The 47,657-nt window shown below is 66.9% G+C and carries 48 protein-coding genes and 1 pseudogene; 35 read left to right on the top strand and 14 right to left on the bottom strand.

The features are described from left to right. From SCI24_RS07370 to SCI24_RS07360, 3 genes are all read left to right on the top strand, one after another. On the top strand, window positions 1-648 hold a 648-nt coding region (locus tag SCI24_RS07370), incomplete at its 5' end, for an EAL domain-containing protein (RefSeq protein ID WP_318724775.1). 118 nt (window positions 649-766) lie between these two features. After that, window positions 767-2,065 (top strand): MATE family efflux transporter, encoded by a 1,299-nt coding sequence (locus SCI24_RS07365; RefSeq protein WP_318724776.1) that lies wholly within the window; start codon window positions 767-769, stop codon window positions 2,063-2,065. A gap of 154 nt (window positions 2,066-2,219) precedes the next feature. Continuing rightward, complete coding sequence (locus SCI24_RS07360) at window positions 2,220-3,479, top strand: D-amino acid dehydrogenase (RefSeq protein WP_318724774.1); 1,260 nt, start codon at window positions 2,220-2,222, stop codon at window positions 3,477-3,479. 138 nt (window positions 3,480-3,617) lie between these two features. Here SCI24_RS07360 and SCI24_RS07355 read toward each other — a convergent pair whose 3' ends face one another. The 3 genes from SCI24_RS07355 to phhA all read right to left on the bottom strand — a co-directional run bounded on the left by SCI24_RS07355 (window position 3,618) and on the right by phhA (window position 6,185). Continuing rightward, window positions 3,618-4,805: an amino acid aminotransferase gene (locus SCI24_RS07355; protein WP_318724773.1), complete on the bottom strand. Its 1,188-nt coding sequence runs from the start codon at window positions 4,803-4,805 to the stop codon at window positions 3,618-3,620. Further along, window positions 4,806-5,144 (bottom strand): 4a-hydroxytetrahydrobiopterin dehydratase, encoded by a 339-nt coding sequence (locus tag SCI24_RS07350; protein ID WP_318724772.1) that lies wholly within the window; start codon window positions 5,142-5,144, stop codon window positions 4,806-4,808. Window positions 5,145-5,327: 183 nt separating this feature from the next. Beyond that, window positions 5,328-6,185 (bottom strand): phenylalanine 4-monooxygenase, encoded by an 858-nt coding sequence (gene phhA, locus SCI24_RS07345; RefSeq protein ID WP_318724771.1) that lies wholly within the window; start codon window positions 6,183-6,185, stop codon window positions 5,328-5,330. A 281-nt stretch (window positions 6,186-6,466) separates the two neighbouring features. Between phhA and SCI24_RS07340 the strand changes: the two genes are divergently transcribed. After that, window positions 6,467-8,026, top strand: a complete 1,560-nt coding sequence (locus tag SCI24_RS07340) for a sigma-54-dependent transcriptional regulator (protein ID WP_318724770.1) — start codon at window positions 6,467-6,469, stop codon at window positions 8,024-8,026. Further along, complete coding sequence (locus SCI24_RS07335; RefSeq protein ID WP_318724769.1) at window positions 8,026-8,655, top strand: hypothetical protein; 630 nt, start codon at window positions 8,026-8,028, stop codon at window positions 8,653-8,655. Before SCI24_RS07340 ends, SCI24_RS07335 begins: the two co-directional genes overlap by 1 nt. A 5-nt stretch (window positions 8,656-8,660) precedes the next feature. Here SCI24_RS07335 and SCI24_RS07330 read toward each other — a convergent pair whose 3' ends face one another. Continuing rightward, a complete protein-coding gene (locus SCI24_RS07330) occupies window positions 8,661-10,622 on the bottom strand; it encodes an ATP-dependent DNA helicase RecQ (protein ID WP_318724768.1) in 1,962 nt (653 codons plus the stop codon). A gap of 147 nt (window positions 10,623-10,769) precedes the next feature. On the opposite strand from SCI24_RS07330, the gene SCI24_RS07325 reads away from it, so the two are divergent. After that, window positions 10,770-11,426, top strand: coding sequence for a dienelactone hydrolase family protein (locus SCI24_RS07325; RefSeq protein ID WP_318724767.1), 657 nt, complete (start codon window positions 10,770-10,772; stop codon window positions 11,424-11,426). On the opposite strand, the gene SCI24_RS07320 is transcribed toward SCI24_RS07325, so the two are convergent. From SCI24_RS07320 to cfa, 3 genes are all read right to left on the bottom strand, one after another. Then, on the bottom strand, window positions 11,423-12,337 hold the full coding sequence (locus tag SCI24_RS07320; RefSeq protein WP_318724766.1) for a diguanylate cyclase: 915 nt from the start codon (window positions 12,335-12,337) through the stop codon (window positions 11,423-11,425). The genes SCI24_RS07325 and SCI24_RS07320 overlap by 4 nt on opposite strands. Before the next feature lie 206 nt (window positions 12,338-12,543). After that, window positions 12,544-12,801: a class I SAM-dependent methyltransferase gene (locus tag SCI24_RS07315; protein WP_318724765.1), complete on the bottom strand. Its 258-nt coding sequence runs from the start codon at window positions 12,799-12,801 to the stop codon at window positions 12,544-12,546. Then, the gene (cfa, locus tag SCI24_RS07310) at window positions 12,798-13,949 is read right to left on the bottom strand and encodes a cyclopropane fatty acyl phospholipid synthase (RefSeq protein WP_318724764.1); all 1,152 of its coding nucleotides are present in this window, start codon (window positions 13,947-13,949) and stop codon (window positions 12,798-12,800) included. Before cfa ends, SCI24_RS07315 begins: the two co-directional genes overlap by 4 nt. Window positions 13,950-14,098: 149 nt before the next feature. Here cfa and SCI24_RS07305 point away from each other — a divergent pair, with 149 nt between their 5' ends. The 5 genes from SCI24_RS07305 to SCI24_RS07285 all read left to right on the top strand — a co-directional run bounded on the left by SCI24_RS07305 (window position 14,099) and on the right by SCI24_RS07285 (window position 18,953). Next, on the top strand, window positions 14,099-14,404 hold the full coding sequence (locus tag SCI24_RS07305; RefSeq protein WP_318724763.1) for an MTH1187 family thiamine-binding protein: 306 nt from the start codon (window positions 14,099-14,101) through the stop codon (window positions 14,402-14,404). 317 nt (window positions 14,405-14,721) lie between these two features. Further along, window positions 14,722-15,822: a 4-hydroxyphenylpyruvate dioxygenase gene (gene hppD / locus SCI24_RS07300; protein WP_318724762.1), complete on the top strand. Its 1,101-nt coding sequence runs from the start codon at window positions 14,722-14,724 to the stop codon at window positions 15,820-15,822. Window positions 15,823-15,985: 163 nt separating this feature from the next. After that, window positions 15,986-17,446, top strand: coding sequence for a sodium-dependent transporter (locus SCI24_RS07295; RefSeq protein WP_318724761.1), 1,461 nt, complete (start codon window positions 15,986-15,988; stop codon window positions 17,444-17,446). Window positions 17,447-17,635: 189 nt separating this feature from the next. Further along, on the top strand, window positions 17,636-18,517 hold the full coding sequence (gene cobA / locus SCI24_RS07290) for a uroporphyrinogen-III C-methyltransferase (RefSeq protein ID WP_318724760.1): 882 nt from the start codon (window positions 17,636-17,638) through the stop codon (window positions 18,515-18,517). 49 nt (window positions 18,518-18,566) lie between these two features. Beyond that, window positions 18,567-18,953: a septal ring lytic transglycosylase RlpA family protein gene (locus SCI24_RS07285; RefSeq protein ID WP_318724759.1), complete on the top strand. Its 387-nt coding sequence runs from the start codon at window positions 18,567-18,569 to the stop codon at window positions 18,951-18,953. 42 nt (window positions 18,954-18,995) lie between these two features. Here SCI24_RS07285 and SCI24_RS07280 read toward each other — a convergent pair whose 3' ends face one another. From SCI24_RS07280 to SCI24_RS07265, 4 genes are read right to left on the bottom strand one after another with little or no spacing between them, the layout of a single operon-like run. Beyond that, complete coding sequence (locus tag SCI24_RS07280) at window positions 18,996-20,066, bottom strand: ABC transporter substrate-binding protein (protein WP_318724758.1); 1,071 nt, start codon at window positions 20,064-20,066, stop codon at window positions 18,996-18,998. Next, complete coding sequence (locus tag SCI24_RS07275; protein WP_318724757.1) at window positions 20,063-21,436, bottom strand: sensor histidine kinase; 1,374 nt, start codon at window positions 21,434-21,436, stop codon at window positions 20,063-20,065. The genes SCI24_RS07280 and SCI24_RS07275 overlap by 4 nt, the downstream gene beginning before the upstream one ends. Further along, window positions 21,433-22,095, bottom strand: a complete 663-nt coding sequence (locus SCI24_RS07270) for a response regulator transcription factor (protein WP_318724756.1) — start codon at window positions 22,093-22,095, stop codon at window positions 21,433-21,435. Before SCI24_RS07270 ends, SCI24_RS07275 begins: the two co-directional genes overlap by 4 nt. Then, window positions 22,092-22,697: a helix-turn-helix domain-containing protein gene (locus SCI24_RS07265; protein ID WP_318724755.1), complete on the bottom strand. Its 606-nt coding sequence runs from the start codon at window positions 22,695-22,697 to the stop codon at window positions 22,092-22,094. The genes SCI24_RS07270 and SCI24_RS07265 overlap by 4 nt, the downstream gene beginning before the upstream one ends. 209 nt (window positions 22,698-22,906) lie before the next feature. Here SCI24_RS07265 and SCI24_RS07260 point away from each other — a divergent pair, with 209 nt between their 5' ends. The 18 genes and pseudogenes from SCI24_RS07260 to SCI24_RS07175 all read left to right on the top strand — a co-directional run bounded on the left by SCI24_RS07260 (window position 22,907) and on the right by SCI24_RS07175 (window position 40,372). Further along, window positions 22,907-23,893 (top strand): Bug family tripartite tricarboxylate transporter substrate binding protein, encoded by a 987-nt coding sequence (locus SCI24_RS07260; RefSeq protein ID WP_318724754.1) that lies wholly within the window; start codon window positions 22,907-22,909, stop codon window positions 23,891-23,893. Next, on the top strand, window positions 23,893-24,345 hold the full coding sequence (locus tag SCI24_RS07255) for a tripartite tricarboxylate transporter TctB family protein (protein WP_318724753.1): 453 nt from the start codon (window positions 23,893-23,895) through the stop codon (window positions 24,343-24,345). Before SCI24_RS07260 ends, SCI24_RS07255 begins: the two co-directional genes overlap by 1 nt. Beyond that, window positions 24,345-25,871 carry a tripartite tricarboxylate transporter permease gene (locus tag SCI24_RS07250; protein WP_318724752.1) on the top strand — a complete coding sequence of 509 codons (1,527 nt, stop codon included), beginning with the start codon at window positions 24,345-24,347 and terminating at the stop codon, window positions 25,869-25,871. The genes SCI24_RS07255 and SCI24_RS07250 overlap by 1 nt, the downstream gene beginning before the upstream one ends. Window positions 25,872-26,194: 323 nt before the next feature. Continuing rightward, window positions 26,195-27,520: an urea ABC transporter substrate-binding protein gene (gene urtA / locus SCI24_RS07245; protein ID WP_318724751.1), complete on the top strand. Its 1,326-nt coding sequence runs from the start codon at window positions 26,195-26,197 to the stop codon at window positions 27,518-27,520. Between the two features lie 76 nt (window positions 27,521-27,596). Next, window positions 27,597-29,195 (top strand): urea ABC transporter permease subunit UrtB, encoded by a 1,599-nt coding sequence (gene urtB, locus SCI24_RS07240; protein ID WP_318724750.1) that lies wholly within the window; start codon window positions 27,597-27,599, stop codon window positions 29,193-29,195. A gap of 3 nt (window positions 29,196-29,198) precedes the next feature. Then, the gene (gene urtC, locus SCI24_RS07235; protein WP_318724749.1) at window positions 29,199-30,353 is read left to right on the top strand and encodes an urea ABC transporter permease subunit UrtC; all 1,155 of its coding nucleotides are present in this window, start codon (window positions 29,199-29,201) and stop codon (window positions 30,351-30,353) included. Further along, window positions 30,350-31,195: an urea ABC transporter ATP-binding protein UrtD gene (gene urtD, locus SCI24_RS07230; RefSeq protein WP_318724748.1), complete on the top strand. Its 846-nt coding sequence runs from the start codon at window positions 30,350-30,352 to the stop codon at window positions 31,193-31,195. Before urtC ends, urtD begins: the two co-directional genes overlap by 4 nt. Further along, entirely contained in the window at window positions 31,195-31,893 is a 699-nt protein-coding gene (urtE, locus tag SCI24_RS07225) for an urea ABC transporter ATP-binding subunit UrtE (protein ID WP_318724747.1), read from the top strand. The genes urtD and urtE overlap by 1 nt, the downstream gene beginning before the upstream one ends. Window positions 31,894-32,145: 252 nt before the next feature. Continuing rightward, window positions 32,146-33,042 carry an urease accessory protein UreD gene (locus tag SCI24_RS07220; protein WP_412929271.1) on the top strand — a complete coding sequence of 299 codons (897 nt, stop codon included), beginning with the start codon at window positions 32,146-32,148 and terminating at the stop codon, window positions 33,040-33,042. A 195-nt stretch (window positions 33,043-33,237) separates the two neighbouring features. Further along, window positions 33,238-33,540 (top strand): urease subunit gamma, encoded by a 303-nt coding sequence (locus SCI24_RS07215; protein WP_318724745.1) that lies wholly within the window; start codon window positions 33,238-33,240, stop codon window positions 33,538-33,540. Window positions 33,541-33,698: 158 nt separating this feature from the next. After that, window positions 33,699-34,001, top strand: a pseudogene (locus SCI24_RS07210) (urease subunit beta); the annotation flags it as partial. A gap of 110 nt (window positions 34,002-34,111) precedes the next feature. After that, window positions 34,112-35,824, top strand: a complete 1,713-nt coding sequence (gene ureC, locus SCI24_RS07205; RefSeq protein WP_318724744.1) for an urease subunit alpha — start codon at window positions 34,112-34,114, stop codon at window positions 35,822-35,824. Between the two features lie 247 nt (window positions 35,825-36,071). Next, window positions 36,072-36,578, top strand: a complete 507-nt coding sequence (gene ureE, locus SCI24_RS07200; protein WP_318724743.1) for an urease accessory protein UreE — start codon at window positions 36,072-36,074, stop codon at window positions 36,576-36,578. Beyond that, a complete protein-coding gene (locus SCI24_RS07195; RefSeq protein WP_318724742.1) occupies window positions 36,556-37,293 on the top strand; it encodes an urease accessory protein UreF in 738 nt (245 codons plus the stop codon). Before ureE ends, SCI24_RS07195 begins: the two co-directional genes overlap by 23 nt. A gap of 256 nt (window positions 37,294-37,549) precedes the next feature. Beyond that, a complete protein-coding gene (gene ureG, locus SCI24_RS07190) occupies window positions 37,550-38,197 on the top strand; it encodes an urease accessory protein UreG (protein WP_318724741.1) in 648 nt (215 codons plus the stop codon). 36 nt (window positions 38,198-38,233) lie between these two features. Continuing rightward, on the top strand, window positions 38,234-38,461 hold the full coding sequence (locus SCI24_RS07185; protein WP_318724740.1) for a hypothetical protein: 228 nt from the start codon (window positions 38,234-38,236) through the stop codon (window positions 38,459-38,461). 159 nt (window positions 38,462-38,620) lie between these two features. Next, a complete protein-coding gene (locus SCI24_RS07180; protein WP_318724739.1) occupies window positions 38,621-40,051 on the top strand; it encodes a phospholipase D family protein in 1,431 nt (476 codons plus the stop codon). 93 nt (window positions 40,052-40,144) lie between these two features. Continuing rightward, on the top strand, window positions 40,145-40,372 hold the full coding sequence (locus tag SCI24_RS07175; protein ID WP_318724738.1) for a lipopolysaccharide assembly protein LapA domain-containing protein: 228 nt from the start codon (window positions 40,145-40,147) through the stop codon (window positions 40,370-40,372). Window positions 40,373-40,380: 8 nt separating this feature from the next. On the opposite strand, the gene SCI24_RS07170 is transcribed toward SCI24_RS07175, so the two are convergent. Beyond that, entirely contained in the window at window positions 40,381-41,310 is a 930-nt protein-coding gene (locus SCI24_RS07170; RefSeq protein ID WP_318724737.1) for a YihY/virulence factor BrkB family protein, read from the bottom strand. Between the two features lie 116 nt (window positions 41,311-41,426). Between SCI24_RS07170 and SCI24_RS07165 the strand changes: the two genes are divergently transcribed. Further along, entirely contained in the window at window positions 41,427-41,975 is a 549-nt protein-coding gene (locus SCI24_RS07165; RefSeq protein ID WP_318724736.1) for a YqhA family protein, read from the top strand. Window positions 41,976-42,074: 99 nt separating this feature from the next. Continuing rightward, complete coding sequence (locus SCI24_RS07160; protein WP_318724734.1) at window positions 42,075-42,248, top strand: hypothetical protein; 174 nt, start codon at window positions 42,075-42,077, stop codon at window positions 42,246-42,248. A 63-nt stretch (window positions 42,249-42,311) separates the two neighbouring features. On the opposite strand, the gene SCI24_RS07155 is transcribed toward SCI24_RS07160, so the two are convergent. Then, window positions 42,312-43,349 carry a serine hydrolase gene (locus tag SCI24_RS07155; protein WP_318724733.1) on the bottom strand — a complete coding sequence of 346 codons (1,038 nt, stop codon included), beginning with the start codon at window positions 43,347-43,349 and terminating at the stop codon, window positions 42,312-42,314. A gap of 91 nt (window positions 43,350-43,440) precedes the next feature. Between SCI24_RS07155 and SCI24_RS07150 the strand changes: the two genes are divergently transcribed. From SCI24_RS07150 to apbC, 4 genes are all read left to right on the top strand, one after another. Further along, window positions 43,441-44,115, top strand: a complete 675-nt coding sequence (locus SCI24_RS07150) for a hypothetical protein (protein WP_318724732.1) — start codon at window positions 43,441-43,443, stop codon at window positions 44,113-44,115. 54 nt (window positions 44,116-44,169) lie between these two features. Next, window positions 44,170-44,583 carry an alternative ribosome rescue aminoacyl-tRNA hydrolase ArfB gene (gene arfB, locus SCI24_RS07145; RefSeq protein ID WP_318724731.1) on the top strand — a complete coding sequence of 138 codons (414 nt, stop codon included), beginning with the start codon at window positions 44,170-44,172 and terminating at the stop codon, window positions 44,581-44,583. Between the two features lie 122 nt (window positions 44,584-44,705). Beyond that, window positions 44,706-45,824 carry a kinesin gene (locus SCI24_RS07140; RefSeq protein WP_318724730.1) on the top strand — a complete coding sequence of 373 codons (1,119 nt, stop codon included), beginning with the start codon at window positions 44,706-44,708 and terminating at the stop codon, window positions 45,822-45,824. 153 nt (window positions 45,825-45,977) lie between these two features. After that, entirely contained in the window at window positions 45,978-46,778 is an 801-nt protein-coding gene (gene apbC, locus SCI24_RS07135) for an iron-sulfur cluster carrier protein ApbC (protein ID WP_412929282.1), read from the top strand. A 118-nt stretch (window positions 46,779-46,896) separates the two neighbouring features. Here the strand turns inward: apbC and SCI24_RS07130 are convergent. After that, on the bottom strand, window positions 46,897-47,657 hold a 761-nt coding region (locus SCI24_RS07130), incomplete at its 5' end, for an IS3 family transposase (RefSeq protein ID WP_318724728.1).

Raw genomic sequence — 47,657 nt, 5'->3', positions numbered from 1 at the left:
ATCTCTCCGGCCGAGTTCATTCCCCTCGCCGAACGCTCCGACCTGATCCATCGTCTCGGTGACTGGGTCATGGAGACCGCCTGCCATCAGCGGGCGCTCTGGCGGGATGCCGGCCTGGCCATCGAACGCATCGACATCAACTTCTCCGGCCGGCAGATGAGCCGGCCCGATGTCTTCCAGCGCTTCGAGGCCTGCCTGGCACGCCATGGCCTGGGGCCCCGGCACATCGGTCTCGAGCTCACCGAGAACGTGCTGATCGAGGCCGACGACAGGATCCTCGAAGGCTTGCGCCGGCTCCATCACCTGGGCTTTCGCATCGCCATCGACGATTTCGGCACCGGCTACTCTTCGCTCAGCTACCTCAAGCACTTCCCGGTCACGGCGCTCAAGATCGATCGCACCTTCGTGCGGGATGCCCCGGACCAGCCCGAGGATCGCGCGATCATGGAGGCCGCGATCTTCATCGGCCATCGTCTGGGGCTCGAGGTCGTGGCCGAAGGTGTGGAGAACCGTGAGCAGCTCACGCTGATCCGGGAGATGCGCTGCGACCTGGTCCAGGGGTTCTACTTCTTCCGGCCCATGCCCGCCCTGGAGATGGAGCGCGTCCTGGGCGGGCTGGTGGCGGGTCATCCGGGGGTCTCGGGCTGAGTCTGCCGCCCGCTTGGCGTAGAATGCCAGCCCCGCGCACGACCACGGAGCCCCTGTGACTTCCCTCGACGAATCCCGATCCTCCCTTGGTCTCACCCTCTGGCGCCAGACCTGGCCCATGGCCATCGGCGTGCTGGCGCTGCTCGGCTTCCAGCTGGTGGACAGTGCCTTCATTGCCCGCCTCGGCACGGCTCCACTGGCCGCCCAGTCCTTCACCTTCCCGCTCTCCTTCCTGGTCATCGGCATCCAGGTCGGCATGGGGATCGCCATCGCGGCGCTGATCTCGCGTGCCCTGGGAGCGGGGGAAGCCGCCCGGGCACGGCGGCTGGGCAGCCTGGTGATGCTGGTCGGGACCGTCACCCTAGCCCTGCTGGTGGTGCTGCTGTGGGCCATCCAGGCGCCGGTCTTCTCCCTGCTGGGGGCCGACGCATCCACCCGCGAGCTGATCCGGGCCTACTGGGCGCCCCAGCTGCTGGCGGCCTGGCTGGGGGCGGTGCTCTATTTCGGCTACAGCCTGTTCCGGGCCCACGGGGACACCTGGCTGCCCGGCAAGATGATGGTGATCACCAGCCTGGTCAACCTGTGCCTCGACCCGCTGCTGATCTTCGGCATCGGGCCCTGGCAGGGGTTGGGGCTGCCGGGCGCCGCCTGGGCCACGACGATCGCCTTCGCGACCGGCATTCTGGTGCTGGGCCGTCGCCTGGTTAGCATGGACTGGCTGGCGGCCGAGGGACTGCTCGGGGAGCTGCGCCGTTCGCTGGTGCCCTTTGCCGGCATCGCCGGCCCGGCCATGATCAGCCAGCTGATGCCGCCCCTGGCGGCCATGCTCGCCATCTCGGTGGTGGCCTCGCTGGGCGAGGCCCAGGTGGCGGCCTGGGGGCTGGCCAGCCGCCTGGAGACCCTCTCGCTGATGGTGGTGCTGGCCATGACCATGTCGCTTCCGCCCTGGCTCGGGCGCTGCTACGGCGCCGGGGACTGGAGCCAGATACACCGCCTCATGCGCCTGGCGCTCAGGGTGGTGGTCGTCTGGCAGCTGTCACTGGGGCTCCTCATGGCCCTGGCCTCTCCCTGGGTGGCACTGGCCCTATCCGGCAATCCCGAGGTGCGCGATGACCTGGCGACCCTGATTCGCTTCCTGCTGCCCAGCTATGCGGCACTGGGGGTCTGCATGATCGTGGTCTCGGCGGGCAACGCCCTGGGCTGGCCGCTGCGCGCCATGCTGATATCGGCTGCCCGGCTGTTCCTCTTCTACTTGCCCTGTCTCTGGGTCGGGGCCTGGCTGGGGGATCTGCTTGGCCTGGCCATGGGCGCGGCACTCGGCAACCTGCTGGCGGGACTGGCGGCCTGGCAGGTGCTCCGTCGGATCCTCGCCAGCCCCCGCCGGCAGCCGGTAAAAGTGGATAGTGCGATCACCTGAAAAATATAATATTTGTGGTATATAAAATAACTAAATCTATAAAATACAAAGTAAAATCATTGATAAAGCAGTATATTCAGTCGAATCGCCTGGAGCTATCTCCCTATACTGCCTGCCTTCGATCCCACAACCACAAGGCAGAAGGGGAGTCCCCATGAAGGTACTGATTCTCGGCAGCGGCGTCGTCGGCGTCACCAGCGCCTATTACCTGGCCCGCCAGGGCCACGAGGTCACGGTGGTGGACCGTCAGCCGTCACCGGCGCTGGAAACCAGCTACGGCAATGCCGGCCAGGTCTCCTTCGGCTTCTCCTCGCCCTGGGCGGCGCCCGGCATCCCGCAGAAGGCGGTCAAGTGGATGTTCCAGGAACACGCCCCGCTCAAGATCCAGCCCAGGATGGATCCGACCATGGCGCGCTTCATGGTGCAGATGCTGGGCAACTGCAACGCCGACCGCTACCTGGTCAACAAGGAGCGCATGGTGCGCGTGGCCGAGCATAGCCGCGCCTGCATCAATGCCCTGCGCGCCGAGACCGGCATCCGCTACGAGGACCGCCAGCGCGGCCTGCTGCAGCTGTTCCGCCACGAGAGCCAGGTGGAGGCGGTGGCCAAGGACATGCGGGTGCTCGAGCAGTGCGGGGTGCGCCACCAGCTGCTGAACGCCGACGAGATCGCCGGCGTGGAACCCGCCCTTTCCCGGGTGCCGGGCAAGTTCGTTGGCGGCCTGCACCTGCCTGACGACCAGACCGGCGATTGTCACCTCTTCACCAACCGCCTCGCGGACTACTGCCGCGAGCGGCTGGGCGTCGAGTTCCGTTTCAACGTCGAGATCCAGCGCCTCAGGCGCAGTGCCGGTGCCATCGAGGGCGTGGTGACCAGCGCCGGCGAGCTCACCGCCGATGCCTACGTGGTCTGCCTGGGGAGCTATTCGCCGTTCCTGGTCAAGGATCTGGATATCCGGTTGCCGATCTACCCGGTCAAGGGCTACAGCCTGACCGTGCCGGTGACCGATGATGGTGGGGCCCCCCAGTCCACGGTGATGGACGAGACCTTCAAGGTGGCGATCTCGCGGTTCGACGACCGCATCCGCGTCGGCGGTACCGCGGAGCTGGCTTCCTACAACCTCGACCTGCTGGAGAAGCGCCGGGCCACCATCGGCATGGTGGTGCGTGACGTCTTCCCGGAAGGGGGCGACGTCGAGAAAGCGGAGTTCTGGACCGGCCTGCGCCCCATGACCCCGGACTCGACGCCGATCATCGGCGCCACCCGGGTCGACAACCTGTGGCTCAACACCGGCCATGGCACCCTGGGCTGGACCATGAGCTGCGGCAGCGGCCAGCTGCTGGCCGACCTGATGAGTGGCAAGGCGCCGGCCATCGACCCCAGTGGGCTGGATGTCTCCCGTTACGCGGCCTGATATGGGAAAGGAGCAAGGAGAAAGGAGAAAGGAGAAAGGAGAAAGGAGAAAGGGAAACAGTGCCAAGCCGCTTGCATACGAAAAGGCCCGCCGGTTTCCCGGCGGGCCTTTGCTCGATGGTCTCGGGCGAGGTGGCGATCAGTTGACCGCGGCGATCGCCTTGGCCAGGTAGGGCAGGTTCTCGTGGGAGAAGCCGGCCACGTTGGCGCGGCCCGAGCGCACCATGTAGATGCCGAACTCGTCGCGCAGACGGTCGACCTGCTCGCCCGTCAGGCCGGTGTAGGAGAACATGCCACGCTGCTCCGCCACGCAGGCGTACTTCTGCTCCAGGCCGTAGGGCTTGAGGGCCTCGACGAAGTCACGACGCAGGGTGTTGATGCGGTCGCGCATCTCGGTGAGCTCCTCGCGCCAGATGGCGGCGAGCTCCGCGGAGTGCAGGATCTCGCTGACGATGGCGCCGCCGTGGGCCGGCGGGTTGGAGTAGTTCTCGCGAGCCACGATGGCGATCTGCGAGCGCACGTTCTCCATCTGCTCCTCGTTCTTCGCCACCATGATCAAGCAACCGGTACGCTCGCAGTAGATGCCGAAGTTCTTGGAACAGGAGCTGGTGATGATCACCTCGTCGAGGTTCTCGGCCATCAGGCGAACCCCGTAGGCATCCTCGTCCAGGCCCTCGCCGAAGCCCTGGTAGGCGAAGTCGATCAGCGGCAGCAGGTCGCGCTCGCGGACGACTTCCAGCACCTGCTGCCACTGGTCGCGGGAGAGGTCGAAGCCGGTGGGGTTGTGGCAGCAGGCGTGCAGCAGCACCACGTCGCCTTCGGGGATCTGCTTGAGCGCCGCCAGCATGCCGTCGAAGTCGAGACGGTTCTCGGCGTCCACATAGGGGTACTTGTGCAGCGTCAGGCCGGCGGCGGGGAAGATGCCCAGGTGGTTCGGCCAGGTCGGGTCCGAGACCCAGATGTCCCTGCCGGGCAGCTGGTGGGCGATGAAGTCGGCCGCCAGGCGCAGGGCACCGGTACCGCCGGGGGACTGGGTGGCGCTGGCGCGCTTGGCCGCCAGCACCGGCGAGCCCTCGCCCAGCACCATGGGCAGGACCACCTCACCATACGCCGGCGCGCCATGGGAGCCGATGTAGGTCTTGGTGGTCTCGTTCTTGAGCAGCAGGGCCTCGGCTTCCTTGACGGCGCGCATCACCGGGGTGTTGCCCTGGTCGTCCTTGTAGACGCCCACGCCAAGATCGACCTTCTGAGGGTTGGTGTCCTTCTTGAAGGCCTCGATCAGACCGAGGATGGCGTCCCCGGGAACCCGCTCAATTTTCTCGAACATTTATTTCGCTACCTCGTCGGTTCTGGCGGCAAGAATGAAATCGTTCCTGTGCAGGCCCTTCATCTCGTGCGACCACCAGGTCACGGTGACCTTGCCCCATTCGGTCAGCAGGGCCGGATGGTGACCGGCTTCTTCGGCGATCTCGCCGACGCGGTTGGTGAAGTCGAGGGCCTGCTGGAAGTTGCGGAACTTGAAGACCCGCTCCAGCTTCATGATGCCATCGCGCTCGATGATCTGCCACTCGGGGACCTCGGCCTTGTACTGCTCGATCTCGGCCTCGGTGACGTGGGGGGCGTCCCAGCTGCAGGCCTCGCACTGCTGTTCGGAAAGCTGGCTCATGGTATCTCCTTGTCGTCTCGATGGTTTGTCGCTGGGGTGGTCGGTCATGAATTTCGCACAGGGTGATAGCGCCCGAGGCTGATCCGGCAACAGGTTTTCGAGGGGGCGCTGTGAACCCCTCCCTGGGCGCTACCGAAGCCATCCCTGGCGTAGGACCCCCTCTTCAACCTGTTCCCGGCGCCTCTAGTTCTCGGCCTCTGTGCTTGCCCTGGCACTACTCGAGGCCGGCTCGAAGCGGGGCTCGAACAGGCCCAGTTCCATGGCATGGTGCACCATGCCCATGATGTCCTGCCGGGAAAGGTCGTGCAGGGTGGTGAGATCGTCAATCACGTAGTAGAGCGGCTGGAGGATGTCGATGCGGTAGGGGGTGCGCAGGGCATCCACGGGATCGAAGGGCCGATGAACCGGCACGTCGGAGAGCGAGTGCAGGGTCTCCTTGGGCGAGGAGATGATACCGCCCCCATAGATGCGTCGGCCGGCTGGGGTATCGACCAGGCCGAACTCCACGGTCATCCAGTACAGCCGCGCCAGATAGACCCGCTCCTTCGGCTTGGCGGCCTTGCCCAGGCTGCCATAGGTGGCGGTGAACTCGGCGAACGAGGGGTCGGTGAGCATCGGGCAGTGGCCGAAGATCTCGTGGAAGATGTCCGGCTCCTTCAGGTAGTCCATCTCCTCCGGGGTACGGATGAAGGTGGCCACCGGGAAGCGTCGGTTGGCGAGCAGGTCGAAGAAGGTATCGAAGGGGATCAGCGCCGGCACCTGGGCCGTCTGCCACCCGGTGGCGGCCTGCAGCACCCGGTCCACCTCGCCGAGCTGGGGAATGCGCGACTCGGGCAGGGCCAGGCGCTCCAGGCCGTCGAGGTACTGCTGGCAGACGCGCCCCTCGATCATGCCCAGCTGGCGCTGCATCAGGGCCTGCCAGGTGGCATGCTCGGTGTCGCTGTAGGCAATATGGCCCCGGTCGTCGGGGAGTCGAGCGCGGTAGCCTGTCTTGCTGGCGAACTCGCTCAGTTCACTCAGGCGTGACGTTGTGGTCGTCATGGGCTCTCCGTGGCATCGCTTGTGGGTTTGTTGTCGGCCGTGCGGAATCCCCTCGAGTCTAGGCGTGACGGGAGGGCGATCGAGGCGCCTTGCCACCTGCGTAAGGCAGTCGAGAGACGTCATGCTGTAAAGAAATCATGACGATTCTTTCCGTCAACCAGGGGCCTGGGAACAAGATGCGTGCTGGCGCGGATTGAGCGGGCACGAGTGTCACGTTATCTTGACACTCGAGTCACATTGTTGTGACGACTTTCAAGACATTCACGAGAGAACCTTGCCCGATGCGACTGAGGTTTCACTGCCAGAACCGGATCGGCATCCTGCGCGACATCGTCGCCCACTTCTCCGACTACGGTCTCAACGTGGCTCGCGGCGAGGTCGGTGGCGAGCATGGCAATGCGATCTACCTGCATGTGCCGAACCTGCTGCATGCGCAGCTCGCCACCCTCAGGCCGGAGCTGGAAGCGGTCCCGGGGGTGTTCGGGGTGCGCCAGGTCAACCTGATGCCCAGCGAGCGGCGCCACCTGGAGCTGGATGCGCTGCTCTCGTCGCTCTCCGACCCGGTGATGTCCATCGACATGGAGGGACATATCGTGGCCGCCAACCGGGCCGCCGGGCAGCTGCTCGGCGTGCGCATCGACGAGGTGCCGGGGCTCTCGCTGGACCGCCATCTCCCGGAGCTGGACCTGCCGGCGCTGATCCGGCGCAACAATGCGCGGGTCAACGGCCTGCGCATCAAGCTGCGCGAGACCACCTTCCTGGCCGACATCGCGCCCCTGCACCGGGAGCACCAGGACGACGTGGCCTCGCTGGCCGGGGCCGTGGTGACGCTTCACCGGGCCGATCGCATCGGGGAGCGCATCTACCAGGTGCAGCGCCAGGAGCTCCGCGGCTTCGAGGCGATCTTCCAGGCGAGCCCGAGGCTCCAGGCGTTGATCCGCGAGGCGCGGCGGATGGCGCCGCTGGATGCGCCCCTGCTGATCCATGGCGAGACCGGCACCGGCAAGGAGCTGCTGGCACGGGCCTGTCACCTGGCCAGTGCGCGCGGCCAGGCGCCCTTCATGGCCCTCAACTGTGCCGGCCTGCCCGAGTCCATGGCCGAGACCGAGCTGTTCGGCTATGCCCCCGGTGCCTTCGAGGGCGCGCGGCCCGAGGGCAAGCTGGGCCTGCTGGAGCTGACGGCAGGGGGCACCATCTTCCTCGACGAGGTGGGCGAGATGAGTCCGCGGCTGCAGGTCAAGCTGCTGCGCTTCCTGCAGGATGGCGGCTTCCGGCGAGTGGGCAGCGACGAGGAGACCTGGCTCGACGTGCGGGTGATCTGTGCCACCCAGCAGGACCTGCCAGCGCTCTGTGCCGAGGGGATGTTTCGCCACGACCTCTATCACCGTCTCAACGTGTTGTCGCTTCAGGTGCCGCCACTGCGTGAGTGCCGGGACGGCATCGAGGCGCTCTCGATGCACTTCATCGACCGGGCGGCCCGCCAGATCGGCTGCCGCCTGCCGGCGCTCTCGCCGACGGCGCTGGCGAGGCTCGCTGCCTACCACTGGCCCGGCAATGTCCGCCAGCTCGAGAATGTGCTCTTCCAGGCGGTCTCGCTGTGCGAGGGCGAGACCATCGAGCCCGACCACCTGCGCCTGCCCGACGTCGGCGATTCGGCAGGCCTGGCGGGCATCGACCTCGAGGGAAGCCTCGCCGGCATCCTCGGCGAGGTGGAGCGCCGGGTGCTCGAGGCGCTCTATCCGAAGCATCCCTCCAGCCGGCAGCTGGCCAGGCGCCTCGGGGTCTCCCATACCACCATCGCCAACAAGCTCCGGCGCTACGGGATCGGCGGGGAGGCGTGATGGGCCACCTGACCGGACACGGGGTGCCACATGGGGGCTTGCCACTGTGGCTCAAGCTGGTGTTCAGCTTATGGGTGCTGACCTGGGCGCCGACTTACTGGATGCTGCTGGGCCCCCAGAACTACTTCTGGCTCTGCAACCTGGCCAACTTCCTGCTCCTGGCGGGGCTCTGGAGCGAGAGTCGACGCCTGGTTTCCATGCAGTGGCTGGCCGTGGCCCTGGTGGGCACGTTCTGGGCAATAGACGTAGGTACCGCCTCGCTGACCGGCTGGCATCCCATCGGCGGTACCGAGTACATGTTCGATCCCGAACACCCCCCGCTGACACGGGCGATGTCGCTCTACCACCTGATCCTGCCGCTGGTGGCGGGATTCGCCATCTGGCGGATCGGCTACGACCGTCGGGCGCTGGCCTGGCAGAGTGCTCTCACCTGGCTGGTGGTCCCTGCCAGCTATCTCTTTACCGAGGCCGAGCGCAACATCAACTGGGTCGAGGGCCCCTTCGGGCAGCCCCAGACGATGATGGACCCGTTGCTCTACCTGGCGGGGCTGATGCTGCTCTGGCCGCTGCTGATCTACCTGCCGGTGCATTGGCTGACCCTGGCGCTGTCACGTCGACGCCGCGGCTGATCCCCTCAGCCGGCGAGGTGCTCGGTGACGCGCTGGCGAACCTCGGCATAGGGATAGCCCTCCAGGGCGGCGAATCCTTCCAGCTTGCGTGCCTTCATGGGGGTGAACAGCGGCGTGGTGATCCCGCACAAAAAGCGTGTCAGCAGGTCCGCCGTGGGCGGATGACCCTCGCCGGATTGCGCCAGCCGCTCGAGGAAGGGGCCGCATAGGGGCGCGATCTCCCATGACGACAGCGGCCGTGTCGGCTCGGCGGCGGGGAGCCGTGCCACCTGGCCCCGGCAGGCAGAGCAGTGGCCACAGTGCTCGGGGGCGCGGGCATCGCCGAACCAGTCGGCCAGTCGCCGGCTCAGGCAGCGGTCACTCTCGAAGAGCGCGAGCATGGCATGCAGGCGGTCGATCTCGGCGCGCTCCTTGTCGCGGAAGTAGTCGAAGAGCTCATCGGTCAGTGACGCCGGGTCGATCCCGGTCGAGAGCACCTCATAGACCTCGGTCATCTGCTTGCTCTCCAGCACCATCCAGCCCTTCTCGACGAAGTACTCCAGGGCGGTGATCACCCGGCTTCGACGGGTATCCAGGCCACGTTCCGCCCCGAGGGCCTCCAGGGCGGCGAAGTCCAGGCTGTACCAGGTTCGCGCGCGGGAGGAAGCGTCCAGTATCGCCTGGACGAAGGCCCGCCGCTCGCCCTGGAAGCGGGCAAGCAGGGCCTCGGCGTCCTCCTCCAGCCGGAAGCGGTAGTCGGCGAAGTAGCTGTATCGGGGCGCGATGAGGCGGCGCAGCTCGAGCTGCACCAGCAAGGTCTTGAGCGGCAGGGGGCGGATATTGCTGTGCCGCGACAGGGTGTTGAGCATCAGCTCCCACTGGCGGCCGGCAGCGCGCAGGTCGTCGATCACCCGGCGAATGCCATGATGCTCGGGGGTGTCGCCATAGACGAAGTTCTCCAGCACCTCGATATGGTCGCGCCCGGCCAGCATCAGGCAACTGGAGGGCAGGCCGTCGCGGCCGGCACGACCGATCTCCTGGCTGTAGTTCTCGACGGACTTCGGCAGGTCGAAGTGCACCACGTTGCGGATATCGGCCTTGTCGATGCCCATGCCGAAGGCGATGGTGGCGACGATGCAGGGCGTGTGGCCGGCCATGAAGTCACGCTGGATCGCCTCGCGACGCTCGCCGTCGAGCCCGGCGTGGTAGGCGGTGGCCGGCAGGCCTGCCTTCGCCAGGTAGGCGGCCAGCCGTTCCGCCGTCTGCTGCAGGGTGACATAGACGATGGTCGGCTGGGGTGGGCCCTGCTCGAAGCGGGGACGTAGCCACTCGACCAGACGGCGGGGGCGCTCGGCGGCGGGTACCGGCGTCACCTGGAGGTCGAGGTTGGCGCGGTAGAAGCCGGTACCGGTGACATCTGCCGGGGCGATATCGAAGCGCGACCGCATGTCGTCGATCACCCGCGGCGTGGCCGTGGCGGTGAGCAGCAGCACCTGCGGAATGGCAAAGTCGCGACGGTAGTCCGGCAGCTTGAGGTAGTCCGGGCGAAAGTTGTGGCCCCACTCCGAGATGCAGTGGGCCTCGTCCACCACCATCAAGGAGATCGGCACCCGCTGGATGAAGGCACGGAACCGCTCGTTCTTGAGGCGCTCCACCGAGACCATCAGGATGCGGATCTCGCCGCGCTTGACCCCGTCCATGACCGCCGCCGCTTCCTCACGGCTCTGGCCTGAATCGAGGCTGGCGGCAGGGATGCCGTGGCGGTCGAGGAAGGCCAGCTGGTCCTGCATCAGCGCCAGCAGCGGCGAGATCACCAGGGTCAGGTGCGGCAGGTGCAGGGCAGGGAGCTGGTAGCAGAGCGACTTGCCGGAACCGGTGGGGAAGATCGCCGCCGCCGAGCGGCCGGCCACGATGGCCTCGATGACCGGTCGCTGGCCGGGGCGGAAGTCGTCATAGCCGAAGACCTCCTGGAGCGTCTGCTGGATCATGGGCAGCTCCTGCCGTGTGGCATCGGTACATTACTGGGATTTTTTCCAGTATAACGCCCTCGTCGGCTCTCGTCCGCGCGAATGCGGGCCGGCATCGCTACACTTTTCGTGTCCCCGTCACCTCAGGACGGGGCAGGGAGGGACATCATGTCCATCACCGAGCGTCATCTGGAACTCGAGACGTGTGGTGTCACGCTCGAAGGCGACCTGCTGCGCCCCGAGCATCCGGCGGGCATCGTGGTATTCGCCCACGGCAGCGGCAGTAGCCGCTTCAGCGTGCGTAACCGCCGGGTGGCGCGCCACCTGGCCGAACAGGGGCTGGCGACCCTGCTGTTCGACCTGCTGACGCCCGACGAGAGCCTGATCGATGAGCGCACCCGGGCACTGCGCTTCGACATTTCCCTGATCGGCGCCCGAATGAGCGGGGCCGTGGCCTGGGTGGCCGAATCGCCGGAGACCCGGGAATGGGGGATCGGCCTGTTCGGGGCCAGCACGGGCGCGGCGGCGGCACTGATCGCCGCCGCCGAACAGCCGGCGCTGGTGCAAGCCGTGGTCTCACGGGGTGGGCGGCCCGACCTCGCCGGGGAGGCCCTGCCGCGGGTGAAGGCGCCGACCCTGATGCTGGTCGGCGGCCGGGATACCCAGGTGATCGAGTTGAACGAGCAGGCCATGGCGCACATGAGCTGTCCGCGCGAACTGCTGATCGTGCCGGGTGCTACCCACCTCTTCGAGGAACCCGGCACCCTGGAGAAGGTCGAGGCCCATGCCGCTCGCTGGTTCCTCGACCATCTGGGCCGGGCCTAGGTCCCGACCATGACCTGGTTGCGCCCACCGTCCTTGGCCGCATAGAGGCTGTCGTCGGCACGGTGGAGCAGGGTCTCGCGGGTGTCACCGATGCGGTGCTCGGCGATGCCGATGCTGACGGTGATGCGTCCCGGACCGATACCGAAGTCATGGTCGGCGATCCGCTCGCGCAGCCGCTCGGCCAGCTGTCGGCAGTGAGGCTCGGGGGTCAGGGGCAGCAGCAGGGCGAACTCCTCGCCCCCCAGCCGGGCCACCAGGTCCTCCTCGCGCAGCATCTCCCGGCACAGCCGGGCGAGGTCTCTCAGTACCTGGTCGCCCTGGAGGTGCCCCCAGGTGTCGTTGATCGACTTGAAGTGATCGAGGTCGAGCATCATCAGCGACAGCGGCAGGGCATGCCGGTTGCTCAACGAGATCTCCTCGTCGAGGCGCTGCATCAGCTTGCGGCGATTGGCCACGCCGGTCAGGTCGTCGGTGTCCGACAGCCGGCGCAGGCGCTGCTCCTCGGCCATCTGCTCGCTGATGTCGATCATCATGCCGTACCAGAGGATACCGGTATCGACCTTGCGGGGCTGGGCGCGCAGGGCGATCCAGCTCAGGCGGTCATCGGCCATCCGCAGCCGGAACTTGGTGGTGATGGGGCTCTGCCACCGGGCGGAACGCTCGATGGCGGCCATCAGGCGTGGATAGTCCGTCTCGGCCAGGCGCTCGAGGGCCGGCAGGGCATTCTGCGCCAGGTCATGCCGGTCGATTCCGGTCAGTTGGGTACCGCTGCCGGCCAGGTAGGGGAAGTGCATCCGGCCGTCGGGGGCCCGGTGCAGCTGGAAGATCACTCCGGGCAACTGCTCGGTCAACTCGAGGATCCAGTCCGGCTGTGGCATTTCCCCACCCGGCATGACGTCGTTGGAGGGCATGCGGGTGTCCTTTTTCCCTGCTGCGAACAGGTGATTCGTTCTTGGTTATTGTCCTGCCCCTCGGGGAGGGCAGGTAGCGGACGCTGGGCGCCTCTTGGTCAAGCACATCATGATACGCCGACGGAGACATGGCGACATCCTCCCTCCGGTGTAGGAGATTGCTTACAAGTCGCTCGACAAATGACATGGGTCAAGAGAATGCAAGGTTACCGCGGGGCGTCGTAACGTCCCGGGCGGCCGCGGGAGAAGACGGCCTGCCAGAGTTGCAGGTGTCGCGCGCGGAAGGCGCCAGCACAGATCGCCAGGGAGTAGCGGAACATGCGGCGCGTGCGCTCGTTGTAGTGATGGGCGATCTCGTGCCAGCGGGCGTTGAAGTTCGCCAGCCAGGCCATCAGGGTGTGGTCGTGGTCGGGGCCGACCGAGGTTCCTGTAAGCGCCAGTCCGCCATCGGCCCGGCGGGTCACCGCGGAGCGTCGTAACGTCCCGGGCGGCCGCGGGAGAAGACGACCTGCCAGAGTTGCAGGTGTCGCGCGCGGAAGGCGCCGGCACAGATCGCCAGGTAGTAGCGGAACATGCGGCGGGTGCGCTCGTTATAGTGATGGGCGATCTCGTGCCAGCGGGCGTCGAAGTTCGCCAGCCAGGCCATCAGCGTCCTGTCGTAGTCGGGACCGAAGTTCTGCCAATCCTCCATCAGCAGGTGATCCTCGCTGGTGCGTGCGATGTCCATGGCCGACGGCAGGACGCCATTGGGGAAGATATAGCGATTGATCCAGGGGTCCGCGGTGACCTCGGAGCGGTTGGAGCCGATGGTATGCAGCAGGAAGAGGCCATCGGAGGGCATCAGGCGCCTCACCGTCTCGAAGTAGGTGCTGTAGTTGCGGTGCCCCACGTGCTCGAACATGCCGATGGAGACGATGCGGTCATAGAGCCCATCCAGGTCACGGTAGTCCTGCAGCAGGATCTCCACAGGCAGCCCGGCGCAGCGCTCCCTGGCAAGAGCGGCCTGTTCCCGGGAGATGGTGATGCCGGTCACCTCGACGCCGTGGTGGCGGGCGGCATGCTCGGCGAGGCTGCCCCAGCCACAGCCGATATCGAGGACCTTCATGCCCGGCCTGAGGTCGAGCTTGCGACAGGCCAGTTCCAGCTTGGCCCTCTGGGCCTGGTGCAGGTCTTCGGCCGACTTCCAGTAGCCGCAGGAGTAGCACATGGTGGGGTCGAGCATGCGCTCGAAGAGGTTGTTGCCCAGGTCGTAGTGGGCCTCGCCCACCATGTAGGCCCGGGCCTTGCTCTGCAGGTTGAGGAAGCCGGCCTGCAGGCGGTACTTGAGGCGTTCGGTGGTCGAGCGGGCATGCTCACCCAGCCCGTTCAGCAGTAGCCGGTAGGCCAACTCGTCGATACGCTCACACTCCCACCAGCCATCCATGTAGGACTCGCCGAGACCCAGGGTTCCCTGATGCAGTACCCGCGAGAAGAAGTCGGGATGCAGCACGCGGATATCCTGGGGCGCATCCCCGTTGAGCGTGACGCCCGAGCCATCGAGCAGCTGTTCGATGACCCGGCGGGCGCGGGTATCGGGAAGGGCGATGGGGCCGATACGTGGTTCGCTGGTCATGGAGTCCTCCGGGTCCGGTGTTGGATGTCGGGCTGGCGAACGCGCCGGGCACGGCTCTGGGGCAGTGTCGCTTTTGAAAACCAGCATAGACCAGCATGCTTAGCTCGTGTATTTCAACGACTTCACGAACGAGAAAGAAGGAGAGAGCCATGAACGTGATCATTGACCTCTGTGTGGTGCCATTGGGCGTCGGGGTCTCGGTCTCGCCGCATATCGCGGCCTGCCAGCGAGTGATCCAGGCGTCCGGTCTCGAGCACCGCATGCATGCCTACGGCACCAATATCGAGGGGCCGTGGGACGAGGTGATGGCGGTGGTCAAGCGCTGCCACGAGGTCGTGCACGAGATGGGGGCGCCGCGCATCACCACCACGCTCAAGCTCGGGACCCGCACCGATCGCGACCAGCACATGGACGACAAGGTCGCGAGCGTCGAGACCCTGCTGGGCAGGGAGTGACCTCCACGGGACGCTGCTGCGGCACGCTGGCTGTAAACCCTTCGTTACACCCTGTCAGGGATTTTCGCCATGCCGGGGCCGCAAGTGATGGGCCCGCGGCGGCTGTAAGGAATTCGTTACGCGACAGGGGGCAAGGCCCGGCGTGATGGGGCATCCGGGGCGTGGTTGGCGCGTTCCGGCGGAAGGGCCGAGGCACTAGGCTGGGCGTACATCGCGAGCCCGGCGGCGGTACACCCCCGCCGCGGGTCGATCACCGTTATACCGCGACGTCACACCTCGATTCACAACGATTCACAACAACAGCCCCTGGAGGATGCATGAACGCTCCCGCCCATACCCCCGACGCCCTTGACCGCGCCAACCCCATCGGTACCGACGGCTTCGAATTCGTCGAGTACACCGCACCCACCGCCGAAGGCATCGAGGCGCTTCGCGCCCTGTTCCTTCGCCTGGGGTTCACCGAGACCCGGCGCCATCGCTCCAAGCAGGTCACGCTGTTCCAGCAGGAGGGCGTGAACTTCGTCCTCAATGCCGAGCCGGGCAGCCATGCCGCCGAGTTCGCCAGGGTCCACGGACCCAGTGCCTGCGCCATGGCCTGGAAGGTGGCCGATGCGCGCCAGGCCTTCCAGCATGCCGTGGACCATGGCGCGGAGCCCGTCGAGAACCCCGTGGCCGAAGGCGAGGTGGGCATCCCCGCCGTGAAGGGCATCGGCGGGTCGCTGCTCTACTTCGTCGACCACAAGCTCGACGGGGAAGGCCGGACCATCTACGACATCGACTTCGAGGCGATCCCCGGGCGGTCGCCGCAGGACAACAGCGTCGGCCTGCAGGTCCTCGACCACCTGACCCACAACGTCGACCGCGGCCAGATGGACCCCTGGGCCGACTTCTACACCGCCATCGCCAACTTCCGCGAGAATCGGTACTTCGATATCAAGGGCAGGAAGACGGGCCTGCACTCCCGCGCCATGACCGCGCCCTGCGGCAAGATGCATATCCCCATCAACGAGTCCGCAGACGACACCTCGCAGATCGCCGAATTCCTGCGCGAGTACAACGGCGAGGGCATCCAGCACCTGGCCATGGCCACCGATGACATCTATGCCACGGTGCGGGCCCTCAAGGCCAATGGCGTCACCTTCCTGACCACCCCGGATACCTACTACGAGAAGGTCGACGAGCGGGTGCCCAACCATCAGGAAAACCTCGAGGAGCTGCGCGAACTGAGCCTGCTGGTCGATGGCGGTCCCGACCAGGGCGTGCTGCTGCAGATCTTCACCGAGACGGTGATCGGGCCGATCTTCTTCGAGATCATCCAGCGCAAGGGCAACGACGGCTTCGGCGAGGGCAACTTCAAGGCCCTGTTCGAATCCATCGAGGAGGACCAGATCCGCCGCGGCGTGCTCAAGGCGGATTGACCATCGGCATGACCCTGCGCTGAGCGCGAGGCAGGCGGTAACGGCCCAAGGCAGCACGATCGACCGTCCGCCTGCCCAATCACGATAAAATCCGTCACAATGCCGCCCATGTGGCGGCGCCTCGCCGTGTCGGAACAACAACGTCCGTGACCCCTGGTGTGATATGACAACGACTCCACAACCCCGAACCCAGTGGCTTGGCCGCTGGGGCTTCATCCTGGCGGCGACCGGCTCCGCGGTGGGCCTGGGCAACATCTGGAAATTCCCCTACATCACCGGCGAGTTCGGTGGCGGGGCCTTCGTGCTGGTCTACCTGGCCTGCATCCTGGCCGTGGGGGTACCGGTGATGATGACCGAGATCGCCCTCGGGCGCCGCGGCCGCGGCAGTCCCATCGACGCCATCCGTCGCGTGGTCGGCGAGTCGGGGCGCGGCTCGGCCTGGTCGCTGCTGGGCTGGATGGCCATGCTGTGCGGCTTCCTGATCCTGTCGTTCTATGTGGTGGTGGCCGGCTGGTCCTTCTCCTACCTGTGGAAGATGCTGAGCGGTGGCCTGGCCGGATCCAGCGTCGAGGAGATGGCGGCGATCTTCGGCGCCAACAACGCCAGTCCCCTGAACCTGGGGGCCTGGAGCACCCTGGTCACGGTGGCCACCATGGTGATCGTCGGCAAGGGCGTCCAGGCGGGCATCGAGAAGAGCGTCAGCTGGATGATGCCCGGCATGGTGGTGATGCTGCTGATCCTGATCGGCTACGGGATCTTCTCCGGCGGCTTCGGCGAGGCGGTTCGCTTCCTGTTCTCCTTCGATGCCGGCAGCCTCTCCAGCGAGGGCATGCTGGCCGCCCTGGGGCATGCCTTCTTCACCCTGTCGCTGGCCTCCGGGGCCATCCTCACCTACGGCAGCTACCTGCCGGCGCGGGCCTCCATCGCGCGCACCACGCTCTCCGTGGCGCTGGCCGACACCCTGGTCGCGCTGATGGCGGGGCTGGCGATCTTCCCGGTGATCTTTGCCAACGGCATGAGCCCGAGCAGCGGGCCGGGGCTGATCTTCATGAGCCTGCCGCTGGCCTTCCAGGCCATGCCGCTGGGAACCCTGTTCGGCATCCTGTTCTTCGTGATGCTCTCCATGGCGGCGCTGACCTCGTCGATCTCGATGGTCGAGGCCACGGTCTCTTGGCTCACAGACAACAAGGGCCTCTCGCGGCGTGCGGCGTCCTGGGGCACCGGCATCGTGCTGTGGCTGGTCAGTACCCTGGCGATGCTGTCGTTCAATGTCGGGGCCGACTGGACCCTGGCCGGCAAGCACTTCTTCGACTGGCTGGACTACCTGACCTCGCGCTGGATGATGCCGCTGGGCGGTCTGGGCATGTTGCTGCTCGCCGGCTTCGTGCTCAAGAGCGAGACCTTCCGCGAGGAGATCGGGCTCTCTGCCGGCTGGCATGCGCTCTGGCTGTTCATGGTCCGTTACGTGAGCCCGCTGGGCATCCTGGTGATCTTCGTCGATGCCCTGGGGATCACCCGGGTGGAGTTCGCGCTGCACTGGCCCTGGCTGCTGTCGGTCCTGGTGGTGATCACTCTGGTCGGCGAGCTGACCAGCCCGCGCCTGCGCCGCATGCTCTGCCCCTGAGCGCCTCAAAACGTACAGATGAGCCCTCGTCGCCCCCGCCCAGCGGGGGCGACGTCGTTGGCGTGGCCACGGGGCCTGACAATTGGCGGACACGCGGTTATAGGCTTGTGCCGAGGGGATAGTGGCATGTGGCGGTCCTTTTAATTACCATAATGCATAGATAATATTTTTTGCTGAGTATATTGGAATATGCAGGTCGGTCACCGGCACGATGGCGAACTGCTCGACCCGGGCGTCAGATTGCCGACCGGCTCGGCCTTTCCCTCCGGGGGCGTCAGCCTGGTGGGCGCCGGTCCCGGTGACCCGGAGCTGCTGACGATCAAGGCGCTGCGCCGCCTGCAGGCCGCCGAGGTGATCCTGCATGATCGACTGGTCAGCGACGAGATCCTCGCCCTGGCGGCCCCGCAGGCATCCCGGTTCTACGTCGGCAAGGAGCGTTCGCGACACAGCGTGCCCCAGGATGGCATCAACCAGGCCCTGGTCGACTGGGCTCATGCCGGCAAGCGGGTGGTTCGGCTCAAGGGGGGCGATCCCTTCATCTTCGGCCGCGGCGGCGAGGAGCTCGAGACATTGGTGGCGGCCGGCATCGAAGTGGAGGTGATTCCCGGCATCACCGCGGCCTCGGGGTGTGCCGCCTATGCCGGCATCCCGCTGACCCATCGTGATCATGCCCAGTCGGTGCGTTTCGTGACCGGGCACCTGCGCAATGGCAGCAGCGACCTGGACTGGCCGACGCTGGCCGGCCCCGGCCAGACGCTTGTCTTCTACATGGGGCTTGGCAGCCTGGCACTGATCGGCGAGCAGCTTCAGCGTCATGGAATGTCGCCCGAGACCCCGTTGGCACTGATCGAGCAGGGCACCACGGGACGCCAGCGGGTACATATCGGAACCCTGCAGAAGTTGCCCCCGGAAGGCGAAGTGGTTACTATCCGACCGCCGACCCTGATTATCGTCGGCAGTGTCGTGACATTGCACGACCGGCTGGCCTGGTTCGACCGGGACCGAGCCACGAGTTCGGGTTGGCTGCAGGGCAAGCACCCTGCGCCGTCAACAACCGATCATGGCGCCTGATCGCTGGATGCGAGGTTCGGCGCAACACGGTAAGTCATGAGGTGACAGCATGGGGATACGATCCCGCCTGATTCTGACCTGCTGCCTGACGGGTCTGCTGATGGCCGGTTGCGCCGGCAAGGGGCAGGCCCACGAGAAGACGGCAGAGACCCAGCAGGGCGTCGCGTCCTACTACAGCGACCGCTTCCAGGGCCGTACCACGGCCAGCGGCGAGCCCTTCGACCAGCAGGCCCTCACGGCGGCCCATCCGACCCTGCCGTTCGGGACCAGGGTGGTGGTGACCCGCGAGGACAACGGCCGCGAGGTCGAGGTGCTGATCAACGACCGGGGCCCCTATGCCAAGGGGCGCATCATCGATCTCTCCAAGCGCGCCGCCAAGGCGCTCGGCATGTTGAGTCGCGGTACCGCGCCGGTGGAAATCTCCTACGTGCAGTGAGCCCGTCTATCACCACAGGTGGCGCTGCTGGCAAGGAGTCCGTCAGCGGGTAAATTCCCGCTGCCAGCGGGTCAGCAGCGCCTCGCGCTTGAGATCGTCCAGGGTGGCCAGCAGGCCGGGTCCCAGGGTGATCGGCCGCAGAGCCTCGCCCCGTGCCTGACGCAGTGACGTCGCCGTGCCCGGCCCCTCGACAGCGGGATGGATGGCGCCCAGGTGGGTCTCGCGGGCGAGCAGCGCCTGTCCCGTCTCGCCGATGAGGTAGTCGAGAAAGCGCATCGCCGCCGCGGCATGGGGCGCCTGGCGCGGGATCAGGGCCAGGCGCTGGGTCACCAGGGCATAATCCTCGGGCACCACGATCCTCAGCTGCGGCTGGTCGGCCAGCCGCTCCCGGGCATAGCTGCCCAGCAGGTTGTAGCCGACCAGATAGCGTCCCTCGATCAGCCCCTCCAGCATCTCCCCGGTGGTATCCGCAAGCGCCGTGTCTGCCTGACCCAGTGCCGCCACCAGATCCCAGTAGCGGGGCGAGAGCCGCGACTCCTCGATGGCATAGGTATACCCCGCACCACTGGTCGCCGGGTCATAGGTCACCACCCGGCCCCGCAGGGCCTCGGCATGATGCTCGAGCAGGGCAAGCAGGTCGGCATGGCTACTCACCTCCCCGAAGCGCTCGATGACCGCCTCGTTCACGACCATGACGATGGGCTCGAAGGTGAAGGCGAAGAGCTCTTGACGCCAGCGTGCCCAGGCCGGCCAGCGCCGTGCGGCGAGACTCTCCAGGGCGCGGGCATGGCCGTCGTTGGCCAGCCGGTACTGCCAGGGCATGGCCGAGGAGAGCAGCACATCGGCCTCGTCCGGCGCCGCCAGGAAACGCTCGTGCAGCGCCAGGGTGGTCAGATTGCGATAGTGCACCTCCAGATCGGGATGCTCGCGATGAAAGCCCTCCAGCAGCGGGCGCATCTGGGGCAGGTCCAGGGCCCCATGGACCACCAGCCGAGAGGTGGGGCCGCTGTCGGTCGTGGCGGGGTAGTGCAGGCTCTCGTCGGCGCCGGCGGGCGTACCGACCAGGCCGAGAGGCAGCAGCCAGCGACAGGCGAGTCGACTCAGGCGATTCATGGGGTCTCTCCCGGAAACTGCAGTACCACGCGCAATCCGCGGCCGTCATGGCCGGCCGACAGCTGCAGGCGTGCGCCATGGGTTCGCGCGACACCATCGACGATCGCCAGCCCCAGCCCGGATCCCTCCAGGTCGTCGCGGTCGCGGTGGAAGGGGCGCAGCATCAGCAGCCGTCTCTGCGGGGGGATACCGGGACCGTCGTCCTCCACGGCCAGGCGGGGCGGTTTGTCCTCGACCCGCACCGTGACCCGTCGCCCGCCATAGCGACAGGCATTGTCGATCAGGTTGCCGATGGCCTCGGCGAGCAGCCAGTCGATGCCGCGGATCCAGACCTCGCCCCCGGCGGTTTCCACCCCCAGATCGACCCCCTGACGATGGCAGGTCGCCCAGTGGTCGCGAATCGCCTGGCGGGCGATGGCGTTGAGTTCCAGGGGGGCCAGCTCCGGGCGGTACTCGGGATTGGCCAGCCGGGTCAGCGACAGCAGCTGCACCGCCAGCCTGGCGGTGCGCGCGCTGGTGGCCTGCATGGCGACCAGGGCCTCCCTCCAGCGCGCCGGGTCGTCCTGGCGCAGGGCGAACTCGGCCCGCGCCGAGAGGCCCGCCAGGGGCGTGCGCAGCTGGTGCGAGGCATCGCCGATGAAGCGTTCCTGGTTGGCGCGCACCCGGCGCATCCTGGCGAGCAACTCGTTGACCGTATCGCGAAGCTCGGCGAGTTCCCGCGGCAGGGAGAGCTCCAGGGGGGCGAGAGTGCGTGGGTCACGGGCGCGGATCGCGCGGCGCAGGCGGGTCAGCGGCGTCAGTGCGGCGCGGATCGCCAGCAGCAGCCCCACCGTTGCCAGCGCCGCCATGGCCAGGATCATCGCCAGGTTGGCCCGCCACAGCCTGGCGGCCAGGGCATCTCGACCCTCGCGACTGTGGGCGACGCGGACCTCGAAGGGTTCGCGTACCTGCCACTCCTCGAGGCGGGTGCGGCGTACCCCCTGGCGCAGCGACAGGCCCTGCCAGTCGATATGGCGATAGTGCAGGGTGTCTGCGTCCCCGGGGCCCTGCCGCGGATCCCCCGGGAGCTCGGCATTGCCGGTGATCAGGCGGCCCTGGTCATCCACCAGGCTGTAGAAGACCCGCTCCTCGGCGTCGGTGGCCAGCATCTCCAGGGCCGCCGGCGGCAGGTCGAGCCAGAGCCGGTCGTCCTGCCACTGCACCTGCTCGGCGATGGCCAGGGAGGCGGCCTCGAGCAGTCGGTCGAAGGCGCGGTCGGCCGTGCGCTGCGCGTCCACCCACGCCTGGACCAGGATCAGGCTGCCCAGCACCAGCAGGGGAAGCAGCAGCCATCCCATCAGGCGCCGATAGAGGCTGTCGCCCCGCTTCACTCGACCTCCAGCAGGTAACCCAGGCCGCGTACCGTGCGCAGGGCCACGCCGCTGTCACCGAGTCGCTTGCGCAGTCGGTGGACATAGACCTCGATGGCGTTGTGGCCCATGGCGTCGCCCTGGAAGGCTTCCTCGGCGAGCCGCGCCTTGTCTACCGGCTCACCGGCATGATGCATCAGGCAGGAGAGCAGGCGTTGCTCACGGGGCGGAAGGGCGAGCGGCGCATCGTCGAGCGTGAAGCGCTGGTGCCGGGTGTCGAGCTTGAGGGCACCGACCCTGAGTTGCGGGTCCGGACTGCGTCGGCGCAGCAGGGCGCGAACCCTGGCCTCGAGCTCATCCAGGGCGAAGGGCTTGGCCAGGTAGTCGTCCGCGCCGAGGTCGAGGCCCCGCACCCGATCCTCCACGGCGCCTCGTGCAGTCAGGATCAGCACCGGGGTGTCCCGGTCGTGGCGCCGCAGCGCCTCGAGGACCGCCAGGCCGCTGCATCCCGGCAGGTTGAGGTCGAGCAGCACCAGTTCGACACCATGCCCCGGCACCGAGAGACGTGCCCGCGCCGCGTCGCCGTCCGACAGGTGGCAGACGGCGTGGCCCTCGAGTCCGAGAGTGTCGACCAGGGTCTCGGCCAGCAGGGCGTCATCCTCCACGAGCAGCACGGTCATGGCCCAGCCTCCCGGGCCGGGCCGGCCGCGAGCGTCGCCAAGGCATCGGCCAGGAGGCGATGCGCCTGCTGCGAGTCCAGGCGTCCGGCGGGCCCCGACAGGGCGAGCCACATGGGGGGCTCGATGGCATCCCCCGGCAGTGCCTGGCACACCATCACGCCGCCGGGCAGTGGCGGGCGAGGGTCATCCTCCGCCACCGCTGCCCAGCGATCCCCCGGGCGCAGGTCATGGCGCAGGGAGGCCTCGGGAAGGGTGACGAGGCGGCACTCCACCATGCCGTCCTCCACCTCGAGCAGGGCGGCGGTCTCGCCGCTATCGGCCGAGAGGCGGACGAGCAGGGGCTGGATCCGGGTCGCCAGGTGTCGACCGGGGAGGTGACGCCGTGCCAGGCGTACCGGGGCATGGCCGAGGTGCCAGCGGCCCTGCTCGTCGCGCTGCACATAGTCGAAGCGGGTCAGCGACCCCAGCAGCCGCAGCAGGGTGCTCTTGTAATAGCCGGTGGCCTGGGCCAGCTCGGCCAGGGTGAAGTGCTCCTGGGGGGAGTCGAATGCCTCGAGCACTGTCAGTGCCCGCTCCACGGCCTCGACGCGGTCCTGTGCCATCGAAGGGGCGTGCCTCCTCATCACGTTGTGTTGAACCAAGGGAGCGTTGAACTTTGGTCGCAATCGAGGCGACAGGCGTTGACGCCCCTCGACGCCAGGCCTAACTTTCCATCCTGAGGAACGATGTTCTGCCTTACAGAATTGTAAGGAAGGCCGACAGGTTCCGCAAGCCAACAATCACACAAGCCAACATCAGGAGGAACGCCGCCATGACGTTCAAGCGCCCCGTCCAACTGGTTGCCGTCGCCGTTCTCGCGACCAGCGCCGCCTCGGCCTTTGCCTTCGAGCCCAAGGGCAAGGTCGAATGTATCGCCCCCTCCGACCCCGGTGGTGGCTGGGACTTCACCTGCCGCAGCGTCGGCAATGTGCTCCAGGAGCTTGACCTGGTGCCGGGTAACGTCCAGACCCTGAACATGGCCGGTGCCGGCGGGGGGGTGGCCTACGCCCACGTGGTCAGCAAGCGCGCCGGTGACGAGCAACTGCTGGTGGCCGCCTCCACCGCGACCACGACCCGCCTGGCCCAGGGCCAGTTTCCGGGGATGACCGCCGACATGGTCAACTGGATCGGCGCCCTGGGGGCCGACTACGGGGTGATCGCCGTGTCGGCCGATTCCGAGTATCAGGACCTGCCGGCGCTCATGGAAGCCATCGACGAGGATCCGCGCAGCGTCAAGTTCGCCGGGGGAAGCGCCAAGGGGGGCTGGGACCACCTGAAGGTGCTGATCACCGCCGACGCCGCGGGTGTGGATGAGCTGCCGCGCATCCCGTACCTCTCCTACAACAACGGCGGTGAGGCCATGACCCAGGTCGTCGGTGGCCACGTCGATGCCTTCACCGGCGATATCTCCGAGGCCCAGGGCTTCATGGATTCCGGTGACCTGCGCGTGCTGGCGGTCCTCGCGGAAGAGCGCCTGCCGGGGGACTTCGACCACATCCCGACCGCCATGGAGCAGGGCATCGATGCCCTCGGCCCCAACTGGCGCGGCTTCTACATGCCGGCCGATATCTCCGATGAGGCCAAGCAGTACTGGATCGATGCCATGGATACCGTCTACGAGAGCGAGGAGTGGAAGGAGCTGATGACCAGCAACGGCCTCATGCCCTTCCACATGACCGCCGGCGAGTTCGAGTCCTTCGTCCAGGACCAGATCGCCGACATCGAGCAGCTCTCCAAGGATATCGGGCTGATCCAGTAATGACCTACAACGACCGCACCTTTGGCATCCTGATGATCGTCCTGGCCGTCGCGTACGGCTGGGGCGCCACTCAGCTCCCCGCCCCCTTCGGGGGCAGCGAGGCCGTGGGACCCGAGACCTTCCCGCTGCTGCTCGCGGTGGTGCTGGGACTCTCCAGCCTCTACATGATCGTGCGCCCCGACCCCGACAACGCCTGGCCGTGGAGCCGGACCGGCGTCGAACTGGTCGTCGCCGTGGTGGTCCTGGTGCTCTATGCGGCGCTGCTCGAGCCGCTGGGGTTCATCATCAGCACGACCCTGGCGGTCGGCACCCTGTGCTGGCGCATGGGGTCGGCGCCGGTCAGGGCCTACCTGACCGGCGCGGCATCGGGCGTGGTGGTGTTCCTGGTGTTCAATTTCGCCCTTGACCTGGCCCTGCCGCTGGGGCTGCTCGCGTTCCTGGAGGTGAGCTGATGGAGACCCTCGGCTACCTGATCGACGGCTTCGGGGTGGCACTGGCCCCCCATAACCTGATGTTTGCCCTGCTGGGCGCCTTCCTGGGCACCCTGATCGGTGCGCTGCCGGGCCTGGGGCCGGCCAATGGCGTGGCGATCCTGATCCCGCTGGCCTTCACCCTGGGGCTGGCCCCGGAGACCGCCCTGATCATGCTCACCGCGGTCTATGCCGGGGCCATGTATGGGGGACGCATCTCGTCGATCCTGCTCAATATTCCCGGTGACGAGCCGGCCATGATGACCTGCCTGGATGGCTATCCCATGGCCCAGCAGGGCAAGGCGGCCGAGGCACTGGCGATCTCCGCCGTGGCCTCCTTCATCGGCAGCCTGGTGGCCACCATCGGGTTGATCCTGCTGGCGCCGCTGCTGGCGAAGTTCGCGCTGACCTTCGGGCCCGCGGAATACTTCGCGCTCTTCCTGCTGGCCTTTGCCACCCTGGGCGGCATCACCGGCAAGAACCCCATGAAGACGGTGGTAGCCGCCTGCATCGGCTTGATGATCGCCACCGTGGGCATCGACAACACCGGGGTGCAGCGCTACACCTTCGGCGTGCTCGAGCTCTACGAGGGCGTGGATTTCATCATCGCCATCGTCGGCCTCTTCGCCATCTCGGAACTGCTGTTCTTCATCGAGGAGCGTGCCGGTGGTGGCAAGGCGAAGATGGTGGTCAACAAGCTCAAGCTCTCCTGGGCTGATATCCGCAACATCCTGCCGTCGAGCCTGCGCGGCGGGGTGCTGGGCTTCATCGCCGGGGTGCTGCCCGGCGCAGGCGCCTCGCTGGGCAGCTTCATCGGCTACACCCTGGAGAAGAAAGTCATCGGCAAGAAGGGCTACTTCGGCCAGGGCGACCCGCGTGGCGTGGCAGGGCCCGAGGCCGGCAACAACGGCGCCTCCAGCGGGGCACTGGTGCCCATGCTGACCCTGGGCGTACCGGGCAGCGGCACCACGGCGGTGCTGCTGGCGCTGCTGATCTCGCTCAACATCACCCCCGGGCCGCTGATGTTCACCCAGAACGCGGACATTGTCTGGGGCGTGATCGCCGCGCTCTTGATCGGCAACTTCCTGCTGCTGGTGCTCAACATCCCGCTGGTCGGCATCTTCGTCAAGCTGCTCTCGGTACCGCCGATGTTCCTGCTGCCGATCGTGACCATGATCGCCTTCGTGGGGATCTACTCGATCAGCAACACCACCTTCGATCTCTACTTCATGGTGGCCTTCGGCGTTGCGGGATATATCTTCCGCAAGCTGCAGATCCCGCTGGTGCCGATCATCCTGGGCCTGCTGCTGGGGCCGGAAATGGAGAAGAACCTGCGCCACGCCATGGACATCTCCGACGGCGACTGGACCATCCTGTGGGACAGCGGCCTGGCCATCGGCCTGTGGGTGTTCGCCGGCCTGGGGCTGATCCTGCCCTATATCGTCGGGCCCATCCTGCGTCGCCGGATGCGGGTCACCACCGGTACGGGAGGGGCCGAGGGCGACTGAGCCTCACGCTCAAGGTAATGGCCCAGCGGGGGCGTCGGCGGAGCCGGCGCCCCCGTTTCGTGTGTGCTCCTTACTGCGTCACGACGGTGCGCTGCACCAGGGGCCCAGACGATTCTGGGGCAGGAGGGGGTGACCCTTGCACCAGGATATCGCCTTGCCGTGCCCTGGCTTCTCTGGAGTCGACAATTCAACTGTCTGAATAAAAAAAGAAAAACCACCATCGTGCCGATATGGCACATCCCTTGCTACAGCGGTGGGAGACATCCCGCGATGGCCTTCCTCGCTGGACTCGTCGACAACAACATCGAACGCAAGGAGATCCCATGATCCCGTCATCCCTGTGCCGTACTCCCCGCTGGCTGGCCCTCCCGCTGCTCGGAGCCGCCGTGGCGTCCCCGGCCCTGGCCCAGGAAGCCCCCATCAAGGTGGGGATCCTGCACTCGCTCTCCGGCACCATGGCCATCAGCGAGACGGTGCTCAAGGACACCGTGGAGATGCTGATCGAGCAGCAGAACGCCGAAGGCGGTCTGCTCGGACGCGAACTGGAAGCCGTGGTGGTCGACCCGGCCTCGGACTGGCCGCTGTTTGCCGAGAAGGCGCGCGAGCTGCTGGCCCAGGAGGAGGTCGACGTCATCTTCGGCAACTGGACATCGGTGTCGCGCAAGTCGGTGCTGCCGGTGGTCGAGGAGCTCAACGGCCTGCTCTTCTATCCGGTGCAGTACGAGGGTGAGGAGTCCTCCGAGAACGTCTTCTATACCGGCGCGGCGCCCAATCAGCAGGCGATCCCGGCCGTCAACTACCTGCATGATCAGGTCGGGGTCGAGCGCTGGGTGCTGGCCGGGACCGACTACGTCTATCCGCGCACGACCAACAAGATCCTCGAGGCCTACCTCAAGGACGAGTTCGGGGTCGCGGGAGAGGACATCATGGTCAACTACACCCCCTTCGGGCATTCGGACTGGCAGAACATCGTCTCCGAGATCAAGGCCTTCGGCAGCGAGGGCAAGAAGACCGCCGTGGTCTCCACCATCAACGGCGACGCCAACGTGCCCTTCTACCGCGAGCTCGGCAACCAGGGCATCGATGCCGCCGATATCCCGGTGGTGGCCTTCTCGGTGGGCGAGCAGGAGCTGACCGGCATCGACACGGCGCCGCTGGTCGGGCATCTGGCGGCCTGGAACTACTTCATGAGCGTCGACACCGATGCCAACTACGACTTCATCGACGCCTGGATCGACTACACCGGTGACGAGGAGGCGGTGACCAACGATCCCATGGAAGCCCACTACATCGGCTTCAACATGTGGACCGAGGCGGTGCGCAAGGCCGGTACTACCGACGTCGATGCGGTCAAGGACGCGATCATCGGGGTAAGCGTGCCCAATCTCACCGGCGGCTATGCGGCCATGATGCCCAACCACCACATCACCAAGCCGGTGCTGATTGGTGAAATCCAGGACAACGGCCAGTTCTCCATCGTCTGGGAGACCCCCTCCACGGTGGCCGGCGACGCCTGGTCAGACTATCTGGAAGGCTCCAGGGACCTGATCAGCGACTGGCGGGGGCCCATGGCGTGCGGCAACTACAACGTCGTGAAGGGGAGCTGCGGGGGAAGCGAGGCCCAGGAAGAGGCCGCCGCCGCAGAATAGGACTCGCCTGCCACCGGGCCAGCCCTGTCCCGGTGGCAGTGACACGCCACTCGACGAACCTGCTCAGGAATTTTTCATGAAGATCCCCCCCTGTCTCGGGCGGATGCTGGCCCTGTGCCTGCTGGCCTGCCTGCCGCTGGCGGCCAGTGCCCAGGGTGACGACGGCCAGCCGCTCCTCGAGTCCCTCGATACCGCGTCCTACGCCCAGATGGGTGAGGCCATCGAGGCCATCATCGAAAGCGGCGAGGAGCGCAGCCGTGGCTGGCTGGAGGCGTTGATGGGCGGCAAGCTGCAGCGCCACAAGGAGACGGGCCGCTTCGTGGTGGTGCTCGAGAACCGGGGCCGTGACTGGCCGGTGGCCGATGCCCTGACCGGCGAGGCTCTCGGCGAGATGTCGCGGCGCGATCTCGACCGGCTCGGCATCAACAACGCCCTGCGTGGCCAGTTGCAGGGCGCGTTGGCGGTGCTCGACCTGCAGGCCGATGGGGTCCGCGAGCGCCGCCAGGCGGCCCGCGCCCTGCTCGGCGACGTCGATGTCAGCCTCGCCGAGCCACTGGCGGTGGTGATCGACGCCGAGCAGGATGCCGAGGTGCGCCGACTGCTCCAGCAGGCGCTGGCGATCCATCGCCTCGAACAGGGCAGCGTCGAGGCCGTGGCTGAGCTGCAGGGCAGCCTCAACAGTCGGGTCAGGGCCGCCCTCAACACCGCCGCGCGCAGCGATGATCCGGCACTGGCTGAGGCCGCCAGCTCGGCCCTGGCCGACATCGAGCAGAAGATGAAGCTCAATCGGGGGCTCGAGACGCTCTACTTCGGCCTCTCGATGGGCTCGGTGCTGGTGCTGGCAGCCATCGGGCTCGCCATCACCTTCGGCGTGATGGGCGTGATCAACATGGCCCATGGCGAGCTGATCATGCTCGGCGCCTACACCACCTGGGCCATGCAGCAGCTGCTGCCCGGTCAGCCGGGGCTGGCGATGGTGCTGTCGATTCCCGCCGGCTTCCTGGTGGCGGCGCTGGCCGGCATCGCCATCGAACGCGGCGTGATCCAGTTCCTCAAGGGGCGTCCGCTGGAGACCCTGCTGGCCACCTTCGGTGTCAGTCTGATCCTCCAGCAGCTGGTGCGCACCGTGATCTCGCCGCTGAACCGTACCGTGGTCACCCCGGAGTGGATGAGCGGCTCGATCATGATCAACGAGGGGCTCTCGCTGACCCTCAACCGCCTCTACGTGCTGGGCTTCGCGCTGGTGGTATTCGCCGGCCTGATGCTGGTGATGCGGCGGACGCGCCTGGGACTCGAGGTGCGGGCGGTAACCCAGAATCGCGCCATGTCACGCGCCATGGGCATCCGGGCGACCCGCGTGGACATCATGACCTTCGCCCTTGGCTCGGGCGTGGCGGGGCTCGCCGGTGTGGCCCTTTCCCAGCTCACCAACGTGGGACCCAACCTGGGCCAGAACTACATCATCGACTCCTTCATGGTGGTGGTCTTCGGTGGCGTCGGGAATCTCTGGGGCACCCTGGTGGCCGGGCTGTCGCTGGGCGTGATCAACCAGGTCCTCGAGCCCTGGGCGGGCGCCGTGCTGGCCAAGATCCTGGTGCTCGTGTTCATCATCCTGTTCATCCAGAAGCGCCCCCGCGGACTCTTTCCGCAGAAGGGCCGGGCGGCGGAGGGCTGATTCATGCATTCGTCCACATCGTGGCTGGCAAGACCCTTTCGTGAACGTGCGACGCAGCTCTTTCTGGGCATCCTGCTCGCCGCCCTGGCGACGGTGACGCTGCTCAATCTGGCGCTGCCGGCGGGACACCCGCTGCACGTCTCGACCTATACCGTGACGTTGCTCGGCAAGTACCTGAGCTATGCCCTGCTGGCGGTGGCCGTGGACCTGGTGTGGGGCTATCTCGGCATCCTGAGCCTGGGGCACGGGGCCTTCTTCGCCCTGGGCGGCTATGCCATGGGGATGTACCTGATGCGCCAGATCGGCGACCGGGGCACCTATGGCGACCCGGTATTGCCGGACTTCATGGTGTTCCTGGACTGGGACAGCCTGCCCTGGTACTGGCTGGGCTTCGACATGGCCTGGTTCGCCTTCCTGATGGTGCTGCTGGCGCCGGGCCTGCTGGCCCTGGTGTTCGGTTTCCTGGCGTTCCGTTCGCGGGTCACGGGGGTGTACCTGTCGATCATCACCCAAGCGCTGACCTTTGCCCTGATGCTGGCCTTCTTCCGCAACGAGATGGGATTCGGTGGCAATAATGGCCTGACCGACTTCAAGGAACTGCTGGGCTTTGACCTGAGAAGCGATGCCACCCGGCTCGGGCTGTTCCTTGCCACCGGGATCGCCCTGGCGCTGGGGTATGTGCTGTGCCGGGCCATCGTCGCCAGCAAGCTGGGTCGCGTCAGCGTGGCCACCCGCGACGCCGAGGCACGTACGCGCTTCCTCGGCTACCGGGTCGAGCGCTTTCAGCTGTTCATCTTCGTGGTCTCGGCGATGCTCGCCGGAGTGGCCGGTGCGCTCTACGTGCCCCAGGTGGGCATCATCAATCCTGGCGAGTTCTCACCGATCTTCTCGATCGAGATCGTGCTCTGGGTCGCCCTGGGTGGACGGGCCACGCTCTACGGGGCGGTCATCGGCGCCATTCTCGTCAACTATGCCAAGACCGTCTTCACCGGCGTGATGCCGGATGCCTGGCTGTTCGCCCTGGGTGGCCTGTTCGTGCTGGTCACGGTGCTGTTGCCCAAGGGGATCGCCGGCCTGCTCGCCTGGCGCCTGACACCGCGGCGCCTCCAGCGCGAGCCCGCTGACCCGTCATCACCTTCCCGGGAGGCCTCCGCATGAATTTCCTGCATTCCCTGGCCGATCGCGATCGCGTCTTCGACTTCCTGGTCCCCGCCACCTCGCCGGTGGATGTTCGCCACGGCCCGATCCTCTATCTGGAAGATGTCACCGTCAGCTTCGACGGTTTCAAGGCCATCAATGACCTGAACTTGACCATCGACGATGGCGAGCTGCGTTGCATCATCGGCCCCAACGGGGCGGGCAAGACCACCATGATGGACATCATCACCGGCAAGACGCGCCCCGATCGCGGCTCGGTCTGGTTCGGCAGCCGTCACGACCTGCTGGCCATGAACGAGCCCGAGATCGCCAGCCTCGGCATCGGGCGCAAGTTCCAGAAGCCCACCGTCTTCGAGGCGCTGACGGTGTTCGAGAACCTGGAGCTGGCCATGGCGGCCGACAAGCGCATCCTGCCCACGCTGACCGCCCGCATGACCGGCGAGATCCGTGACCGCATCGAGGAGGTGCTCGTCACCATCGGTCTCACCGAGCTGCGACACCGTCCGGCGGGCATCCTCTCCCACGGCCAGAAGCAGTGGCTGGAGATCGGCATGTTGCTGATGCAGCGCCCGCGGCTGCTGCTGGTGGACGAGCCGGTGGCCGGCATGACCGAGCAGGAGATGGAGCGTACCGCCGAACTGCTGACCGGCCTGGCCGGCAAGGGCAAGCAGTCCGTGGTGGTTGTGGAGCACGACATGGGCTTCGTGCGCTCCATCGCCCGCACGGTGACGGTGCTGCACCAGGGCAGCGTGCTGGCCGAGGGCAGCATGGACCAGGTCTCGAGTGACCCGAAGGTGGTCGAGGTCTACCTGGGGGCCGACCCCGACGAGGAGGCCGCCTGATGCTGACCATCGACACGCTCAACCAGTTCTACGGCGAGAGCCATACTCTCTGGGATCTCGACCTCGAGGTGCCCACCGCCGAGTGCACCTGCGTGATGGGGCGCAACGGGGTGGGCAAGACCACCCTGATGAAGGCCATCATGGGCGAGGTGGCACTCGCCTCGGGCAGCATCCGCTATGACGGCGAGATCGAGCTGACCAGGCGACGGGTGGAGGAGCGCTCGCGGCTGGGGATCGGCTACGTGCCCCAGGGGCGGCAGATCTTCCCCCTGCTCACCGTGGAGGAGAACCTGCGCACCGGCCTGGCGGCGAGGATGGATGGGCTCAAGCGCATTCCCTCGCGCGTCTATGAGCTCTTTCCCGTCCTCGAGGAGATGAAGCATCGTCGTGGCGGTGACCTTTCCGGGGGGCAGCAGCAGCAGCTGGCCATCGGACGGGCGCTGGTGCTGGAACCGCGGTTGCTGATCCTTGATGAGCCGGGGGAGGGGATCCAGCCCAATATCGTGGCCCAGATCGGCGCCGTCATTCGCCGGCTGATTCAGGAGGATGGTCTCAGCGTGCTGCTGGTGGAGCAGAAGCTGCCCTTCGCCCGCAAGTATGCCGATCGCTTCGTGATCATGGATCGCGGACGCCCCATGGCCAGGGGCAGGATCGATGAGTTGTCTGACGGGCTGATCAAGGAGCACCTGACGGTATAGGCACCGAAACGCCAGCGCCAAGCGCCGAGGGGCAAGGAGAAAGGAGAAAGGGGCCCTGCGTGCATAGGGGCCCCTTGCTCGTTTATGGCCCGAATGCACGGGCGGCTGCACCCCGATGAGGCGGGGTGGTCCTTCTTTGATCGCCTGTTCTTCTCTTCAAGTCGCTGAATAAACTTGAAAAATGCCATGCTTCCCCATTCTGGTACATCCCTTGCTGATAGTTGGGCAGAGAACCCTGGCTATGAGCTGCCCATGACCGCCTTCGAGACTTCCCTGGACGTCCCAATGACGACCGATTCCGGTCATCGCTTCGATGCGGATCGCCATTGGGCGGCCTCTCTCGAGCTCGGCTTCGAGGCCCGTGAGGGGGTGACCCGCATGGCCCGGTCACGTCATCTGGGCCCGCTGCGCGTCCAGCGTCCCTTCCATCCCGAAGGCCGCGACGGGGCCTGCCATGTCTACCTGCTGCATCCCCCCGGGGGGCTGGTCAGCGGCGATGCCTTGTCGATCAGCGCCGGGGTCGGCGCCAAGGCCCACGCGCTACTCACCACGCCCGCCGCCAACAAGCTCTACAAGGCCGACAGCCACGGGGTGGCCTGGCAGCAGCTCAGCCGCCTCGACGTCGCCGACGGCGGGGTCCTGGAGTGGCTGCCCCAGGAGACGATTGCTTTCGATGGCTCTCGCGGTGAGCAGGCCACCGAGATCGCCCTCGAAGGCGATGCCCGCTGCCTGGGCTGGGAAGTGATGGCCCTGGGACGACCGGCCAGCCGGCTTCCCTACCTGAACGGTCGCATCGAGCAGCGCTTCCGACTGACCCTGGATGGCCGCCCCCTCTGGCTGGAGCGCCAGCCGCTGGACCCTGGCCATCCGCGCTTCCTGGGTCGCTGGGGGCAGGGCGGGGCCACCGTGCAGGCCACGCTCTGGGCGGTGGGACTCGAGGACGAACGCGAGGCCGTCGATGCCCTGCGCGATGGGCTGCCGGGTACGGCCCCACGGTGTGCCGTCACGGTGCGCCACGGGGTGCTGCTGCTGCGCTATCTGGGGCAGGAGCGCAACGAGGCCTGGGACCTGTGTCGCCGTGCCTGGGAGGTCCTGAGGCCACGATTGATCGGCCGGCCGGCGCATACCCCGCGGATATGGCTGACGTAGACGGCTGCGGCGACGAGAAGGGCGGCAGGCGCCCGGCCTGTAGGAGCGCTGCTTGCAGAGCGATGGCGGAGGCAGGTATCGCCGTGCAAGCACGGCTCCTACAAGCGATGGCCGAGTCAGGAAGTCGTCGTGAAAGCATGGCGGCCACATGCGATGTGGATGTGCGTCGCGAACATTCAAAGACGAGAGGTTCCCATGGAACTGACCCCCAGAGACAAGGACAAGCTGCTGCTCTTCTCGGCGGCCCAGCTGGCCGAACGACGCCGCGCGCGAGGCCTCAAGCTCAATTACCCCGAGGCGGTGGCACTGATCAGCTTCGAGATCCTGGAAGGTGCCCGAGACGGGCGCAGTGTCGCCGACCTGATGAGCTTCGGCCGCGAGATCCTGACGCGTGATGACGTCATGCAGGGGGTGGCCGAGATGGTCGACGAGGTCCAGGTGGAAGCGACCTTTCCCGACGGCACGAAACTGGTCACCGTCCACGAGCCCATCGTCTAAAACTGGCTGCACTCGGCCATGCTGTGTTGGCTTTGCGACAAAAAATGCTCATTTACTAAAGTAAACTCCGCTTTTTTGCCGCTCGCCGCCTTGCCTGGCCTTCGTTCGCGCAGTTTTAGCTGTTCTACAGCAGCCAAAAACGAAGAGGGGAAAACTCAATGATTCCCGGTGAATATCAGTTGCAGGAGGGTGAGATCGAACTCTGTGCGGGGCGCGAGCGTATCAGCGTCGATGTGGCCAATACCGGCGACCGCCCCATCCAGATCGGCTCTCACTACCATTTCGCCGAGGCCAATGCCGCCCTGACCTTCGAGCGTGACCGGACGCTGGGGTATCGCCTCGACGTGGCTGCCGGCACCGCGATCCGTTTCGAGCCCGGGCAGATGCGCGAGGTGACGCTGATCCCCTATGTCGGTCGCCGTCACATCTACGGCTTCCATGGAGAGGTCATGGGCGAGCTGCCTACTGCGCCGACTTCCAATGCGCCCGAGGCCGCGCTATCTACCGCGCCCGAGGCCGCGCAAGGCGCGCGACCCTCGCAACCCGGTGACTCGGATCAGGGAGAGCCGTCATGAAGATCAGCCGTCAGGCCTATGCCGACATGTATGGCCCCACCGTGGGCGACCGGGTTCGCCTCGGCGATACCGAGCTGTGGATCGAGGTGGAGCGCGACGCCACCCACTATGGCGAAGAGGTGAAGTTTGGCGGTGGCAAGGTGATTCGCGATGGCATGGGCCAGAGCCAACGCCATGACGAGACGGTGATGGATACCGTGATCACCAACGCCCTGATTCTCGACTGGTGGGGCATCGTCAAGGCGGACGTGGGACTCAAGGGGGGGCGGATCGCCGCCATCGGCAAGGCGGGCAATCCCGACACCCAGCCCGGCGTCGAGATCGTCATCGGCCCCGGCACCGAGATCATCGCCGGAGAGGGGAAGATCCTCACCGCCGGCCAGATCGACGCCCACATCCACTTCGTCTGCCCGCAGCTGGTGGAGGAGGCGCTGATGAGCGGCATCACCACCATGCTGGGGGGCGGGACCGGCCCGGCCACCGGCACCAATGCCACCACCTGCACGCCAGGCGCGTGGCATATCGGCAAGATGCTCCAGGCGGTGGACGACCTGCCGATGAACATCGGCTTTCTCGGCAAGGGCAATGCCAGCCTGCCCGAGGCCCTCGAGGCCCTCGAGGCCCAGCTCGAGGCCGGGGCCATGGGCCTCAAGCTCCACGAGGACTGGGGCACTACCCCGGCGGCCATCGACAACTGCCTGAACGTGGCCGACAGGTACGACGTCCAGGTGGCGATCCACACCGACACCCTCAACGAGTCGGGCTTCGTGGAGGACACCCTGGCGGCCTTCAAGGAGCGCGGCATCCACACCTACCACACCGAGGGGGCCGGGGGTGGCCATGCGCCGGACATCATCACCGCCTGCTCGAGGGCGAACGTGTTGCCGTCATCGACCAATCCGACGCGACCCTACACGGTCAACACCATCGACGAGCACCTCGACATGCTGATGGTGTGTCACCACCTCGACCCCAGGATTCCCGAGGATGTGGCCTTCGCCGACTCGCGCATCCGCCGTGAGACCATCGCCGCCGAGGACATCCTCCACGACCTGGGCGTGATCTCGATGATCGCCTCGGATTCCCAGGCCATGGGTCGGGTCGGCGAGTCGGTCTGCCGGACCTGGCAGACCGCCCACAAGATGAAGGTGCAGCGCGGCCTGCTGCCCGAGGACCAGGCGCTCGGGGCCGATAACTTCCGCGCCCGGCGCTATATCGCCAAGACCACCATCAACCAGGCCATCACCCACGGGATCGCCCACGAGGTGGGGTCGGTGGAGGTGGGCAAGCTGGCCGACCTGGTGCTCTGGAAGCCGGCCTTCTTCGGCACCAAGCCCGCCATGATCATCAAGGGCGGAATGATCGCCGCCGCGCCCATGGGCGACCCCAACGCCTCCATCCCCACGCCCCAGCCGGTGCACTACCGCTACATGTTCGGCGCCCTGGGGCGCGCCGCCAGCCAGACCCGCCTGACCTTCGTCTGCCAGGCGGCGCTGGACGCCGGCATCAAGGAGCGGCTGGGGCTCAACAGTGAACTCGCCGCGTGCCGCGATGTGCGCGGGGTGAGGAAGGGCGACATGAAGCTCAACGACGCCTGCCCGGAGCTCAGCGTGGACCCCCAGACCTACGAGGTGCGCTGTGACGGCGAGCTGCTGACCTGCGAGCCCGCGACAGAGCTGCCGTTGGCGCAGCGCTATCACCTGTTCTGATGACCATAGTGAAGAGGACGCTCATGTGTGAGAGCCAGCCTGTCGGCGCGAAACCTCGCGTGGCCGCTGGTGACCCGGACGAAGCGACGCGGGCGATCTTCAGGGATGAAGATCGAGGAAAGCCGGCACAGGGAGGTGCCGTCTTTCCGACCGCGGGAGTCCGTCCGGGGCGCCAGGGTTTCGGACACGTGGCGTTGAGCGAAGACAGGACTGGCTCGTCTCGAGACACCAGAGGAGCGGTTGTTCAATGCTGAAACTGACAGAACGCCTCGGCCCCATCGCGGCAAACCGGGCTACCGACACCCTGACCCTGACCTATGAACGGCGCGTGCTGGGCCGCCTCAAGGCGACGAGCGATGCCGGGTCCCCGCTTGGCCTGTTCCTGGACCGAGGGCCGGTGCTTCGCGACGGCGAGGGGCTGCGCGCCGAAAGCGGCGAGGTGGTGCGCATTCGTGCCGCCGTGGAACCGGTGGTCACCGCGCGTATCGAGGCGGGCCTGCCCCTGGCGCGACTTGCCTACCACCTGGGCAACCGGCACGTGCAGCTGGCGCTGGGCGAGGACCGCCACGGCAGCTACGTCCGCTTCCCGCCGGATCACGTGCTGGAAGCACTGGCCGAGCGTCTGGGGGCAAGCCTCGAACGCCACGAGGCGCCCTTCGACCCGGAGCCAGGCGCCTACCAGCAGCCGGGCGGTCACGCCCATGGTCATGGCCACCACCATGATCACGACCATGAACAGCATCATGCCCGCTGAGTCCGCCATGATGCCTCCGGTGGCGAGGCAGGGCGACGACCTGGCGCTGCTGGGGTTGCTGCAGATGGTCAGCCCGGCCCTGCCCATCGGCGCCTTCGCCTTCTCCCAGGGGCTGGAGAGTGCCTTCGAGCTGGGCTGGGTGTCCGACGAGGCCACCCTGGGCGAGTGGCTCGAGGGGGTGCTGGAGGATGGCCTGACCCGCTGCGAGCTGCCGGCGCTGGCGCGCCTTCACGCTGCCTGGGCCAAGGGCGATGACGCCGCGTTGGCCGAGTGGGACGCCTGGCTCGCTGCCAACCGCGAGACCGCCGAGCTCGCCGCCGAGGACAGCCGGCTGGGCGCGTCGCTCACGCGGCTCCTGGAGAGCCTGGAGCTGCTCCCCCCTGGCCCTTCGAGAGAGTCACCGGCCCTGCCGGCTGGTGCCGGTTACGTGACGGTGTTCGCCTGGATGGCCCATGCCCGCGGTGTCCCCGCGCGCCAGGCATTGCTGGGCTTCGCCTGGGCCTGGCTGGAAAACCAGCTGGCCGTCGCCTGCAAGGCACTCCCGCTCGGTCATACCGCCGCCCAGCGGTTGGTAGAGCGGCTGCGCCCGGCACTGGTATCCGCCGTGGACGAGGCGCTGATGCTCGAGGATGACGCACTCGGCCCGGCGCTGCCCGGCCTCGCGCTGGCCAGTGCGTTGCACGAGACGCAATATTCGCGGTTGTTCAGAAGCTAGCGCCTGGCAAGGCCGGGCGATCACTGGCGAATCCACCTCGCGCGGCCGCTGGCACCCCGGCCGAAGCGACGTGGTCGATCTTCAGGGACGAAGATCGAGACGACCCGTCCGGGGAAAGCCGGCACAGGGACGTGCCGTCTTTCCGACCGCGGGAGTCCGGCCGGGGTGCCAGGGTTTCGGACGTGTGGCGTGGTGAGTCCAGTGAGTCGCCCGTGCCGACAGGATAACGACGAAAGAGTGCAAGAGGAGAAACGACATGACACATTGCCTGCGTGTTGGCGTCGGCGGCCCGGTGGGCTCCGGCAAGACGGCCCTGCTCAAGCAGCTCTGCCGGGCGCTGCGCGACCACTACGATATCGCCGTGGTGACCAACGATATCTACACCCGCGAGGACGCCGATTTCCTGCTCAAGCACGAGGCCCTGCCGGGGGACCGCATCCTGGGGGTGGAGACCGGTGGCTGTCCGCATACCGCCATCCGCGAGGACGCCTCCATGAACCTGGCGGCCATCGACGAACTGCAGGCGCGCCATCCTGGGCTGGAACTGGTGCTGGTGGAATCCGGCGGGGATAACCTCTCGGCTACCTTCAGCCCGGAGCTCTCCGACCTGACCCTCTACGTGATCGATGTCTCCGCCGGCGACAAGATCCCGCGCAAGGGCGGCCCCGGCATCACCAAGTCGGATCTGCTGATCATCAACAAGATCGATATCGCCGAGCAGGTCCACGCCTCGCTGGAGGTGATGGATCGCGATTCCCGCAAGATGCGTGGCGACCGCCCCTTCGTGTTCACCAACCTCTACGACGGTGTCGGGCTGGAGGAGATCATCCGCTTCATCCTCGACCGGGGCATGTTGCCGGAGCGCCGGCCGCCTGCGCCCCTGACCGATTCCGCCACCGCCTGACCCCATCCATCCTTCGCCTGATCCGGGAGACACTCCATGAACACTCGACTCTCTTTCCCCACCCGTGCTGGACTCTCGGCCGCCGCCATGCTGCCGACCACGGCGGTCCTGGCGCATTCGGGACATGGTGCCCCCTCGGTGCATGCCCACACCGGCAGCCCATCGATGCTGGTCGTGCTCGGCATCGTCACCCTGGGAATCGCCTCCCTGGCGGGGCTGGCACGCCTGATCCTGCGTCGCCGTCGGCTGCGCCGCCAGGGCTGAGCTGGCCAGAAACGATACAACGTGCACCCGGCCTCGGCCGGGTGCGCTGCTTTTTGCCTCCCCTGTCGCTATGCTGGCCGTTGACGTCACCGAGGCGTTGGCATGAACGAAGAGGGTGGCATGGACGGCAGGCAGACACCGGGGCAGGGGAGGCGGCGAATGTGGCCATGGTTGGTGATGGCGTTGCTGGTGGCCTGGGTCGCCATGGGCGCCTGGCAGCGCTACAAGCCGTTGCCCGAGGGCGTGTCCCGGGCCTTCCCGGAACGCCCCGTCGCCGAGGTCCGCTTTCTCGCCGACGAGACCTGGTATAGCCCCGCGGGGGAGCGCCACACCCGGCGGCAGATCTTCGACGAGGTACTGGCGATGATCGGCCAGGCCCGGCGCCTGGTGGTGCTGGACATGTTCCTGTTCAACGACTTTGCCGGGGCCGCCGACGGCCAGGCGTTCCGGCCGCTGTCGGCGGAGGTCACCGATGCGCTGATCGAGCAGAAGCGCCGTCACCCCGACCTGGAGGCGGTGGTGATCACCGACCCGCTCAATACCCTGTACGGGGGGCTCGAGCTCGGTCATCTCCAGGACCTGCGCGATGCCGGTGTCCGGGTGGTGATCACCGACCTCAATCGCCTGCGCGCCTCCAACCCCCTCTGGTCCGGCGGCTGGCACCTTGGGCCCCGGTGGCTCGGCAACGGTAGCGAGGGGGGCTGGCTGCCCAACGCCCTGGGGCCGGGTCGCGTGCCGCTGCGCAGCTACCTGGCGCTGCTCAACTTCAATGCCAACCATCGCAAGACCCTGGTGGTGGACCAGGGCGATCGCTGGGCGGGACTGGTCACCTCCGCCAATCCCCACGACGCCAGCAGCCTGCATGGCAACGTCGCGTTGCGCTTCGAGGGGGCGGCGGCGCTGGATCTGCTGGCCTCCGAGCGCCCGGTGGCGGGCTGGTCGGGCGTGAGCCTGGCCGGGCCGGCGCCGCCCGACGTTGAAGACGAGCCTCCCGAGACGGCGAGGCTGCAGGTGCTGACCGAGGGCGCCATTCGCGATGCGTTGCTGGCAGCCATCGTGGCCAGCGGCGAGGGGGATCGGCTGGACATCGCCGTCTTCTATCTGGCCCACCGCGAGGTGATCGCCGCGCTGGTGGCGGCCCAAGGCCGCGGGGTAGCGCTTCGCGTGCTGCTCGATCCCAACCGCGATGCCTTCGGGCTGGAAAAGGGCGGGATCCCCAACCGTCCCGTGGCCCGTGAACTCCATGAGGCCGGCATCCCGGTGCGCTGGTGTGCCAGCCGGGGTGAGCAGTGCCACAGCAAGCTGCTGCTGAGACGGCCCGCCGAGGCCGGCGGCGAGGCCGAGATGCTCCTCGGCTCGGCGAACTTCACCCGGCGCAATCTGGACGACCTGAACCTGGAGACCAGCGTGCGCCTGGCGGGGCCCGTCGAGACGCCGGCCCTGCTCGATGCCGCAGCCTTCTTCGAGCGTCGTTGGCAGGATACGCCGCAGCGGATCACCAGCGAGCCCTTCGAGGCCCTCGATGACACCTCGGCCTGGCAACGACTGCGCTACCGGGTCATGGAGGCAACGGGGCTTTCCACGTTCTGACGGCTGATGGCTCTCTACCTTCTGAATCCACGGCTTGACAGCGTCGGGCCCCATGACCAGCTTGAAAGGGCCGATTCGACGGGGAGAGACGGCATGGACAAGCTGCTGCTGGCCGTGAAGGTCGTGATCACGCTTCTGGTGCTGATCCTCTTCGTGCAGAACATCGCCATGGTGGAGGTGCGCTTCCTGGTCTGGAGCCTCTCGCTGCCCCTGGCGCTGTTGCTGGTAGTGATCTATCTGCTCGGCATGGTGAGCGGCCGCAGCCTGATGGGCGTGATCCGGCGCCTGCGCGCCGAGCGTGGCCACTCACCGCGGCACTGAGCCCGGCGTCAATCCACATGGGTCACCGCTTGGCGGCGGGGATCGATATGCCAGGCCAGGCCGAGTCGCGCATTGCGCTCCAGTTCGGCGATCACCTGGGCCCCCAGCAACAGGATGATGGCGCCCACCTCCAGACTCAGCAGCACCACCACCAGGGTCGCCAGGGAGCCGTACACCGCGTTCACCAGCGAGATGTTGGCAAAGTAGAAGACCAGCAGCAGGCGCACCCCCTCCCACAGCAGGGCGGCGACGAACCCTCCCACCACGGCGCGACGCAGGGCGATCGTCACCACCGGCAGGAACTTGTAGATGGCGCTGAACAGCAGGAAGACGCCGAGGAAGCTGGTCAGGTTGAGCATCGGCTCGGAAAGACCGGCCAGCGGTAGTTGGCGCTCGAAGAGGGCCACCCACAGGGCATTCATCGAGCTGACCAGGCTGACCAGCAGGGTCAGGGCCAGCAGGCCCGCCCCCAGCACCAGCATGAAGGCGTAGGGCAGCAGCACCGAGACCCAGGCACTGCGCCTGGGAAGGTGCGTATCCGGCGTGTGGAAGATGATCGCCAGGGCGTCCTCGAGCATGCGAAAGGCGAAGGAGCTGAACAGCAGCAGCACGGGAAAGCCCAGGATGCCGATCACGTCCCGGGAGTCGAGAAGGGTGCGTACCGCATCGAGCAGGATCTCGGCGTGGGCGGGCGCCAGGTGGCGTGCCTGGATCGAGAGCACCTCGAGCAGGTGCTGCTGGTCGGCCACGCCGGCCAGCAGCACCACCATCAGCGAGAACAGCGGCACGATGGAGAGCAGGATGTTGTAGCCTACGCCACCGGCCAGCAGGATGCCGCGGTTGCGCAGGAAGGCACAAAGCACGCGCCACAGGAAATGCAGAATGCGCGGCAGCAGGGTGAAGATCAGGCGTCGGTAGCGAACGGGCGGTGATGTCATCGGGGCTGCCGTGCAAGAGTGCTTGCGCCATCATAGGCGTATCCGGCCTCGCCCCGTCAAACCCCTTCCCGGCGATGCCCCCCACTCGACGGTCCCGAACACACAAGGAGAGCACCATGGATCCGGATTCCCGGCCCGAGCGCAAGACGAGACGCAGCGAGCTCGAGCGATGCTTCGAGGCCTTCCTCTGGAACTCGCGCCTGATGGTCCTGATGGCCGTGATACCGGCCCTGCTGGGGGCGCTGGTGCTCTTCATCATTGCCAGCCTGGATATCCTCTCGGTACTGGCCGATACCTGGCGCCACTACACCGCCGGGGGGGCCGACATCCACAAGAGCGTCGTGACCGATATCATCGTCGCCGTGGATATCTACCTGATCGCCCTTGTCCTGATGATATTCGGCCTGGGGGTCTACAAGCTCTTCGTCTCGCGCATCGAGCCCGTCGAGGGGCGCGATCCCCAGCATCCCTTCAACGTCAGTTCCCTCGACCAGCTCAAGGACAAGATCGCCCGGGTGGTGATCCTGGCCGTGATCATCGAGTTCTTCCGCGCCGTGGTGGGCATCAGCTTCGACACGCCGCTGGATGCCATCTACCTGGCGCTGTCGGTGCTGGCCCTGGCGCTCGCCCTCTACCTGATGGCGCTGGCGCATAGGCTGGAGTGATGCCGGCCTCCTGTGTGCCGTGTCGGGACGCGCAGCCCCTGGCGGGCTGATGCCGCCGTCTGGACGTGAGTGTGTGGCCTGCGCCAGCGAACTTCAGGATTGTCCCGTCGCCGCTGGCCGCTACACTCAAGGTTGGCCAGCGGCCAGTTGGCGGGCGGGGTTCCCCGCTTCTGCATAGGCATCGGCAAGGAGAGCAACATGCGAAACATCATCTATATCATCGGCCTGATCGTGGTGGTGCTATTCATCCTGTCCCTGCTTGGGCTGCGCTGATCCACACCCCCATTCCTGTCACTGCACTCACGGCTGCATCCCGGCTCTACGAGCTCACGCCACTCAATTGGCTTCCAGCATGCCCTCGACGAGGGCATGCAGTTCCTGCTGGAACTGTCCACCAGGAGAGGGGGGATGGGGGTCGGCCGTGATGGCGATGGTGAGACCTCGCTCGGGAATCACGTAGAGCGCCTGTCCGCCGAAGCCGCGCCCGTAGTAGGCTCGTTCCCCGGAAAGCTCGGTGATGAACCAGCCGTAGCCATAGCCGTCGCCGGTCCAGGGCGAAGTGCCGCGCGGCTGCCAGGAGGCGTCGACCCAGCCCTCCGGTAACACGCGTATGCCGTCGATCACGCCGTCGTTGCGATAGAGTTCTCCGACCTGGATCAGTGCCCGCGGCGAGAGCCGCATGTCATTGCCGCCGAAATAGATGCCTTGAGGGTCGCGTGGCCAGGCGGGAACAGTGATATCCAGCGGCTTCCCCAGTAGCCGCCTCGCCAGCGCCAGGGTGCTCTCGCCGCTGGCCCGGGTCAGTGCCGCCGAGAGCAGGTGGCTCGAGCCGGTGGAGTAGAGCATTCGCCCGCCCGGCTCGTCGACGAAGGGACGCGACAGGGCATCTCGCACCCAGTCGGGGCTGGCCACCCAGGCACCGTAGTTGCTGCCTGAGGTACGTTCGAGTCCGGCCTGCAGCGACAGCAGGTGCCCGACGGTGATCTCCCGGACGCGCGGGTCTGCACCTGCCGGCACCCGGTTGCCGAGCAGTTCCACGACCGGCTGGTCGGCGGAGCGGATCACGCCTTGCTCGATGGCGGCGCCGACCAGCGCCGCCAGCACGGTCTTTGACAGCGACTTGATGTTGGTCGGTCGGTCGACCCCGGGCCCGCCATAGGCGCGCTCGAAGTGGATCTCGCCCTGCTCGGCCACCACCACCGCATGCAGGCGGTCGATCCCCGAGGCCTGGGCGTCAAGGCGTTCCAGGTTGGCCTGAGCGAGGGGCGGGTGTGACGTCTCGCCGGCTTGCGCATGGCATGGCGCTGCGGCAGCCAGCATAATGAGCCCCCCCAGCAGGGGGCGAAGGGGATTCAAGAGATGCAGCTTCGGCATCGGGACTCCTTGTCGACCTGAGATGTGCCGGACATTCGAGGCGTCAGCGCCCTCCGGGTTCCGCCTTTTCTTCCATAGCCAGCGAGAGACCATGGCCAAGTTCGAAACGATCGGCACCGCCACCATTCCGGGGCAGGGCGGTGAGCTGAGGCTCCTGAAGCGCAACGAGGAGTTCTCGATCCGCATCGCCGGCAAGGCCGGCGAGCTGATGAACACCCGCCTGCACGGCTCCGAGGATGCCCTGGCGGAGCTGGCCTGCCAGCGGGTCGCCGACCGCCCGGGGGCCCGGGTACTGGTCGGCGGGCTGGGCATGGGCTTCACCCTGGCCGCGGCGCTGAAGGCGCTGGGCGAGGACGCCGAGGTCGTTGTCGCCGAGCTGGTGCCGGGGGTGGTGGAGTGGAACCGGGGCCCGCTCGGAGATGCCGCCGGTCGTCCCCTTGACGATTCCCGCACCCGCGTCAGCCTCGGCGACGTCGGCGAACTGCTGCGCCGCGAGCCGGGCGGCTTCGATGCCATCATGCTCGACGTGGACAATGGTCCCGAGGGGCTGACCCGCCGCGAGAACGACTGGCTCTATTCACCTCGGGGGCTTGCCGCGGCCCAGCAGGCGCTGCGACCCGACGGGGTGCTGGCGGTCTGGTCGGCGAGCCAGGATCCGGCCTTCACCGAGCGGTTGCGCCGTGTCGGCCTGCTGGTCGAGGAGGTCACGGTGCGTGCTCATCGCCCCGGCAAGGGGGCCAAGCATCTGATCTGGCTGGCCAGCTGACGCAACTCGTGCCCGATGCGATTCGGGCCCACTTTCCACGACGAGGCAGACAGCATGCTGGAACTCTCCCGCCAGGTGAGCATTCCCGACCACGAGATCGAGATGCAGGCCGTGCGCGCCCAGGGGGCCGGCGGACAGAACGTCAACAAGGTCGCCTCCGCGATCCACCTGCGCTTCGATATCCAGGCGTCGAGCTTGCCCGAGGGCTTCAAGGAGAAGCTGCTGGCGCTGGGCGACCAGCGCATCACCCGCGACGGGGTGGTGATCATCAAGGCCCAGAGCCATCGCACCCAGGAGCGCAATCGCGCCGAGGCGCTGGCGCGGCTGAAGGCGCTGATCAAGAGCGTCATGTATGCCCCGAAGAAGCGCATCGCCACCCGCCCCAGCAAGGGCGCCAAGCAGCGCCGCCTGGACAGCAAGAAGAAGCGCGGCCGGCACAAGGCGTTGCGCGGCAAGGTTGAGACCTGACGTTGACAGGTGCCACGGAGCTCAGGTGGCGACGTCTCACCGGGCGTGTATGCTGGAAGTCGTGACCATGACGGCCGGCCGACGATGGCCGGTGACATCCAACCACGCAGGGGGATACATCGATGGCAGATACGTCGATGAGTGAGCTGTTCAAGGACAACCGCGTCAAGGGCCTGGCGGCCGTTGCGGTGGTTGCCATCATCTGGGCCCTGTTTGCCCAGTCCAGCGTCAGCTCCAGCAACGAGGCCCGAGAATCGCTGCAGACGCGTCTCGAGAACGTCCAGGCCGAGAACGAGTCCCTGTCAGGCCGCGTCGAGGAGCTCCAGAGTGCCGCAGGGAACCTCGATGAACTGGCAGAGCAGCGCAGCGAGCTCGAAGAGCAACAGCAGGCCGCTCAGGCCGAGCTGGAGCGTATGGAAGGCGAGGTCGCCACGGCGCGCACCGAGCTGGAGGAGGCCCAGGCCTCGGTAGAGGCGGTGCAGGCCGACCTGGAAGCCCGCCAGGGTGAGCTGGTAGAGGCCGAAGAAGCGCTTGCGACTACCCAGGAGGAGCGCCAGCAGGCCGCCCAGGCCCGCGACGAGGCCCAGGCCTCGCGTCAGGAAGCCGAGGAGGCGCGTCAGGCCGCCGAAGAGGCTCGCCAGGAAGCCGAGCAAGCTCGCCAGCAGGCCGAGCAGGAGCGCAGCGACGCGGTCGCCGCCCGCGACGAGGCCCGTGCCGAACTCGAGGGGCTGCAGAAGGAGATCGCCTCGGCGGAGGAGAACCTCGCCGGTATCAACGAGGAGATCTCGGCCCGGCAGGAGGAGCGTGACGCCCTCCAGCAGGAGCTCAGCGAACTCGAGGCCAGCCGCAGCGAGGCCAGCGAGGCGCTGGAGGCGACCCGCACCGAGCTGGAGGAGGCCAGGTCGCAGGTCGAGCAGTCGCGCGAGACGATCAAGGACCTCGAGGTCGCCATCAAGGTGGGCCGTGAGGAGGTCGCCGAGATCGAGTCTCAGGTCGAGTCCCGCCAGTCCCAGCTCGAGCGCCTGGAAGGCCAGCTCGAGACCTGGCGCAACGAGCTCTCCCGCCTCGAGGAGAGCGTGCAGGCCGGGGAGGGGGGCGACGCTGCCGCTCAGCAGCAGCCCGGTGCCACCCAGGAGGGCGATGATGGTGCTGCCCAGCAGGAAGCCAATAGCCAGGAAGACGGCAATGGCGGTGCCGCTGAGCAACAGGCCGAAGTCCTGGAAGGCGACAACAATAACTGAGCCGTACACGGTCCGGTTTTAAACCGCATGACGGCGAGCCAAGGGCTCGCCGTCATGCGTTGGCAGGCATTGCATGGCAGGGCGACCCGCCGGGTATACTGACCCTTCATGCCGCTTGCGTGGCAACCCCAACAGCAGAAGGAGCGAGTCGTGATCGAAGGGGTCAAGCATATCGTCGCAGTGGCATCCGGTAAGGGCGGGGTGGGCAAGTCCACCGTGACCGTCAACCTGGCACTGGCCATGGCCGCCGAAGGCTATCGGGTGGGCATCCTGGATGCCGACATCTATGGCCCCAGCCAGGCCCAGATGCTCGGGGTAGGCGAGGGCGTGCGGCCCGAGTCCGCCGGCGAGAACCGCTTCAAGCCGCTCGAGGCCCATGGCATCCAGGCCATGTCCATGGCCTTCCTGGTCGACATCCGCGAGCCCATGGTCTGGCGCGGCCCCATGGTCGCCGGTGCCTTCCAGCAGATGCTCACCCAGACTGTCTGGGACGACCTGGACTGCCTGTTCATCGACATGCCGCCGGGTACCGGTGACATCCAGCTGACTTTGGCCCAGAAGGTGCCGGTGGACGGTGCGGTGATCGTCACCACGCCCCAGGATATTGCGCTGCTGGACGCGCGCAAGGGCATCGAGATGTTCCGCAAGGTCAATGTGCCGGTGCTCGGGGTCGTGGAGAACATGAGCCTGCATATCTGCTCCAATTGCGGCCACAGCGAGCCGATCTTTGGCGAGGGCGGGGGCGAGCGTATCGCCCAGGAGTACGAGACACAGGTGCTCGGTCGCCTGCCCCTGACCCTGTCGATCCGCGAGCAGGTGGATGGCGGGCGGCCCACCGTGGTGGCCGAACCCGACGGCGAGGTGACCGCCACCTTCCGCGACATGGCGCGCCAGGTCGCCGAGCAGATCCGCGGGCAGGGCGCCGAGGGGCCGGAGATCTCGTTCAGCGAGTGAAAAGCTAGGCCATTGCTGTTAAGCACAGCGAGAGGCGCCGGGGACAAGCCGAAGAGGAGGTCCTACGCCAGGGGTGAGATAAAGTGGACCCCATCGTCAAGACAGAAAACGTCCCGATTTAAGTTATCGTCTCGGCCTTGGCTGCAGCTGCACAGCGCTGCCCTGTGTCATGGTCCTGAGCGGTGTCACGTTGATGACCAAAGTGATCGGGAATGGCGGCACCGCCGCCAGTCCCCAACGCATACACGGTGTCCGGGGTCTGGTTCTCCAGCGACTGGTGAGGCCGCTGGGCGTTGTAGAACGAGAAGTACGCGGATAGGCCGAGGGTCAGCTCTCCCAAGCTCGCATAGCCCTTCACATACACGTCCTCGTACTTGACCGTCCGCCATAGCCGCTCGACGAAGATGTTGTCGAACGCGCGCCCACGGCCGACCATGCTGATGGCGACGCCGGCTTGCTTGAGCACCCCCGTGAAGGCCTGGCTCGTGAACTGCGAGCCTTGGTCACTGTTGAAGATCTCCGGCGTGCCATGTAGCCGCAGGGCGCTTTCCAAGGCGTCGACGCAGAAGGACGCCTCCATGGTATTGCTCACCCGCCAGCTGAGCACCTTGCGGCTATACCAGTCGATGATGGCGACCAGGTACACGAAGCCGCGCGCCACCCGAATGTACGTCACATCGGTACTCCACACCTGATTGGGGCGTGTGATCGACACGCCGCGCAGCAGGTACGGGTAGATCTTGTGGCCGGGGGCGGGCTTCGAGGTCCGCCGCTTGGGGGCGATGGCCGTGATGCCCATGCGGCGCATGAGGGTGGCGACGTGCTGCCGTCCGACGGTGAAGCCGCGGGCCAGCAACTCGCCCCTGATCCTCCTGATGC

The organism is Halomonas sp., assembly GCF_033549285.1.
GTDB lineage: Bacteria > Pseudomonadota > Gammaproteobacteria > Pseudomonadales > Halomonadaceae > Halomonas.
Note: the sequence above shows the minus strand (reverse complement) of the source record. Positions and strands in the feature narration are given on the sequence as shown.

Bases quoted from the DNA above. Each gene is read 5' to 3' on its own strand.
- urtC (WP_318724749.1), top strand. From the start codon at position 29,199: ATGCATTCGTCCACATCGTGGCTGGCAAGACCCTTTCGTGAACGTGCG.
- urtD (WP_318724748.1), top strand. From the start codon at position 30,350: ATGAATTTCCTGCATTCCCTGGCCGATCGCGATCGCGTCTTCGACTTC.
- cfa (WP_318724764.1), bottom strand. From the start codon at position 13,949: ATGACCAGCGAACCACGTATCGGCCCCATCGCCCTTCCCGATACCCGC.
- SCI24_RS07150 (WP_318724732.1), top strand. From the start codon at position 43,441: ATGGCCAAGTTCGAAACGATCGGCACCGCCACCATTCCGGGGCAGGGC.
- SCI24_RS07270 (WP_318724756.1), bottom strand. From the start codon at position 22,095: ATGACCGTGCTGCTCGTGGAGGATGACGCCCTGCTGGCCGAGACCCTG.
- SCI24_RS07170 (WP_318724737.1), bottom strand. From the start codon at position 41,310: ATGACATCACCGCCCGTTCGCTACCGACGCCTGATCTTCACCCTGCTG.
- SCI24_RS07320 (WP_318724766.1), bottom strand. From the start codon at position 12,337: ATGCCCTCCAACGACGTCATGCCGGGTGGGGAAATGCCACAGCCGGAC.
- urtA (WP_318724751.1), top strand. From the start codon at position 26,195: ATGATCCCGTCATCCCTGTGCCGTACTCCCCGCTGGCTGGCCCTCCCG.
- ureC (WP_318724744.1), top strand. From the start codon at position 34,112: ATGAAGATCAGCCGTCAGGCCTATGCCGACATGTATGGCCCCACCGTG.
- phhA (WP_318724771.1), bottom strand. From the start codon at position 6,185: ATGACGACCACAACGTCACGCCTGAGTGAACTGAGCGAGTTCGCCAGC.
- SCI24_RS07285 (WP_318724759.1), top strand. From the start codon at position 18,567: ATGGGGATACGATCCCGCCTGATTCTGACCTGCTGCCTGACGGGTCTG.
- SCI24_RS07250 (WP_318724752.1), top strand. From the start codon at position 24,345: ATGGAGACCCTCGGCTACCTGATCGACGGCTTCGGGGTGGCACTGGCC.
- SCI24_RS07165 (WP_318724736.1), top strand. From the start codon at position 41,427: ATGGATCCGGATTCCCGGCCCGAGCGCAAGACGAGACGCAGCGAGCTC.
- SCI24_RS07175 (WP_318724738.1), top strand. From the start codon at position 40,145: ATGGACAAGCTGCTGCTGGCCGTGAAGGTCGTGATCACGCTTCTGGTG.
- urtE (WP_318724747.1), top strand. From the start codon at position 31,195: ATGCTGACCATCGACACGCTCAACCAGTTCTACGGCGAGAGCCATACT.
- SCI24_RS07155 (WP_318724733.1), bottom strand. From the start codon at position 43,349: ATGCCGAAGCTGCATCTCTTGAATCCCCTTCGCCCCCTGCTGGGGGGG.
- ureG (WP_318724741.1), top strand. From the start codon at position 37,550: ATGACACATTGCCTGCGTGTTGGCGTCGGCGGCCCGGTGGGCTCCGGC.
- SCI24_RS07185 (WP_318724740.1), top strand. From the start codon at position 38,234: ATGAACACTCGACTCTCTTTCCCCACCCGTGCTGGACTCTCGGCCGCC.
- SCI24_RS07340 (WP_318724770.1), top strand. From the start codon at position 6,467: ATGCGACTGAGGTTTCACTGCCAGAACCGGATCGGCATCCTGCGCGAC.
- SCI24_RS07330 (WP_318724768.1), bottom strand. From the start codon at position 10,622: ATGATCCAGCAGACGCTCCAGGAGGTCTTCGGCTATGACGACTTCCGC.
- urtB (WP_318724750.1), top strand. From the start codon at position 27,597: ATGAAGATCCCCCCCTGTCTCGGGCGGATGCTGGCCCTGTGCCTGCTG.
- SCI24_RS07180 (WP_318724739.1), top strand. From the start codon at position 38,621: ATGTGGCCATGGTTGGTGATGGCGTTGCTGGTGGCCTGGGTCGCCATG.
- SCI24_RS07295 (WP_318724761.1), top strand. From the start codon at position 15,986: ATGACAACGACTCCACAACCCCGAACCCAGTGGCTTGGCCGCTGGGGC.
- SCI24_RS07350 (WP_318724772.1), bottom strand. From the start codon at position 5,144: ATGAGCCAGCTTTCCGAACAGCAGTGCGAGGCCTGCAGCTGGGACGCC.
- SCI24_RS07325 (WP_318724767.1), top strand. From the start codon at position 10,770: ATGTCCATCACCGAGCGTCATCTGGAACTCGAGACGTGTGGTGTCACG.
- SCI24_RS07280 (WP_318724758.1), bottom strand. From the start codon at position 20,066: ATGAATCGCCTGAGTCGACTCGCCTGTCGCTGGCTGCTGCCTCTCGGC.
- SCI24_RS07140 (WP_318724730.1), top strand. From the start codon at position 44,706: ATGGCAGATACGTCGATGAGTGAGCTGTTCAAGGACAACCGCGTCAAG.
- SCI24_RS07215 (WP_318724745.1), top strand. From the start codon at position 33,238: ATGGAACTGACCCCCAGAGACAAGGACAAGCTGCTGCTCTTCTCGGCG.
- SCI24_RS07365 (WP_318724776.1), top strand. From the start codon at position 767: ATGGCCATCGGCGTGCTGGCGCTGCTCGGCTTCCAGCTGGTGGACAGT.
- cobA (WP_318724760.1), top strand. From the start codon at position 17,636: ATGCAGGTCGGTCACCGGCACGATGGCGAACTGCTCGACCCGGGCGTC.
- hppD (WP_318724762.1), top strand. From the start codon at position 14,722: ATGAACGCTCCCGCCCATACCCCCGACGCCCTTGACCGCGCCAACCCC.
- SCI24_RS07220 (WP_412929271.1), top strand. From the start codon at position 32,146: ATGACCGCCTTCGAGACTTCCCTGGACGTCCCAATGACGACCGATTCC.
- ureE (WP_318724743.1), top strand. From the start codon at position 36,072: ATGCTGAAACTGACAGAACGCCTCGGCCCCATCGCGGCAAACCGGGCT.
- SCI24_RS07335 (WP_318724769.1), top strand. From the start codon at position 8,026: ATGGGCCACCTGACCGGACACGGGGTGCCACATGGGGGCTTGCCACTG.
- SCI24_RS07355 (WP_318724773.1), bottom strand. From the start codon at position 4,805: ATGTTCGAGAAAATTGAGCGGGTTCCCGGGGACGCCATCCTCGGTCTG.
- SCI24_RS07305 (WP_318724763.1), top strand. From the start codon at position 14,099: ATGAACGTGATCATTGACCTCTGTGTGGTGCCATTGGGCGTCGGGGTC.
- SCI24_RS07260 (WP_318724754.1), top strand. From the start codon at position 22,907: ATGACGTTCAAGCGCCCCGTCCAACTGGTTGCCGTCGCCGTTCTCGCG.
- SCI24_RS07195 (WP_318724742.1), top strand. From the start codon at position 36,556: ATGAACAGCATCATGCCCGCTGAGTCCGCCATGATGCCTCCGGTGGCG.
- arfB (WP_318724731.1), top strand. From the start codon at position 44,170: ATGCTGGAACTCTCCCGCCAGGTGAGCATTCCCGACCACGAGATCGAG.
- SCI24_RS07360 (WP_318724774.1), top strand. From the start codon at position 2,220: ATGAAGGTACTGATTCTCGGCAGCGGCGTCGTCGGCGTCACCAGCGCC.
- SCI24_RS07265 (WP_318724755.1), bottom strand. From the start codon at position 22,697: ATGGCACAGGACCGCGTCGAGGCCGTGGAGCGGGCACTGACAGTGCTC.
- SCI24_RS07255 (WP_318724753.1), top strand. From the start codon at position 23,893: ATGACCTACAACGACCGCACCTTTGGCATCCTGATGATCGTCCTGGCC.